This is a genomic window from Rhodococcus sp. NPDC054953 (assembly GCF_053609225.1).
In genome coordinates this window covers 99016-155245 of record NZ_JBSGXD010000001.1, presented here as the reverse complement: position 1 = coordinate 155245, position 56230 = coordinate 99016, and the positions used below count along the sequence as shown (strand labels likewise).

At 71.5% G+C, this 56230-nt stretch carries 57 protein-coding genes (1 of these 57 cut by a window edge); 22 read left to right on the top strand and 35 right to left on the bottom strand.

The window, feature by feature from the left end; all coding sequences use genetic code 11:
* From ACWF62_RS00665 to ACWF62_RS00655, 3 genes are all read left to right on the top strand, one after another.
* Positions 1-564 carry the 3' portion of a lytic transglycosylase domain-containing protein gene (locus ACWF62_RS00665; protein ID WP_378505859.1) on the top strand. 285 nt of this gene lie to the left of the window's left edge, so 564 of the gene's 849 nt are visible here — the last part of the coding sequence; its start codon lies beyond the left edge, outside the window; the stop codon is at positions 562-564.
* Positions 565-589: 25 nt separating this feature from the next.
* Positions 590-1726 (top strand): Mrp/NBP35 family ATP-binding protein, encoded by a 1137-nt coding sequence (locus ACWF62_RS00660; RefSeq protein WP_378505858.1) that lies wholly within the window; start codon positions 590-592, stop codon positions 1724-1726.
* Between the two features lie 119 nt (positions 1727-1845).
* Complete coding sequence (locus tag ACWF62_RS00655) at positions 1846-2289, top strand: hypothetical protein (RefSeq protein ID WP_378505857.1); 444 nt, start codon at positions 1846-1848, stop codon at positions 2287-2289.
* An 81-nt stretch (positions 2290-2370) separates the two neighbouring features.
* On the opposite strand, the gene tatB is transcribed toward ACWF62_RS00655, so the two are convergent.
* The 4 genes from tatB to sigE all read right to left on the bottom strand — a co-directional run bounded on the left by tatB (position 2371) and on the right by sigE (position 5367).
* Entirely contained in the window at positions 2371-2760 is a 390-nt protein-coding gene (gene tatB, locus ACWF62_RS00650) for a Sec-independent protein translocase protein TatB (protein WP_378505856.1), read from the bottom strand.
* A gap of 90 nt (positions 2761-2850) precedes the next feature.
* Entirely contained in the window at positions 2851-4308 is a 1458-nt protein-coding gene (locus tag ACWF62_RS00645) for a S1C family serine protease (protein WP_378505855.1), read from the bottom strand.
* A gap of 34 nt (positions 4309-4342) precedes the next feature.
* Entirely contained in the window at positions 4343-4717 is a 375-nt protein-coding gene (locus tag ACWF62_RS00640; RefSeq protein ID WP_378506048.1) for an RNA polymerase subunit sigma-70, read from the bottom strand.
* A 17-nt stretch (positions 4718-4734) separates the two neighbouring features.
* Positions 4735-5367 (bottom strand): RNA polymerase sigma factor SigE, encoded by a 633-nt coding sequence (sigE, locus tag ACWF62_RS00635; RefSeq protein ID WP_378505854.1) that lies wholly within the window; start codon positions 5365-5367, stop codon positions 4735-4737.
* 318 nt (positions 5368-5685) lie between these two features.
* Here sigE and ACWF62_RS00630 point away from each other — a divergent pair, with 318 nt between their 5' ends.
* From ACWF62_RS00630 to ACWF62_RS00610, 5 genes are all read left to right on the top strand, one after another.
* Positions 5686-6297: an O-methyltransferase gene (locus ACWF62_RS00630; RefSeq protein WP_378506047.1), complete on the top strand. Its 612-nt coding sequence runs from the start codon at positions 5686-5688 to the stop codon at positions 6295-6297.
* Positions 6298-6387: 90 nt separating this feature from the next.
* Positions 6388-7113: a TetR/AcrR family transcriptional regulator gene (locus tag ACWF62_RS00625; protein WP_378505853.1), complete on the top strand. Its 726-nt coding sequence runs from the start codon at positions 6388-6390 to the stop codon at positions 7111-7113.
* Positions 7110-8021: an ABC transporter ATP-binding protein gene (locus tag ACWF62_RS00620; RefSeq protein WP_378505852.1), complete on the top strand. Its 912-nt coding sequence runs from the start codon at positions 7110-7112 to the stop codon at positions 8019-8021. The genes ACWF62_RS00625 and ACWF62_RS00620 overlap by 4 nt, the downstream gene beginning before the upstream one ends.
* Complete coding sequence (locus ACWF62_RS00615) at positions 8018-9658, top strand: ABC transporter permease (protein ID WP_452629211.1); 1641 nt, start codon at positions 8018-8020, stop codon at positions 9656-9658. Before ACWF62_RS00620 ends, ACWF62_RS00615 begins: the two co-directional genes overlap by 4 nt.
* Before the next feature lie 98 nt (positions 9659-9756).
* On the top strand, positions 9757-10740 hold the full coding sequence (locus ACWF62_RS00610) for a rod shape-determining protein (RefSeq protein ID WP_378569706.1): 984 nt from the start codon (positions 9757-9759) through the stop codon (positions 10738-10740).
* A gap of 21 nt (positions 10741-10761) precedes the next feature.
* Here the strand turns inward: ACWF62_RS00610 and ACWF62_RS00605 are convergent, their stop codons facing one another.
* From ACWF62_RS00605 to glgC, 3 genes are all read right to left on the bottom strand, one after another.
* Complete coding sequence (locus tag ACWF62_RS00605) at positions 10762-13593, bottom strand: FtsW/RodA/SpoVE family cell cycle protein (protein ID WP_452629209.1); 2832 nt, start codon at positions 13591-13593, stop codon at positions 10762-10764.
* Positions 13580-14875: a hypothetical protein gene (locus ACWF62_RS00600; protein ID WP_452629208.1), complete on the bottom strand. Its 1296-nt coding sequence runs from the start codon at positions 14873-14875 to the stop codon at positions 13580-13582. The genes ACWF62_RS00605 and ACWF62_RS00600 overlap by 14 nt, the downstream gene beginning before the upstream one ends.
* Before the next feature lie 218 nt (positions 14876-15093).
* Positions 15094-16308: a glucose-1-phosphate adenylyltransferase gene (gene glgC, locus ACWF62_RS00595; protein ID WP_378505847.1), complete on the bottom strand. Its 1215-nt coding sequence runs from the start codon at positions 16306-16308 to the stop codon at positions 15094-15096.
* A 120-nt stretch (positions 16309-16428) separates the two neighbouring features.
* On the opposite strand from glgC, the gene glgA reads away from it, so the two are divergent.
* The gene (glgA, locus tag ACWF62_RS00590) at positions 16429-17607 is read left to right on the top strand and encodes a glycogen synthase (RefSeq protein WP_378569703.1); all 1179 of its coding nucleotides are present in this window, start codon (positions 16429-16431) and stop codon (positions 17605-17607) included.
* Between the two features lie 36 nt (positions 17608-17643).
* Here glgA and ACWF62_RS00585 read toward each other — a convergent pair whose 3' ends face one another.
* From ACWF62_RS00585 to dapE, 9 genes are all read right to left on the bottom strand, one after another.
* Complete coding sequence (locus ACWF62_RS00585; RefSeq protein ID WP_452629207.1) at positions 17644-18480, bottom strand: putative RNA methyltransferase; 837 nt, start codon at positions 18478-18480, stop codon at positions 17644-17646.
* A 106-nt stretch (positions 18481-18586) separates the two neighbouring features.
* Positions 18587-18754 (bottom strand): DUF3117 domain-containing protein, encoded by a 168-nt coding sequence (locus ACWF62_RS00580; protein WP_003931055.1) that lies wholly within the window; start codon positions 18752-18754, stop codon positions 18587-18589.
* Between the two features lie 137 nt (positions 18755-18891).
* Entirely contained in the window at positions 18892-19461 is a 570-nt protein-coding gene (locus ACWF62_RS00575) for a DNA-3-methyladenine glycosylase I (protein ID WP_378505844.1), read from the bottom strand.
* Positions 19458-19799 carry a DivIVA domain-containing protein gene (locus ACWF62_RS00570; RefSeq protein WP_378505843.1) on the bottom strand — a complete coding sequence of 114 codons (342 nt, stop codon included), beginning with the start codon at positions 19797-19799 and terminating at the stop codon, positions 19458-19460. Before ACWF62_RS00570 ends, ACWF62_RS00575 begins: the two co-directional genes overlap by 4 nt.
* Before the next feature lie 51 nt (positions 19800-19850).
* On the bottom strand, positions 19851-20801 hold the full coding sequence (locus ACWF62_RS00565) for a glucosyl-3-phosphoglycerate synthase (protein ID WP_452629206.1): 951 nt from the start codon (positions 20799-20801) through the stop codon (positions 19851-19853).
* Entirely contained in the window at positions 20798-21712 is a 915-nt protein-coding gene (gene folP, locus ACWF62_RS00560) for a dihydropteroate synthase (protein WP_378505841.1), read from the bottom strand. Before folP ends, ACWF62_RS00565 begins: the two co-directional genes overlap by 4 nt.
* 4 nt (positions 21713-21716) lie before the next feature.
* Positions 21717-22268, bottom strand: coding sequence for an LOG family protein (locus ACWF62_RS00555; protein WP_378505840.1), 552 nt, complete (start codon positions 22266-22268; stop codon positions 21717-21719).
* A complete protein-coding gene (locus ACWF62_RS00550; RefSeq protein WP_378505839.1) occupies positions 22262-23086 on the bottom strand; it encodes an LOG family protein in 825 nt (274 codons plus the stop codon). Before ACWF62_RS00550 ends, ACWF62_RS00555 begins: the two co-directional genes overlap by 7 nt.
* Positions 23087-23160: 74 nt before the next feature.
* Positions 23161-24246 (bottom strand): succinyl-diaminopimelate desuccinylase, encoded by a 1086-nt coding sequence (gene dapE / locus ACWF62_RS00545; RefSeq protein WP_378506046.1) that lies wholly within the window; start codon positions 24244-24246, stop codon positions 23161-23163.
* A gap of 115 nt (positions 24247-24361) precedes the next feature.
* Between dapE and ACWF62_RS00540 the strand changes: the two genes are divergently transcribed.
* Complete coding sequence (locus ACWF62_RS00540) at positions 24362-24685, top strand: hypothetical protein (RefSeq protein ID WP_452629205.1); 324 nt, start codon at positions 24362-24364, stop codon at positions 24683-24685.
* Positions 24685-25266 carry a carboxymuconolactone decarboxylase family protein gene (locus ACWF62_RS00535; protein ID WP_452629204.1) on the top strand — a complete coding sequence of 194 codons (582 nt, stop codon included), beginning with the start codon at positions 24685-24687 and terminating at the stop codon, positions 25264-25266. Before ACWF62_RS00540 ends, ACWF62_RS00535 begins: the two co-directional genes overlap by 1 nt.
* Positions 25267-25273: 7 nt before the next feature.
* On the opposite strand, the gene ACWF62_RS00530 is transcribed toward ACWF62_RS00535, so the two are convergent.
* Positions 25274-26191 (bottom strand): SMP-30/gluconolactonase/LRE family protein, encoded by a 918-nt coding sequence (locus ACWF62_RS00530; RefSeq protein WP_452629203.1) that lies wholly within the window; start codon positions 26189-26191, stop codon positions 25274-25276.
* 88 nt (positions 26192-26279) lie between these two features.
* Here ACWF62_RS00530 and dapD point away from each other — a divergent pair, with 88 nt between their 5' ends.
* The 3 genes from dapD to ACWF62_RS00515 are packed head-to-tail and all read left to right on the top strand — an operon-like array spanning position 26280 to position 29611.
* The gene (gene dapD, locus ACWF62_RS00525; RefSeq protein ID WP_452629202.1) at positions 26280-27233 is read left to right on the top strand and encodes a 2,3,4,5-tetrahydropyridine-2,6-dicarboxylate N-succinyltransferase; all 954 of its coding nucleotides are present in this window, start codon (positions 26280-26282) and stop codon (positions 27231-27233) included.
* Between the two features lie 10 nt (positions 27234-27243).
* Positions 27244-28653, top strand: coding sequence for an amino acid permease (locus tag ACWF62_RS00520; protein WP_378569698.1), 1410 nt, complete (start codon positions 27244-27246; stop codon positions 28651-28653).
* Between the two features lie 19 nt (positions 28654-28672).
* Positions 28673-29611 carry a barstar family protein gene (locus ACWF62_RS00515; protein WP_378569697.1) on the top strand — a complete coding sequence of 313 codons (939 nt, stop codon included), beginning with the start codon at positions 28673-28675 and terminating at the stop codon, positions 29609-29611.
* Positions 29612-29640: 29 nt separating this feature from the next.
* On the opposite strand, the gene ACWF62_RS00510 is transcribed toward ACWF62_RS00515, so the two are convergent.
* Complete coding sequence (locus tag ACWF62_RS00510) at positions 29641-31194, bottom strand: DUF222 domain-containing protein (protein WP_452629201.1); 1554 nt, start codon at positions 31192-31194, stop codon at positions 29641-29643.
* Between the two features lie 81 nt (positions 31195-31275).
* Positions 31276-31824 (bottom strand): TetR/AcrR family transcriptional regulator, encoded by a 549-nt coding sequence (locus ACWF62_RS00505; protein WP_452629200.1) that lies wholly within the window; start codon positions 31822-31824, stop codon positions 31276-31278.
* A 124-nt stretch (positions 31825-31948) separates the two neighbouring features.
* Between ACWF62_RS00505 and ACWF62_RS00500 the strand changes: the two genes are divergently transcribed.
* The 5 genes from ACWF62_RS00500 to kynU are packed head-to-tail and all read left to right on the top strand — an operon-like array spanning position 31949 to position 36648.
* A complete protein-coding gene (locus tag ACWF62_RS00500) occupies positions 31949-32629 on the top strand; it encodes a lysophospholipid acyltransferase family protein (protein WP_452629199.1) in 681 nt (226 codons plus the stop codon).
* 41 nt (positions 32630-32670) lie between these two features.
* Entirely contained in the window at positions 32671-33480 is an 810-nt protein-coding gene (locus ACWF62_RS00495; RefSeq protein WP_452629198.1) for an enoyl-CoA hydratase, read from the top strand.
* Between the two features lie 43 nt (positions 33481-33523).
* The gene (locus ACWF62_RS00490; protein ID WP_378505828.1) at positions 33524-34390 is read left to right on the top strand and encodes a tryptophan 2,3-dioxygenase; all 867 of its coding nucleotides are present in this window, start codon (positions 33524-33526) and stop codon (positions 34388-34390) included.
* A gap of 21 nt (positions 34391-34411) precedes the next feature.
* The gene (locus ACWF62_RS00485; protein ID WP_378505827.1) at positions 34412-35431 is read left to right on the top strand and encodes an amidohydrolase family protein; all 1020 of its coding nucleotides are present in this window, start codon (positions 34412-34414) and stop codon (positions 35429-35431) included.
* Between the two features lie 32 nt (positions 35432-35463).
* On the top strand, positions 35464-36648 hold the full coding sequence (kynU, locus tag ACWF62_RS00480) for a kynureninase (RefSeq protein WP_452629275.1): 1185 nt from the start codon (positions 35464-35466) through the stop codon (positions 36646-36648).
* A 4-nt stretch (positions 36649-36652) separates the two neighbouring features.
* On the opposite strand, the gene ACWF62_RS00475 is transcribed toward kynU, so the two are convergent.
* The 11 genes from ACWF62_RS00475 to ACWF62_RS00425 form a co-directional block, all read right to left on the bottom strand.
* Positions 36653-37024 carry a YrdB family protein gene (locus ACWF62_RS00475; protein WP_378505826.1) on the bottom strand — a complete coding sequence of 124 codons (372 nt, stop codon included), beginning with the start codon at positions 37022-37024 and terminating at the stop codon, positions 36653-36655.
* Positions 37021-38046 carry an NADP-dependent oxidoreductase gene (locus ACWF62_RS00470; protein ID WP_378505825.1) on the bottom strand — a complete coding sequence of 342 codons (1026 nt, stop codon included), beginning with the start codon at positions 38044-38046 and terminating at the stop codon, positions 37021-37023. Before ACWF62_RS00470 ends, ACWF62_RS00475 begins: the two co-directional genes overlap by 4 nt.
* 45 nt (positions 38047-38091) lie before the next feature.
* Positions 38092-39489: an acyl-CoA synthetase gene (locus ACWF62_RS00465; protein WP_378505824.1), complete on the bottom strand. Its 1398-nt coding sequence runs from the start codon at positions 39487-39489 to the stop codon at positions 38092-38094.
* A gap of 21 nt (positions 39490-39510) precedes the next feature.
* A complete protein-coding gene (locus ACWF62_RS00460) occupies positions 39511-40464 on the bottom strand; it encodes a proline dehydrogenase family protein (RefSeq protein ID WP_378505823.1) in 954 nt (317 codons plus the stop codon).
* Position 40465: 1 nt separating this feature from the next.
* Positions 40466-42109, bottom strand: coding sequence for an L-glutamate gamma-semialdehyde dehydrogenase (gene pruA / locus ACWF62_RS00455; RefSeq protein WP_378505822.1), 1644 nt, complete (start codon positions 42107-42109; stop codon positions 40466-40468).
* A gap of 222 nt (positions 42110-42331) precedes the next feature.
* Positions 42332-43297 (bottom strand): poly(ethylene terephthalate) hydrolase family protein, encoded by a 966-nt coding sequence (locus ACWF62_RS00450; protein WP_378505821.1) that lies wholly within the window; start codon positions 43295-43297, stop codon positions 42332-42334.
* Complete coding sequence (dapC, locus tag ACWF62_RS00445; protein ID WP_378506044.1) at positions 43294-44382, bottom strand: succinyldiaminopimelate transaminase; 1089 nt, start codon at positions 44380-44382, stop codon at positions 43294-43296. Before dapC ends, ACWF62_RS00450 begins: the two co-directional genes overlap by 4 nt.
* Before the next feature lie 25 nt (positions 44383-44407).
* Positions 44408-44731 carry a ferredoxin gene (fdxA, locus tag ACWF62_RS00440; protein ID WP_027502985.1) on the bottom strand — a complete coding sequence of 108 codons (324 nt, stop codon included), beginning with the start codon at positions 44729-44731 and terminating at the stop codon, positions 44408-44410.
* Positions 44732-44832: 101 nt separating this feature from the next.
* Positions 44833-45615, bottom strand: a complete 783-nt coding sequence (locus ACWF62_RS00435; RefSeq protein ID WP_378505820.1) for a hypothetical protein — start codon at positions 45613-45615, stop codon at positions 44833-44835.
* A complete protein-coding gene (locus tag ACWF62_RS00430) occupies positions 45612-48161 on the bottom strand; it encodes a bifunctional FO biosynthesis protein CofGH (protein WP_378506043.1) in 2550 nt (849 codons plus the stop codon). The genes ACWF62_RS00435 and ACWF62_RS00430 overlap by 4 nt, the downstream gene beginning before the upstream one ends.
* A gap of 81 nt (positions 48162-48242) precedes the next feature.
* The gene (locus ACWF62_RS00425) at positions 48243-48425 is read right to left on the bottom strand and encodes a hypothetical protein (protein WP_378505819.1); all 183 of its coding nucleotides are present in this window, start codon (positions 48423-48425) and stop codon (positions 48243-48245) included.
* An 83-nt stretch (positions 48426-48508) separates the two neighbouring features.
* On the opposite strand from ACWF62_RS00425, the gene ACWF62_RS00420 reads away from it, so the two are divergent.
* From ACWF62_RS00420 to ACWF62_RS00410, 3 genes are all read left to right on the top strand, one after another.
* The gene (locus tag ACWF62_RS00420) at positions 48509-49018 is read left to right on the top strand and encodes a PH domain-containing protein (RefSeq protein WP_378505818.1); all 510 of its coding nucleotides are present in this window, start codon (positions 48509-48511) and stop codon (positions 49016-49018) included.
* A gap of 101 nt (positions 49019-49119) precedes the next feature.
* The gene (locus ACWF62_RS00415; RefSeq protein WP_452629274.1) at positions 49120-50559 is read left to right on the top strand and encodes a PH domain-containing protein; all 1440 of its coding nucleotides are present in this window, start codon (positions 49120-49122) and stop codon (positions 50557-50559) included.
* Between the two features lie 20 nt (positions 50560-50579).
* Positions 50580-51260, top strand: a complete 681-nt coding sequence (locus ACWF62_RS00410) for a uracil-DNA glycosylase (protein WP_378506041.1) — start codon at positions 50580-50582, stop codon at positions 51258-51260.
* A gap of 16 nt (positions 51261-51276) precedes the next feature.
* On the opposite strand, the gene ACWF62_RS00405 is transcribed toward ACWF62_RS00410, so the two are convergent.
* The 5 genes from ACWF62_RS00405 to ACWF62_RS00385 all read right to left on the bottom strand — a co-directional run bounded on the left by ACWF62_RS00405 (position 51277) and on the right by ACWF62_RS00385 (position 56089).
* Entirely contained in the window at positions 51277-51699 is a 423-nt protein-coding gene (locus ACWF62_RS00405) for a hypothetical protein (protein WP_452629197.1), read from the bottom strand.
* Positions 51700-51731: 32 nt separating this feature from the next.
* Positions 51732-51887, bottom strand: coding sequence for a hypothetical protein (locus tag ACWF62_RS00400; protein WP_378505816.1), 156 nt, complete (start codon positions 51885-51887; stop codon positions 51732-51734).
* Between the two features lie 61 nt (positions 51888-51948).
* Positions 51949-53313 (bottom strand): glutamate decarboxylase, encoded by a 1365-nt coding sequence (locus tag ACWF62_RS00395; RefSeq protein WP_378505815.1) that lies wholly within the window; start codon positions 53311-53313, stop codon positions 51949-51951.
* Between the two features lie 72 nt (positions 53314-53385).
* Entirely contained in the window at positions 53386-54270 is an 885-nt protein-coding gene (mshB, locus tag ACWF62_RS00390) for an N-acetyl-1-D-myo-inositol-2-amino-2-deoxy-alpha-D-glucopyranoside deacetylase (RefSeq protein ID WP_378505814.1), read from the bottom strand.
* Positions 54271-54274: 4 nt separating this feature from the next.
* Positions 54275-56089 (bottom strand): ABC transporter family substrate-binding protein, encoded by a 1815-nt coding sequence (locus tag ACWF62_RS00385; protein WP_378505813.1) that lies wholly within the window; start codon positions 56087-56089, stop codon positions 54275-54277.
* Positions 56090-56230: the final 141 nt, after the last annotated feature.

Genomic DNA, 56230 nt, shown 5'->3' with positions numbered 1-56230 from the left:
CCGCTACCCGACGGCCCGCTCGGCATCCCGGCCATCAACTTCGACGCCTACCGGTCGGCCGAGCGGACCCTCGCCGAACGCAATCCCGGCTGCGGGATCAACTGGATGCAGATCGCAGGCGTCGGGCGCGTCGAATCCAGCCACGCCAACGGCGGCAGGGCCGACGACCGGGGGAATCTCGTCGAACCGATCATCGGGCTGCCGCTCGACGGCAGCCTCCCCGGCCAGGCCGTGATCATGGACACCGACGGCGGCGCCCTCGACGGCGACGCCGTGTACGACCGCGCGGTCGGCCCCACCCAGTTCATCCCCACCACCTGGGCGCAGTACGGCATCGACGGCAACGGGGACGGCATCGCCGACCCGCAGAACCTCTACGACGCCGCCGCCTCCACCGCCAACTACCTGTGTGACGGCACGAACATGCGCGACCTCGGGTCCGCAACCAAGGCGATCCTGCGCTACAACAACTCGATGGCCTACGTCGCGAACGTCACGGCCTGGTCGCTGGCCTACTCGACGGGCATCAACCCGAGCGCCGCCGACCTGCCGCGCATCCACTAAGGACGCGCGTCCTACCATGGGTCGCATGTCAGCAGTGACCGAGTCCGACGTTCGCGGCGCCCTCTCCAAGGTGCTCGATCCGGAGATCCGCAAACCCATCACCGATCTGGGGATGGTCGACAGCGTCACCCTCACCGACGACGGCGGCGTCGACATCGTGGTCCTCCTGACCACCGCGGGCTGCCCGATGCGGACCGAGATCACCGACCGGGTCACCAAGGCCGTCGCCGACGTCCCCGGAATCGGCGCGATCCGCGTCGAACTGGATGTGATGAGCGACGAGCAGCGCACCGAACTGCGCAAGTCGCTGCGCGGCGACTCCGCCGAGCCGGTGATCCCGTTTGCCCAGCCGGGGTCCCTGACCCGGGTCTACGCGGTCGCCTCCGGCAAGGGCGGGGTGGGCAAGTCGTCCGTCACGGTGAACCTCGCTGCGGCGATGGCGGCGAAGGGCCTATCGGTCGGTGTCCTCGACGCCGACATCTACGGGCACTCCATTCCGCGCATGCTCGGCACCGACGCCAAGCCGACCCAGGTCGAGCGGATGATCATGCCGCCGATCGCGCACGACGTGCGGATGATCTCCATCGCCCAGTTCACCCAGGGGAACACCCCGGTGGTGTGGCGCGGGCCGATGCTGCACCGCGCGCTGCAGCAGTTCCTGGCCGACGTGTTCTGGGGCGACCTCGACGTGCTGCTGCTCGACCTGCCGCCCGGCACCGGGGACGTCGCGATCTCCGTTGCCCAGCTGATCCCCGGCGCGGAGATCCTCGTTGTGACCACGCCGCAGCAGGCGGCGGCCGAGGTCGCCGAGCGGGCCGGGTCGATCGCACTGCAGACCCGGCAGCGGATCGTCGGCGTCGTGGAGAACATGTCGTGGATGGAACTGCCGGACGGCACCCGCATGGACGTGTTCGGCTCCGGCGGCGGGCAGGTCGTTGCCGACCGGCTGACCCGAGCCGTCGGCGCGAAGGTCCCCCTCCTTGGCCAGATTCCGCTCGAGCAGGCGGTCCGTGAGGGCGGCGACGCGGGCGTCCCGATCGTCCTCGGCGCCCCCGACTCCCCCGCCGGTGTCGCGCTGCGGGAGATCGCCGACAAGCTGTCGGTGCGGGCCCGCGGCCTCGCCGGCATGTCCCTCGGCATCGACACCACCCGCCACCTGTAGCCCGCGGCACCCGACATTTCGCCCGATTCACCGTCGGGGTGGGCACGGCGTTGTTACCTTCGCAGCCGAACCACCCACGATGCCGCGGCGACCGCGGCATCCGACGACGGGAATCGGGTATGACGACAATGCTCCTCCGCTCGGCGATCGCGGCAGCGGCGACGGCGCCGCTGCTCCTGCTCTCCGCGACGGCGGCCTCCGCCGCGTCGATCGTGTCCACCGCGGACGTCACCGAAAGCGATGTCACCGCCTCGGTGGACGGCGTCCCGGTCGGCACGCTGTGTGGGGCGACGCTGATCGATCAGGCCACCGGAACCGTGGTCGAGGACGTCGCCCCCGCCTCGCCGGGTGAGGACGGCTGGCAGGGCTACTCGTGGGGCGGCGTCGCCGACGGCGTCTACCAGGTGCGCCACGTGTGCACGGTGGACGACGCGGTCGTCTACACGGTCACCCACAGCGACCTCGTCGCCCCGAACCCGATCCGTCCCATCTTCGGTTCGCTCGGCACCGGCAGCGGCTGGGTCGGCGAGCCCGGGCTGATCGAGAACCTATTCGGTTCGTAGCCCCGCACCACCGCGTACCAACGGATCGAGCCCCGCCCCGGTGATTCCGGGGCGGGGCTCGATCACATGGTGGGGCAGCCGTCAGGTGGCGTCGACGTCGATGGGCGGCTTCTCGCCGTCGGCGAGCGGCGCCGATCTCGGTGCGGTGCCTGCCGCTGGCCCGGACGGCCGCTTCTCGTCGAAGTTGCCGGTGAGGATCGAGTCGTCGCCGTCGAGGAGGTGCTTGGTGATCGCGGCGCGCGGGGTCATCCCCCGCAGACTGTTCAGGTCGGCCAGCGGTTTGCGCAGATCCTCGAACTCGGGCCCGAGGTCATCCTTGAGTTGCTGCGTAGCGCCGCCCGCGTAGTCCTTGACCTGCCGCAGGCTCTTCGCGACCCAGGAGACGGCACTGGGTAGGCGCTCGGGTCCCAGGATCACGAGCGCCGCGACGAGCAGGATCATGAACTCGCCCCAGCCGATGTTGCCAAACACCCGACCAGACTACGTGCCGACCTCGCGTCGCGGGGCGTGCGGTGCGAAATTCATCGGAACATCACGCGGCGGACTCCGGCCGGACCGGCATCAGTCGGACACCGGCACGACCTGGACCTCGACCTCGCGGCCGGACCGGATCAGCTTCACCGGCACCTGCTGCCCCGGTTCGGTGTCGTGCACGGCGACCACCAGTTCGTCGGCGTTCCCGACATCCCGGTCCCCGACCTTGACGATCACGTCCCCCTCGACGATCCCCGCCGCCTCCGCGGGGCTGCCCGCCTGCACGTTCGCGACCTGCGCGCCGGTCGTCTGCTCGTTGGTGACCGACCGGGCGTTGACACCGATCTCGGCGTGCCGCATCGACCCGGTCCGGATCAGCTCCTGCGCGACGCGGGTCACGTCGTCGACCCCGATCGCGAACCCGAGCCCCACCGACCCGCCGCTCTCGCTGCGGATCGCCGAGTTGATGCCGATGACCCGGCCCTCGTCGTCGACGAGCGGCCCCCCCGAATTGCCCGGGTTGATCGCCGCGTCGGTCTGGACGGCGTCGATCACGGCGTCGGTGTCGGTGCCCTCACCGCCGAGGCGCACCGGCCGGTGCAGCGCGCTGACGATCCCGCTGGTGACGGTCCTGCTCAACCCGAGCGGCGACCCCACCGCCACGACCTCGTCCCCGACCTGCACGTCGTCGGACTTCCCCAGCCTCGCGACGGTCAGGTTGCCGACGTCCACCTTGAGCACCGCGAGGTCGGTCTTCGTGTCGCGGCCGACGATCCGGGCCGGGGCGCGGGTGCCGTCGGAGAACACCACGCGCAGCGTCGCGTTGTCGGGGTCGGTCGCGGCCATCGAGATCACGTGATTGTTCGTCACGATGTACCCGGCGCCGTCGATCACGACACCGGACCCGGTGCCGGACTGTTCGCCGAGCGCCACCTGGATCGACACCACCGACGGCAGCACGGCCTCCGCGACCTGCGCGGCCTGACCGACCTCCCGGTCGCCGCGGCCGTCCTGGGTCAGCTCGACCTTCTGACTGGTCAGCGCGCCGACGCTCTCCGCGGTCATCCGGCCGACCACGCCGCCGACGAGCCCGATCGCCAGGGCGACCCCGGCGAGCGCCGCGAGCGCGCGGGGCGCGACCCGGTCCCCGAGCAGGACGTCACGGATCCCGAGCCGGTCCCCCGGTGGCAGCGCCGCCGCCTGCGGCGTGTCGACGGCCGCGCCGCCGAGCCGCGCCGCCGCATCGGGGTCCCGCCACGGGTCGGCCGGGACGGCGGTGTCGGTCGACCCGTCCGAGGGGCGGTCGGGTCCGCGCTGGATGGTCTGTGTTTCGCCCTCCGGCCGCCCGAAGGCCTCGGCGAGCACCGGGTCCGGCGGGCGCACGGCCAGCGCGGGCCGGGCCGCGGTCCCGGCCGGGTCGCCCGAGTCGTCGACGCCGTCGGGCCGGGCGAACGCTGCGGCCGCCGCCGGGTCGACATCCGGCCGGTACAGCGGTCGCGGGGTCAGGCGCGGCGGGGACCCGGCCCCCTCGTTGGCGTCAGTCACGGCACCAGTATCACCGACGGCTCCCGCGCGACGGTCAGCGACGACGACGCCACGTGGTCAGCGAGTAGGAGGCGGTCCTCGACGAGAACAGCGTGCGCCGTCGACCCAACGGATGCTCCTGGCCCGGCTCGTCGGCGGGCTGACAGGTCGGGATCTGGCTGAGCGCACCGAGCAGCGAACTCGGCATGCTGATCTCCCCGGACTGCCGCAATGCGATCCGGGCATGCTGCTGCGCGTCCACCGCTGCCGCGCACTCCAGGCACTGCGAGACGTGGTCCGCCGCCCGCAGATACGCGTTCATCTGCAGCTCCCCGTCGACGAACGCGGCCACCGCCTCGCTGGCGAGATGTTCCGTCGAACCGAACCGGCGAGGTCCGGGTCCTCCAGAGCGAGGGTGGCCCTGCGTCATCCGCTCCTCCTGCACGCTCACGCGACTGTCAGCTTCCCGATCTCAAGGTCCCGCGCGGCCTGCGCCGCGGACAGGTGGTCGCGCAGCGCCTGCCGCCCACGGTGGATTCGGCTGCGCACGGTCCCGAGCTTGACGCCCAGTGTGGCACCGATCTCCTCGTAGGACAGGCCCTCGACATCACACAGTACGACCGCGGCGCGGAACTCGGGCGCGAGGGAGTCCAACGCGGCCTGCAGGTCGGGGTCCAGCCGGGCATCGTGATAGATCTGCTCGGGATTCGGGGTCGACGACGGCACCCGCTCGTAGTCCTCCGGCAGGGCCTCCATCCGGATCCGATTGCGGCGCCGCACCAGGTCCAGGAACAGGTTGGTGGTGATCCGGTGCAGCCAGCCCTCGAACGTGCCTGCCTGGTAGCTCGACAGCGAACGGAACACCCGGATGAAGGTGTCCTGGGTGAGGTCCTCGGCGTCCTGCGCGTTGCCGGACAGCCGGTAGGCCAGCCGATAGACGCGGTCGCCGTGCTCGCGAACAAGTTCGTCCCAGGACGGCATCGTTGACTGGTCGCCGCTGGCGTCGAATGCCGCCGTGCCGCTGGCGGCGACGCCCTGGCCTGCGACCTCGGTGTCGTGATCGGACGGGGTGTTGACCATCGAGATGATGGAACCTCCTGCTCGGGACAGCTGGAAGCGGTGCGCGGGTCCGCGCGGTGTCACAGGGAACAACTTCCGGGGTGTCCGGATTGTTCCCGGCGGTCCGATTCCGTGCAGTCGGACGACCGTTGGATCGTCTGCTGATCTCTGACCAGCTCACTGTCGCGGATCCGCGTGTGTGCGACGTGTGAGCAACCTGAGCGGCGCCTGAGAATGTCGGCACCGCGAAGCGGACCGACCCGGGCAGGCATGCGCGCCTCGACACGCCCGGGACGCGACAACGATAGCCTCGTGGGCGTGCACACCAACGGCGACCAGATGCTGGCCCACACCGAGGACTCCGTCATGGAAGACGATGTCCTTGTTTTCGCACGTGAGCGGGCCGAGGACCTCGGGGCCGACCCGGTGCCGCCGTCCGTCGGCGCGCTGCTCAGCCTGTTCGCTCAGATGCTCGGCGCCCGGACCGTCGTCGAGATCGGCACCGGCGCGGGGATCAGCGGACTGTGGCTGCTCGACGGCATGCGACCGGACGGCGTGCTCACCACGATCGATCCCGAGCCCGAACATCAGCGGGCGGCGAAGGAGGCCTTCCGGGCCGCGACCATCGCCCCGGGGCGCACCCGGCTGATCAACGGCTGGGGGCTGGACGTCCTTCCGCGGCTCGCGGACAGCTCCTACGACCTGGTGTTCGTCGACACCGAACCCGCCGACCACCCGCACTACGTCGAGCAGGGGGTGCGGCTGCTGCGGCCGGGCGGGGTGATCGTGTTCCACAACGCACTGCTCGGCGGCCGCGTCGCCGACCCGGCAGCGCGGGATGCGCCGACCCTCGCCGTCCGGGCCGCGGCCCGGGCCATCGCGGAGGACGACCGGCTGACGAAGGTCCTGCTGCCGGTGGGCGACGGACTGCTCTGCGCGTCCCGCGCCTGATCCCGGCTCGCCCGCGGCGCACGCTTTTGACGGAGTCTTGACGCGCCCACCCATTGCCACCCGGTTGAACGCGCGTTTAACGTAGTGAACATGCGTTCAACCCCCACCGGCGCCAGCTCGCCCGACCCCGCCAACGCCCCTGACCTGACCACCCGGGCCCGGATCCGGGATGCCGCGATCGTGGTGTTCGGCGAGCACGGCTTCCGGACCGGGGTGCGCACCATCGCCGCCGCGGCAGGCGTCTCCCCCGGACTGGTCATTCACCACTTCGGCTCAAAGGACGGACTGCGGGAGGCCTGTGACGAGCAGGTCCTCGCCACCATCCGGGCCGCCAAGACCGAATCGCTGACCCGCCCCAGTGCCGCGACCCTGCTCCATCAACTGGCGGACGTCGAGGAGTATGCGCCGCTGATCGCCTACCTCGTCCGCAGCTGGCAGACCGGCGGGGCGATGGCACGATCGCTGTTCGCCCACCTGGTCGCCGATGTCGAGCAGTACCTCGCGGACGGCGTTGCCGCAGGCACCATTCGACCGAGCCGCGACCCGGCGGCCCGCGCCACCTATCTCGCCCTGCAATCGCTGGGCAGCACCCTCCTGTTCCTGCAGATCCGGACCGAGGAGGGTGGGCCCGCCGACTGGCCGCGCGCGATCCGCGAACTCACCGACGTGGTCATGTTCCCCGCCCTCGAGATCTACACCGAGGGCCTGTTGACCGACTCCACCTTTCTTGACGCCGTCGCTGGCCAGCGCACCGACCCGGGAAGCCCAACCCCGGAACACCCAGACCCTGCGCACCCAGACCAGGAGCACCCATGACCGAGATCATCGACGTCACCAACCTGCACAAAAGCTTCGGACGAACCAACGCGCTCGACGGACTCGACCTCAGCGTCGGGGAGGGCGAGGTGCACGGGTTCCTCGGACCGAACGGTGCCGGGAAGTCCACCACCATCCGGATCCTGCTCGGCCTGCTGCGTGCGACGTCCGGGCGGGCCCGGGTCCTCGGACGCGACCCCCTCGCGGACGCGGTGGACCTGCACCGTGACATCGCCTACGTCCCCGGCGACGTGACGCTGTGGCCGTCCCTGTCCGGGGGCGAGACCATCGACCTGCTCGCCCGCATGCGCGGCGGCATCGACGCGGCGCGGCGAACCGAGTTGATCGACCGCTTCGACCTCGACCCGCGGAAGAAGGCCCGCACCTACTCGAAGGGCAACCGGCAGAAGGTGTCACTGGTGTCGGCGCTGTCGTCGAACGCCCGACTGCTGCTGCTCGACGAGCCGACCTCGGGCTTGGATCCGTTGATGGAGCAGGTGTTCCGCGAGTGCGTCGCCGAGGCGGCCGCCCGCGGTGTCACCGTCCTGCTGTCGAGCCACATCCTGTCCGAGGTCGAGGCCCTGTGCGAGAAGGTCACCATCATCCGGGCAGGCCGCACCGTCGAGTGCGGTTCGGTGGCAGGCATGCGGCACCTGAGCCGGACCACGATCCGCGCCGAACTCCTCGGCGACCCCGGCGATCTGGGTCGCATCGCCGGTCTCGCGGATGTCTCGATCGACGATCGGGTGCTGCACTGTCAGGTCGACAACGACCATCTCGGCGACCTGGTCCGACTGCTCGGCGACACCGGGGTGCGCAGCCTGGTCAGCACTCCCCCGACCCTCGAGGACCTCTTCCTCCGCCACTACGAGGCGGACGGACCGCAGCAGGAGAAGGTGCGGGCATGACCACCGCAACGCTGACCGGTCGGCAACGCGAGGCAGGCGTCTCCCGCGCGTCGACGGACCTCACCGGAACGGTCGGGCTGCTCCGGCTGTACCTGCGGCGGGACCGGATCGTGCTGCCCCTGTGGGTGCTGCTGCTCTCGCTCCCCCTGTCGACGGTCTATGTCGGATCCATCGCGAGCATCTTCCCCGACCAGGCGCAGCGCGCCGCGTTTGTGGCCTCGGTCATGGGCAGCCCAGCGCAGCGCGCGATGTACGGCACCCTCCTCGACGACGGTGTCGGGGCCGTCGGCATCTGGAAGGCCGGGGTCTTTCACGCGCTGATCGCGATCGCGGTGATCCTCACCGTCATCCGGCACACCCGGGGCGAGGAGGAGACGGGTCGCACCGAACTCCTCGACTCCACGATGGTTGGCCGGTACGCGGGGCTCACGGCTGCGCTGATCGTCGGGTTCGGCGCCTCCGTCCTGACCGGCGCGATCGGCGCGGCTGGACTGTTCGGCGCCGACGTTCCGCGGTCCGGGTCGCTGGCGTTCGGTGCCGCGCTCGCGGCGTCGGGCGTCGTGTTCACCGCGGTGGCCGCCGTGGCCGCCCAACTCAGCGCCAGCGCCCGCATGGCACGCGGGATCGCGTTCGGCGTGCTCGGCGCCGCGTTCGCCCTGCGCGCGGTCGGTGACGCGGGCGCGGCAGCACTGTCGTGGTTCTCGCCGCTGGGATGGTCGCTGCTGGTGCGCCCGTACGCGGGCGACCGGTGGTGGGTGCTGCTGCTGCACCTGGCGGCGGCGGCCCTGCTCACCGCGGCGGCATACGCCCTGCTGCGGCGCCGCGACGTCGGCGCGGGACTGATCGCGGAGCGTCCCGGCCGGCGGGCGGCCGCACCGACGCTGGCCGGTCCGTTCGGCCTTGCCTGGCGGCTGCAGCGCGGCAGCCTCACCGCGTGGACACTCGGAATCTGCCTGTACGCGTTGCTGATCGGCAGCGTGGCGCACGGAATCGGCGACGAGATCGGCGACAACGACGGCGTGCGTGAGATCGTCACCCGGCTCGGGGGAACCCAGGCGCTGGAGGGCTCGTTCATCGCGATCGCCTTCACGATGCTCGCGGTCGGTGCCGCCGCCCTCGCGGTCTCGTCGACGCTGCGCCTGCATGGCGAGGAGGGCTCCGGTCGCGCCGAGGCCGTTCTCGCCGGGTCGGTCGGCCGCGGCCGCTGGATCGCCAGCCATCTCGCCCTCGCGGTCACCGGACCCGCGGTCGCGATGCTCGCGGCGGGGCTGGTGGCCGGCCTCGCCTACGGCGCGGCCGCGGGCGACGTCGGGGGGCGACTGCCCGGCGTGCTTGCGGCGGCGGTCGCCCAGCTACCGGCGGTCTGGATGCTCGCCGCGGCGACGATCGCGCTGTTCGGGTTGCTGCCGCGCTACACGCCCGCCGCGTGGGGGGTGCTGGTCGGGTTCGTCGCGCTGTTCCTGCTCGGCTCGGTCTCCGGTGTCCCGCAGTGGGTGCTGGACCTGCAGCCGTTCACCCATGCGCAGCACGTGCCGGGGTCCGCCTTCCCGGCGGCACCGGCCGCCTGGTTGCTGCTGATCGACATCGCACTGACCGTCGCGGGGGTGATCGCGTTCCGGCGGCGGGACCTGAGGTGACCCCGAGGCGACCGATCGGGACGTCGTCCGGTCGACCGAACCCCGACCGGATGCGTACGATGTGATGCGTCTCACTCCACTCCCCCTCGGAGGTCGACGTGCGCGGACTAGGGATCGATCTCGGAACCGCGAACACCGTTGTCGGCACACCCGACAGCGGTGTCGTCCTGAATGAGCCGTCCTTCATGCTGGTGAAGACGAAGGACGCCCGCCATGCCCTGGCGATCGGCGCGGACGCACGGAACCTGCTCGGCCGCACGCCGGTCGGGGTCTCCTCCGTCCGCCCGGTGCACGACGGGGTGATCGTGGACCTCGAGTCGGCGCGAACCTTCGTCGCCGCGGTCCTCGACCAGGCCGCCCCGCACCGAAGGTTCAGCCCCCGGGCCAACGCCGTGATGGCGGTGCCCGCGGGCGCGACCCCGCTCGAACGCCGGGCGCTGCTCGAGGTCGGCCACGAGGCGGGGCTGCGGAAGGTGGGGCTGGTGCCGGAACCGATCGCCGGGGCGCTCGGATGCGGCGTCAACCCGATGGAGCCGCGCGCCCACCTCGTCGTCGACATCGGTGGCGGCACTTCGGAAGTCACCGCATTCTGCTTCGGCGGCATCCTGACGAACCGCAGCTGCCGACTCGCAGGCGACCACCTGACCGACGTGCTGCGGCAGTACCTGCGGACCGAGCACAAGATCGTCGTCGGCGACCTCACCGCCGAGCACGCGAAGATTGGCGGCCCCGACGACGGCGACTCGCTCGTCGTCGAGGGCATCGACCCGGTGACGGGCCACGCACGGCTGGTCACCCTCGACGGCGAGGAGATCGCGGACGTGTTGCGGCCCGCGATCACCGAGATCGTGCAGACCCTGGCCACCTGCCTGGAGGACCTTCCCGCCCAGGCGGTCGGCGATGTGATGTCCGAGGGGCTGCTGGCGACCGGCGGCGGGGCGATGCTGCGCGGCCTGCCGCAGCTGCTCGAGGAGCATTTCGGGGTCGGGGTCAAGGTGGCCGAGAACCCGCTCACCTGCGTCGCCGAGGGCGCCACCGCCTGCCTCGACCATCCCGAAGTGGTCGCCGCATACAGCTCGTGAGCGGCAACCGGCGCCGCGTCGTCAGCGGCCCGGCGCCGCGCCCCTGGTCTGCGCGAGATACTCCTCAAGAAGGCGCTTGACCACCGGACCCGCTGTCGCCGAACCGAATCCGCCGCCACGCACCAGCACCGTCACCACCACCTCCGGTGTCTCGAAGGGGACGACCGCGGAGAACCAGGCGTTGAGGCCCTCACCGGGCGCCGACGGGTCCTCGGCGGTCCCGGTCTTCGCCCCCGCGGTCACCGGCAGGCTCGCCAGCTGCCCCGCCGTGCCTGCCGCGGCGGAGGCCCGCATCCCCGCGCGCACCGGCCCGAGCCGATCCGCGAACGACAGCGGGTGCGGCGGCGCGGTCGGAACGACCCATCCCTCGCCGGGGCCGTACGACGCGGCCAGCTGCGGCGTCACGGTCGAGCCGGTGGCGATCCCCGAGGTCCAGCGCGCCACCTGCACCGGGGTCGCCGTGACGGTGCCCTGCCCGATCCCCATCAGCAGCGTCGACCCCGGGTACCAGGTCCCGCCGATGGCCGCGACCGATTCCGGGGTGCCGAGGAACCCGTCGATCTCGCCGGGGAGGTCGATCCCCGACGGCCTGCCCACCCCCAACTCGTCGGCGGCCGCGGCCATCCGCTCCGGACCGAGACGTTCACCCAGCTGATAGAAGTACACGTTGTCCGACCACTGGATCGCGCCGACCAAACTGTTCGCGCCCATCGGCTGCCAGTTGGCGAAGGTGTGCCCGCCGTACGTGTACGACGCACCACCCGCCAGCTTCTGGTCCGGCGGCACCACGCCATACTTGGCGTTCGCGGACGCGACGACGATCTTGAACGTCGACCCCGGCGGCGCCGCCGACTGGAAGACGTGGTTGAGCATGCGCCCCGGGCCGGGGGCCCCGGTACTGGCCGCCAACGCGGCCGCGTCCACCGGGGGCCCGTAGACGTTGTTGTCGTAGCCGGGCACGCTGGCCATCGTCAGCACCGCGCCGGTACGCGCATCCATCACGATCGCGGCACCGAGGTCGCCCCCGCTGGACTGCACCGCTGCGGTCAGCGCATCCGTCGCGACCCGCTGCAGTCCGGCGTCCAGGTGCAGGCGCAGGTCGTGCCCGCGGACCGGGTCGACCCGCTCCGCGGTGGCCACCGGGTTACCGGACGGGTCGACGTACACGCACTGGCTGCCGTCGATGCCGCGGAGCGCCGCGTCGTATCGCCGCTCGACACCGGCCTTCCCGACCCGGGACCCGAGCGCGAGCTGCGGCCAGGTCTGCATGTCGGCGGCGTCCGCTACGCCGACATAGCCGAGCACGGTCGCCAGCGTCGCCCCCTGCGGGTAGTGCCTGCGGCCGGTCGGGTAAACCAGCACCCACGGCAGGTCGGCGTCCACAATCGCGGCGGCCTGGTCCGGCCCGACTCGCGCCAGCACCGCCTCCACCTCGGTGCCCGAGTCGTGCAGCGTCGCCGCGAGCCGATCCGGCGTGATCGCGAGCAGGGCGGCGAGCTCGTCCCGAATGTCGGCCCGGTTGTCGGCGAACATGCGGGCGACGACCGAGACGGTGTACTCGGGGACGTTCTCGGCCAACGGAACACCGGCCCGGTCAAGGATCCGGCCGCGCTCGGCGGGCAGCCGGATGCACCGCATCAGCTGTCCGTCACTCACCGCACGGAACTCCGCGCCCCGGTCGGTCTGCATGTTCCACGCGATCCCCGTCATCGCGACCAGTGACACCGTCACCGCAACCGCCCCCGCCGAGACGCCGCGGGGCAGCCTGCGCCGTCGCGGTTCGGTGGCCCACAGCGGCCGTGCGACACCGTCGCGGCGGACCGCGAGCACCAATCCGATCTCCACGAAACCAACAATCGCGGCCGTGCCGCCGTAGCTGAACAGGGGAATGGGCATGCCGGTGTGGGGCAGCAGCGACAGGCTCTGCGCGATCGAGACCACGGCATGCACGCCGAACAACCCGCCGACCCCGGCCGCGACGAGCGCACCCTCGCGCGTCCGCGCCGCCCGCGCCGCGACCGTGGCGCGCCAGACGATGACCGACGACGCGACCGCGACCACCAGGCCCGCCACCAGCCCCCAGCCGTACACGAGGCTCGCGAAGGCCAGGTCGTGCTCCGCCTCGGGAAGAAACTCCGAGCGCAGGGTGTACTGCGGCTGCCGCCACAGGCCCCACAGTCCACCACTGCCGATCGCGATGTCCGCCTGCCACGCCGCCCACCCGGACCCCTGTGGGTCGGCGCTGTCCGACAGGAACACGTGGATCCGCTCGAGCTGGTAGGGACGCAGAAACAGCACGGCAAGCGGCAGCGACGCGAACCCGAGCGCGAACAGCGGGGCCATCGGCAGCAGCGGCACCCTGGCGAGGATCAGCATCAACAGGACGATCGCGACGAGCACAATGGCGGTCGACAGGTCCGGTTGCAGCGCGACAAGGCCGATCGGCACCGCCGCCGCGAGGAGCACCCCGGCGAACCGGCCGAGGGTGTAGCCCCCGGCCAGGATCGCGGCGGGCACCAGCACCAGCGCCGCCTTCGCCAGTTCGGACGGCTGCAGCGTGAACACGCCCAGGTTCAGCCACCGCTGCGCGCCCTTGGTCGCGACCCCGACGAGCGGGACCGCCAACAGCAGGACGACGGTGGCGGCGTACAGCAGCCAGCCGAGTCGATGGATCCGTTCCACCCGCATCCGCGAGGTCACCCACATTGCACCGAGCCCGAGCACGGCAAGCGCCGCGTGCCGCACCGCAGCGGAGGTCATCCCCATCGACAGCAGGTTGAGTAGGCCGAGAACGACGAGGACGAGCGCCGACCCGACGAGCCACGGATCGGATTCGCGCCTACCGGCCCGCATCGCGGCCCTCGCCGGGGCAGGTCGCGTTGTCCGCGGGCACGTACACCGGGTCCGATGCCGCGGCGGCGGGGCTGCCGGTGACCGCGGCGACCCCCGTCGCCGTGCCCGCGGGCACCGCGACGCTGCCGATGCCGTAGACCTCCTGTGCCCCCGCCGGGACGGGCATCGTGATCTCCGGGCCCGGCGCGGCCGCACCCGTGCAGCGGTCGTAGGCGACCAGCTTCCAGGTCACCGCGTCGATGTTCGCCCGTGCGTCGACATGGACGTCGACCCGAAGGACACACGATTGGCCGGCAACACAATTCCCGTTGGCCAGGGTGGCGGTCACCTCCGTGACCGGTCCCGCGCTCCCCGGCAGTCCGGTGTCCACCGGCGGCGCGGGCACCGCACCGGGCGCCGGGTCGGGTGCGGCAGGCGGCGAGACGGGCCGGATCCGGTCCTGCTCCGGCTGCTCCTCGGACGCGAGCAGGGTGTCCCACCCCAGCCGCAGCTGCGTCAACGCCGCAGGCGCCTTCCAGGCCGCGCCGGCGAGCAAAAGGACCGCGATCACCGCGAGCGCGCCCTGCCGCTTCGAGGGTCGCCGCGTCCGGCGATGCCACGGATTCGCGACCGGGGCCAGCCACCCGTCGGGCGCGAGCGACGACCCGCCGGAACCACGTGACGGCCCGACAGAACCACGTGACGGCCCGACAGAATCATGTGACGGCCCGACTGAATCATGTGACGGCCCGCCGTCGCCGCCGTGGTGGTGGGTGTCGGGGGCGCGGGTCGCGGCGACCAGCAGCCCGAGCTGTCGACGCACCCGGTCCTCAGCGGTGGGGGCGAGGTCGGGGGCGACGGCCGCCCGCACCCGTCGGCCCAGCTCGGCCGAATCCGTTGCTTCGGACATCGATTCGTCGAGCCGCGCCGAGTACGCCCGATCGTGACAGGCGCGGGCGACGGCCCGCAGCAGCGGCACCACCGCATCGACGGCGGCCCGCTCGCCGCGGGCGGGCCCGTCCTCCCCCGCGACGGCAGCGAGGATCAGGTGCCCGTCCCCCGACACGGTTGCCGACGCCCCGCGGGCGAAACGCCCGCGCCCCAGTTCGAGCTGGTCGGCCGCGTCGGTGACGAGCGTCGCGGCCTGCGCACGCGTCAACAGCACGGCCGCGAGGAGCGAGTGGAGGTCGACGGCACGGCAGGCGGCGGGCTCGGCCGCCGGTCCGGACGGTTCGGGTCGGGGCGGCGACCCCTGTGGCACCGGCCCCTTCGGCACCGACAGCTCCGGCACTGCTTCGATCATCGGGTACCCCGAACTCTGCAGCCTGCACGCCATGAACACCGTTACCCTCGGCAGCCGCGAGCCCGGCGAAACCGCGTCTCCCCGAAGTCCGTGACGCCCCTGAAACCCTTTACGCCTCTGTGTTTTCCACCCGAACGAAGGTTTCACCCATTAAACCAAGGCCGCCGTCGGCGGGGAACGGACGTTACTGATCCGAGATGCCCGAAGCGGGATCGGTATCAGATCCAGACACCCTTGCCGACGGTGACGACGCCGCCACCGCTGACCGCGAACCGCTGCCGGTCCCGGTCCACGTCGACCCCGATGATCTCGCCCTCCCCGACGACCACGTTCTTGTCGAGGATGGCCCGGCGCACCACCGCGCCCTTGCCGATCCGAACACCCGGCATCAGGACGCTGCCCTCGACCGTCGCGCCGTCGTCGACCATCACGTTGGAACTGAGCACCGAATTGCGGACCGTCGCCGCCGACAGGATGCATCCCGACCCGACGATCGACTCCTGCGCCAACCCGCCCTGCACGAACTTCGCCGGCGCCAGATTCTCGGCGGCGCCCCGGATCGGCCAGCGCCGGTTGTACAGGTTGAACACCGGGTGTACCGACACCAGGTCCATGTGCGCGTCGTAGAAGGCGTCGATGGTGCCGACGTCACGCCAGTAGCCGCGGTCCCGGTCGGTGGCGCCGGGCACCACGTTGTCCTTGAAGTCGTAGACGTGCGCAGCGCCCTCCCTGACGAGCTTCGGGATGATGTCGCCGCCCATGTCGTGGTCGGAGTTCGAATCCTCCGAGTCGGCGCGGATCGCGTCGACGAGGACCTTCGTCGTGAACACGTAGTTGCCCATCGACGCGAACGTCACGTTCGGATCGTCCGGGGTACCGGGCGGGTGCGCGGGCTTCTCCAGGAACTGGGTGATCTTCCCCGCCTCGTCGGAGTCGATGCAGCCGAACGCGAACGCCTCGCTGCGCGGCACCCGAATCCCGGCGACCGTGACCCCGGCACCGGACTCGATGTGGTGCCGGACCATCTGCTCCGGATCCATCCGGTAGACGTGGTCGGCACCGAACACGACGATGTACTCCGGATCCTCGTCGTAGACGAGGTTGAGGGACTGCAGGATCGCGTCGGCGCTGCCGGTGTACCAGCGCGGACCGAGCCGCTGCTGCGCAGGCACCGGGGTGATGTACTCGCCCGCGAAGCCGGACAACCGCCACGTCTGCGAGATGTGCCGGTCCAGCGAATGCGACTTGTACTGGGTGAGCACGCAGATCCGGAGGTAGCCGGCATTGACCAGGTTGCTGAGCACGAAATCGATGAGCCGGTAGGCGCCGCCGAACGGGACGGCAGGCTTGGCCCGGTCCGCGGTCAGCGGGTACAGACGCTTCCCCTCGCCGCCGGCGAGCACGATTCCAAGCACATGCGGCTGGCTCCTCACCCTGCCAACCTATCGGCCGCACCGGGTGGTCGCCAGCGGTGGCCCACCCGGGCGGCGGGACACGCGCCGCGACCGGGCGGTCAGGTGGCCCGAACCCGGCCCGCCGGTTACGTTGAGCCGGTGCGCGTGGCGATGATGACCAGGGAGTACCCCCCGGAGATCTACGGTGGGGCGGGTGTCCACGTCACCGAACTCGTCGCGCAGCTGACCCGGCTGTGCGCGGTGGACGTCCACTGCATGGGAGCAGCCCGCGACGGCGCGCGGGTACACCAGCCCGATCCCGCGCTGGCATCGGCGAATCCGGCACTCGCGGTGCTGTCCGCGGAGCTGCGGATGGCGGCCGACGCGGCAGCGGCCGACGTCGTCCACTCGCACACCTGGTACACCGGGCTCGCCGGGCATCTCGCGGGCGCCCTGCACGCGGTGCCGCACGTGCTCACCGCGCATTCCCTGGAGCCGCGGCGACCATGGAAGGCAGAGCAACTCGGCGGCGGCTACCGCGTCTCCTCGTGGTCCGAACACACTGCCGTGCAGCACGCGGACGCGATCATCGCGGTCAGCGCGGGCATGCGCTCGGATCTGCTCGACGCGTACCCGTTTGTCGACCCTGACCGAGTGCACGTGGTGCGCAACGGGATCGACGCCGACGTCTGGTATCCGGAGGACGATCCGTGGTCGTCCCCGGTGCTGCGCGACCTCGGTATCGACCCGACGCGTCCGCTCGCCGTGTTCGTCGGTCGGATCACCCGACAGAAGGGGCTCGGTCACCTCGTCGCCGCCGCCCACCGCATCGACCCCGACATCCAGCTCCTGCTCTGCGCAGGCGCACCGGACACCCCCGAAATCGGGGCGGACACGGGCCGGTCCGTTGCCGACCTGTCCGCCGTGCGCCGCGACGTGCACTGGGTGCGGGAAATGCTTCCCACCGCGGACCTGCGGAACATCCTGTCCGCGGCAACAGTTTTCGTGTGTCCGTCGGTCTACGAGCCGTTGGGGATCGTCAACCTCGAGGCGATGGCCGCCGGGACCGCGGTGGTCGCGTCCGACGTCGGCGGCATCCCGGAGGTGGTGCAGGACGGGGTGACGGGTCGGCTGGTGCACTACAACGGCTACGAACCCGAGGCATTCGAGTCGGCGCTGGCCGCCGCGGTGAATGAGGTGTGCGCCGACCGCGCGGCCGCGGCAGCGATGGGGTCCGCGGGGCGGCGGCGCGCGGTCGCGGAGTTCGCCTGGGCCGAGATTGCCAGGCAGACCCTGGACGTCTACGCGGCCGCCATCGCGGGCTACCACGGCCGGTAGCTGGCCCCGTCTATCGCGGCCGGTAGCGGGCCCCGTCTATCGCGGCCGGTAGCGGCCGACCGTCACCGATGCCGTCACCGTCACCGGTTCGGGCAGTGCCGCGATCGCATCGGCGCGCGAGAGCGCACCGGGATGCCGCGCGGAGGGACCCATCCCGACCAGCAGCAACGACTCCGCGTGGGTCAACCGCATCGGGTACTCCACCGAGGTCAGCGACAGCCGGTCGAAGTGCCCGGCCATCGCGGCACCGAGCCGTTCGGTCTTGTTCTCGTCGACCCGCACCAGCGACAGCAACGCCACCAGTTCCTTCAGGTGCCGCTCCGTCGGTGTCAACACCACGAGTTCGCCGTCCGCGCGCAGCACCCGGTGCAGTTCGGCGGCGTTGCGGGGCGCGAAGATCGACAGCGCGTGGCTGACCGCGTGATCGCGCACCGGCAGCTGCGTCCACACGTCGGCGACGACCGCGGACGCACGCGGGTGGCAGCGGGCCAGCCTGCGGGCCGCGGCCTTGGACACGTCGACACCGACGCCGGGGGCGCCGGGCAACGCGTCGAGCACCGTTGCGAGGTAGTGGCCGGTTCCCGCCCCAACCTCGAGGATCGCGGGATCCGAGATCCCGGCGGCGGCCGTCGCGGTGGCGACCGCCTCGCGGAGCGGGTCGAAATGACCTCCGTCGAGGAAGCCTGCGCGGGCAGCGATCATGTCGGCACTGTCGCCGCTGATCTTCGACGCGCCTGCGAGCAGGCTCACGTAGCCCTGTCTGGCGATGTCGAAGCTGTGCCCCCGGTCGCACAGCAGGGTGCGATCGGACTGGTCGAGATCGCCACCGCAGTGCGGGCAGCACAGCAGGGTCAGGACGTCGGCGAGCGCCATTCGGCTCCTCTCTCGGTTCCCGTCCGGGACCGGTCGCACCCAGCACGGGGCCCCGCCCGCCGGGTGGCGATGCGGGGCCCGGGTGCATCCGTGTACTGCACGAGGATTAGCTGGTGACGCCCTTGAGCTCGTCGCCGAGCGCGGCGGCTTCCTCCGGGGTCAGTTCTACGACGAGCCGACCTCCGCCCTCGAGCGGGACGCGCATGACAATGCCCCGTCCCTCTTTGGTTGCTTCGAGGGGACCGTCCCCGGTCCGGGGCTTCATGGCCGCCATTCCTGCTCCCTCCAGATCTTCTGCCGTCGTGACCCGGACTTTTGCCGGGTCCACGGGCCCATTCTTCCCTATCGCAACAATGGCCGGAAAGCTGCGTCGGGTTTGGCCCCCTCCGGCGGGTGTCCGGAGGTGCCCGGTCAGCGGCGGGGAACCCAACAGCCCGCGAGGTGGTCGTCCACCATCCCGACCGCCTGCATCAGCGCATATGCCGTGGTAGGGCCCACAAAACGGAACCCTCGACGTTTCAGTTCCCGCGCAAGCGCTGTCGATTCCGCGGTGACCGCGGGCACCTCGTCGACCGACCGCACCCGAGCCGGGCGTGGCGGCGGCGCGAACGACCACACCAGCGTGTCCAGGTCGGTGTCGGTCAGTGCGAGCACCGCACGGGCATTGCCGATCGCGGCCTCGATCTTCGCCCGGTTGCGGACGATCCCGGCGTCCCCGAGCAACCGCTCCACCTCGGCGGGCCCGAATGCCGCGACCGCGTCGACGTCGAACCCGGCGAAGGCGTCCCGGAAGGCGGTCCGCTTGCGCAGGATGGTGATCCAGGCCAGCCCGGACTGAAAGGCCTCGAGGCAGATCCGTTCGAACAGGGCGTCCCGTCCGTGCAGCGGCGCACCCCACTCGTGGTCGTGGTAGTCGCGGTAGAGCGTTGCCCCGGGGGCATCCACCGCCCACGGGCAGCGGACCCGCCCGTCCTCGGTCACGACGGCTCCCCGTCGCTGTCCGTCGCCGCCGTGTGCGGGGCCGCCGCCTGCATCCCGGTTCGGGCGTCTGCCAGTTGTGCCCGCAGCGAATCGATCTCGGCGCCGAGCCGGTCCAGCGCCCAGTCCACCTCGCTGGCCTTGTATCCGCGCAGCACCTGCTGGAACCGCAGATCCTGGACGTCGGCGCCGGTCACCTCCCGGGTGGGCAGCGCGGTGACGGTGGTCGCGGGCGGCAGCGGTGCCATCTGCTCGCCACGACCGAACGCCACGGACGCCACCAGGAACAGCACCCCACCGACGAGGGCCATGATGATCAGGTAGAGCAGGACCGTGAACATGGCCCCGATCCTGTCACGCCTCCCCGACAGCAGAGGCAAGGGACGGCAGGGTCAGGGGCGCAGCGTGTTCATCGGCGGCCGGTCGACAAGGGACACCTCCGTGGTGCGCGGCAGGAACGAGTCACCGTCGGCGAGGAACTGGGTCAGTCCCGCCTCCGAATCGTCCACCCCGCAGCGTCGCAGCATTGTCCCGATGATCTGCCTGCTCATCACGCCGAGCTCAACCAGCGGCCGGTTGCGGTGCTTGCGGACACCGAGGTTGACCTGGCCGATCGCCCGCAGGCCGAGCCGGTCGTAGGTGTCGAGCAGCAGGCCGATCTCGACGCCATAGCCGGGCGCGAATGGCACCGCGGACAGCAACTCCCGTGTGCCCGCATACTCGCCGCCGAGCGGCTGCAGCACCGAGGTCAGCTCGGGCCGCAGCGCCGCGAGCAGCGGCCGCGCCACCAATTCGGTGACCCGCCCGCCGCCGGTGGCGTCCTCGGTGCCGCCGACCCGCAGCGGCCGCCGGTAATAGCCCTTGACCAGGTGGATGCCGTCGACCGTCAGCAGCGGGCCGAGCAGCTTCGGCACGAACGCCGGGTCCGGGTTGATCAGGTCGGAGTCGACGAACGCGACGAGGTCGCCGGTCGTGGCGGCGAGCGACCGCCACAGGACCTCGCCCTTGCCGGGGACCGGGGCCAGCTCCGGCACCGCGTCCTCGCGGGACACCACGGTGGCGCCTGCGGCGGCGGCGCGGTCCGCGGTCTCGTCGGTGGACCCGGAGTCGAGGACGATCAACTCGTCGACCAGCCCCCCGAGCAGCGGATGAATCGTGTCGACGACCGCGGCGACGGTCCTCTCCTCGTTCAGTGCGGGCAGCACCACCGAGACGGTGCGGCCCGCCTTCGCCGCCTCCAACTCGGCGACGGTCCAGTCCGGGTGGTCCCAGCTGTTGGCCTCCAACCACGCCCGAGGTGCCCTCGCCGGGGTGGATCGCGACGCGGGCGCGGCCGTCCTCATGCCAGTCCCCGGACGGTGCGCACCGGCGCCCGGGTGCCGGCGATCGCGGCGATCATGTCGACGACGCGGCGGGTGGACGCGACCTCGTGCACCCGGAAGACCCGTGCGCCGTGCGCCGCCGCCCATGCTGTCGCTGCCAAGGTGCCCTCCAAGCGTTCGGCGAGTTCCACTCCGAGAGTCTCCCCGACGAAATCCTTGTTGCTCAGCGCCATCAGCACCGGCCATCCGGTTTTGACGAGATCGTCCACCCGTCGTAACAACTCGAGCCCGTGAAAGGTGTTCTTCCCGAAATCGTGGGTCGGATCGATCAGGATCGAGTCCCGCGGGACCCCCAACGCCAGCGCCCGCTCGGCAGCGGGCACCACCTCGTCGATGACATCGGTGACCACATCGGCGTATCGGACGCGGTGCGGCCGGGTCCGGGGCACGGCGCCACCGGTGTGCGAACACACGTACCCGGCGCCCAGTTCCGCGGCGACCGCGACCAGCTCGGGGTCGGCACCCGCCCAGGTGTCGTTGATCAGGTCGGCGCCTGCGCCGCACGCCAGCCGGGCGACCTCCGCCCGCCACGTGTCGACGGAGATGATCAGGTCCGGGTACCGGCCCCGGATGGCCTCGACGAACGGCACGACGCGGCGGATCTCCTCCGCGGCGTCCACCTCCGCACCCGGACCGGCCTTGACGCCACCGATATCGACGAGGTCGGCACCCTCGTCCACCGCCCGCCGGACGGCGGTCATCGCCGCCTCGTCGGTGAAGGTGGCGCCCCGGTCGTAGAAGGAGTCCGGGGTGCGGTTGACGATGGCCATCACCAGGGCGCGGTCCGTCGCGACGGGCCTGCCACAGAGCGTCGACGCCTGCGACGGCGAATCTCGGCGCGGCGCGGTGTCCGCTCGGGTGACGTGGGTCATGACTTCATGGTGTCATGCAGGCGTCGAGCGCCCGATCGACGTCCGCGGTGACCGTCAGTGCGTCCAGGGCGAGCTGCTGGACGAAGCCACCGGCACGGAGGCCGTCAAGCCAGGTCAGCAGTCCGGTGTAGTGCCCGACCGGGTCGAGCAGCACCATCGGCTTGTCATGCATGCCGAGGTAGCCCGCCGTCCACGTCTCGAACAGTTCCTCGAGGGTGCCGATCCCGCCGGGCAGGGTGATGAAGGCGTCGGCGCGGTCCTCCATGATCTGCTTGCGCTCACGCATCGTGTCGGTGACGATCAGCTCGTCCGCATCGACGTCGGCAACCTCCCTGTGCACCAAGGCTTTCGGGATGACACCGATGGTGTTGGCGCCGTTGGCGCGGGCCGACTCGGCGACCGCACCCATCATCGACACGTTGCCGCCGCCGGACACCAGCTGCATTCCGCGGCGCCCGATCTCGGCGCCGAGCCGGGACGCGAGCGCAAGGAACGAGGGGTCGACGGGACCGGACGCGCAGTACACGCAGACCGCGATCGGGCGGCCGGTCACCACTCGTCCACCTCCTCGCGTGCCTCGGCCAGCTCCTCCCCGTCCTGGGACGCGACCACGATGGCCACGGCCTCGGCAACGCTGTCGGTGACGTGGATGAGGTCGACGTCGCCCGCGGAGATCTTTCCCTCCGCGACGAGGGTGGTGCGGATCCAGTCGACGAGCCCGCCCCAGAAGTGCGAGCCGATGAGCACGATCGGGAACCGGGTGATCTTGTTCGTCTGCACCAGCGTGAGCGCCTCAAACAGCTCGTCGAGGGTGCCGAACCCGCCGGGCAGGCAGACGAACGCCTGCGAATACTTGACGAACATCGTCTTCCGCGCGAAGAAGTAGCGGAAGTTCATGCCGAGGTCCACCCACTCGTTGAGCCCCTGCTCGAACGGCAGCTCGATGCCGAGACCGATGGAGAAGCCGCCGGATTCGCTGGCGCCCCGATTCGCGGCTTCCATGACACCGGGCCCACCGCCGGTGATGACCGCATAGCCGGCGTGCGCGAGCGCGGCGCCCAGTTCCCGGCCGAGCGCGTAGTCGGCGTGCTCCTCGGCGGTGCGGGCGGACCCGAACACGCTGACCGCGCGCGGCACCTCGGCAAGCGCGTCGAATCCCTCGACGAACTCGCTTTGGATGCGCAGCGCCCGCCACGGGTCGGTGTGCACCCACTCGGCGGGCCCCCGCCGGTCGAGCAGCCGCTGGTCGGCGGTGGAACGACCCGCCTTGCGGTCGCGCCGCAGCTGGACCGGGCCACGATTTTTGACCGTGGCGCTGGCGCGCTTGCCGGTGCTGCGCTTCGCGGGACGTCCTGGGGTCTTGTCTGGAGCCATGCGGCTCAGGCTATAGGGCCCGCCGCCGCGGCTGATCGGGGTCGAGCGCGACGGCGGCGCCGGGCATCGGTCGCTCAGTTGCTGAGGTAACCCCGCAGCACCGCGGTCACGTCGGTGATCTGCGCGGTCGGCACCCGTTCGTCGCGCTTGTGCGCGAGGTTCGGGTCGCCGGGGCCGTAGTTCACCGCGGGGATGCCGAGCGCCGCGAACCGGGACACGTCGGTCCAGCCGTACTTGGCGCGGACCCGTCCCCCTGCCGCGGCGATCAGGTCCGCCGCCGGCGGCGCCGTCAGGCCAGGCAGTGCGCCGGGTGAGCTGTCGGTCACCTCGAATCCGAGACCGAGACCGTCGACCACCTCCCGCACGTGCTCGACGGCCTGCTCCACGGTGCGGTCGGGCGCGAAGCGGAAGTTCACGTCGATCTCGGCGGCGTCGGGCACCACGTTGCCCGCAATCCCGCCCTCGATGCGCACCGCGGATAGGCCCTCTCGGTACCCGCAGCCGTCGATGTCCACCGACCTGGGCCGGTACTCGGACAGCCGCTGCAGTAGCGGGCCGAACTTGTGGATCGCGTTGTCCCCCAGCCACGACCGCGCCGAATGCGCGCGGGTGCCGGTGGCGGTCAGGCGCACCCGCAGCGTGCCCTGGCAGCCGGCCTCGATGAACCCACCGGTCGGCTCCCCGAGCACCGCGACGTCGGCACGCAGCCACTCCGGCAGCTCGCGCTCGATCCGGCCGAGGCCGTTGTAGGTGGCCGCGATCTCCTCGCAGTCGTAGAAGACCAGCGTCAGGTCGTGGGCGAGGTCCTGCACGGTCGCCGCGAGGTGCAGGAAGACCGCGTCCCCGGACTTCATGTCGACGGTGCCGCAGCCGTGCAGCACGTCCCCCTCCGCCGAGTCCCGCTCGCGCCTGCTCGGCACGTTGTCGGCGATCGGGACGGTGTCGAGGTGCCCGGCGAGCAGCACCCGGCTCGGCAGCCCGAGACCGGTGCGGGCGAGCACCGCGTTGCCGCTGCGGATCACCTCAAAACCGATGGTCTGCTCGCGCAGCGCCAACTCGACGGCGTCCGCGATCAGCGCCTCGTCGCGCGAGACGCTCGGAATGTCCACGAGCGCGGCGGTCAGGTCGATCGGGTCGGCGTGCAGGTCCAGATTCGGCAGCGCAGTCACGTAGCCCACCCTATTCCGGCGCACCCGCGCGGGTGCCCAGCGCCCGTTCACGGGACTAGGGTGTCACTACACGAGGGCCTGGTTCCGAGCGGAAGCGGAGGGCATCGTGCCGGACGAGAACAAGCATCGGAAGCTGCACCGTTCCCTGGTGGACCGGATCTTGACCGGGGAGGGTGAGGCCGCAGCGGCGGACCGGGCCAGCGCCTTCGCAGGCACCGGTCTGCCCCCTGCCGTGCAGCCGCTGATCGACAAGGTCGTGGACGGTCCGACGCGGGTCACCGACGCCGACGTCGCCGCGGCGGAAGCCGCCGGATACAGCGAGGATCAGCTCTTCGAACTGGTCGTGTGCGCCGCGGTCGGTCGGTCGTCGCGCCTCTACCACTCGGGACTGGCTGCGCTGGACGCCGCCACCGACGGGCGGGCCGACTGATGCGCCTGCGCATCCTCGACTCCGGCCACGACACGAGGACCAGGGTGCTGTTCACCCTGATCCGGACGCTCTCCCGGCATCCGGTGCCGGATGCAGCCAAGATCGTCGCGTACCGGCCCGACTTCTACGGGACCCGCGCCAAGGAGTTCACCCACGAGGCGATGCGGGGGCCATCCGCATGGTCCGTCGCCGACCGGGAACTCATGGCGGCCTACGTGTCGCGGGTGAACGAGTCCGCGTTCTGCGTCGGCGCGCACACCGCGACCGCGGCGCGCGCCTCCGGGGATCCGGGGCGGGTGCGCGCGGTCCTCACGGACCTGGAGTCGGCCCCCGTCGACGAGGGTCTTCGGGCGACGCTGCGGATGCTCGGCATCCTCACTCGGACCGGGACGGTGGGTGTCGCCGACATGCGGGCGGTGTTGGACGCCGGGGTGCAACGCCAGCAGATCGAGGATGCGCTGGCCGTCTGTGCCGGCTTCGACACCACCAACCGGCTCGCCGACGCCTTCGGCTTCGCGCTGCTCCGTCCCGGGGACTTCGACGCCGGGGCGAAGTACCTGCTCCGGCGGGGCTACCGATGACCGCGCGTCACACCTCGTAGATCGCGCCGTCGAACCCGGCCCGGAACAGCCGCCCCGCGGAGAAGCCTGCGTCGCCGTTGCCGTAGGTGAGGACGCTGGACATCGGCAGCCCGGATGCGAGGACGCAGTACCGGCCGGGGCCGTCGACGCGGAGGATCTGCCCGGACACGTCGGTGGGGACCACCGGCCTGCCCTGCGAGTCGAGCACCAGCCCGTCCGGTGCGGCGATCACGTCCCCGCCGGTGAAGGTGACCACCGACTCCGGTGCGCCGGGGTTCGCGGTGGGAATCCGGCTGACGCCGGGGTCGGCGAAGGTCCGCGACACGTAGAGGTACCGGTCGTCGGCGCTGAGGGCCGCGCCATTGGCGCTGGGCAGCACCGCCCAGTCCGCCTGCACGACACCGTTCGGCAGCACCCGGCCGACCAGCGAGCCGAAGTCGTTGGTGGCGTACACCGTGCCGTCCCCGGCGACGGCCAACCCGTTCGCCGCGCTGAGGCCGGACGCGAACGGCCGCACCGCGCCGGAGGTCACGTCGACGGCGACGATCCCGGCGGACCGGGTGACATCGCCGGTGAGGACGCGGGCGTCGGCGCCGTACCCGACGAGCAACGACCCGTCCGGCGCCCACGCGAGGCCCCCCGCGCCGCCGCTGGGGACGGTCGCGATCGGCACCGCCGCTGCCCCCGGCCGATCCAGCCGCAGGACCCGCCCGCTGACCAGGTCGGTGACGTACAGCCGACCCGCAGCGTCGACGGTCGCGCCCTCGAGCACCGCGCCGGGCACGCTGCCCACCACCACCGGCGAACGCGCGTCGGGGCAGCCCGATGCAGCCGACGCGGCGGGCGCGACGAGCGCCTGCGCGGTCAGCGTGCTGAAGGTGATCGCCGCGGCCGCGGCGAGATGTCCGATCCTGGTCCGTCGCATGACGGCACCTCCCTCGGGTGGGTCCGCTACCAGCGTTGCACGAGGTAGGCGGCGGTGCACGCGTCGCAGGGCGGTAACCTGGACACCCGTGAGCATTCAGGGAGCTACCGCAGTCGGTATTGCCAACGTGACCACGGGTGGGATCGTCCTCGACACCTGGTACCCGGAGCCCGCGCTCGGCGAGGCCGCCGAGACCGGCACCGCCGTCCTCGACGGCGCCGACATCCCGGCCGAGTTGGCCGCGCTGACCGGTGAGGACACCGACCGCGGCGTCACCCGGGTCGCGGTGCGCACCTCGATCGCCGATCTGTCGGCCGCGCCCGTCGACGCGCACGACGCCTACCTGCGCCTGCACCTGATCTCGCACCGCCTGGTGCGGCCGCACGGGGTGAACCTCGACGGCGTGTTCGGTCTGCTCGCGAACGTGGTGTGGACCAACTTCGGTCCCTGCGCGGTCGACGGCTTCGAACTGGTCCGCGCGAAGCTGCGGGTCCGCGGCCCGGTCACCGTGTACGGCGTCGACAAGTTCCCGCGGATGGTCGACTACGTGGTCCCGTCCGGCGTCCGGATCGGCGACGCGGACCGGGTCCGGCTCGGTGCGCACCTGGCGTCCGGCACCACCGTCATGCATGAGGGCTTCGTCAACTTCAACGCGGGCACCCTCGGCAACTCGATGGTCGAGGGCCGAATCTCCGGCGGCGTCGTCGTCGACGACGGCTCCGACGTCGGCGGCGGCGCCTCGATCATGGGCACCCTCTCCGGCGGCGGCAAGGAGGTCATCTCGGTCGGCAAGCGCTGCCTGCTCGGCGCGAACTCCGGCCTGGGCATCTCCCTCGGCGACGACTGCGTCGTCGAGGCGGGCCTGTACGTCACCGCGGGCACCAAGGTCACCGGCCCGGACGGCACCGTCGTCAAGGCCAAGGATCTCAGCGGGCAGTCCAACATCCTGTTCCGACGCAACTCCGTCACCGGCGGCGTCGAGGTGGTCGCGAAGACCGGCACCGGTGTTGAGTTGAACGCCGCCCTGCACGCGAACGACTGACACCGCCGCGATGACCCGCCCCGAGGAACAGCCCACCCCGACCACGACCACGGAGGGCGACACCTCCCACCTCGGTCACGGCCTGAAGGTCCGTCATCTGACGATGATGGGCCTCGGGTCGGCGATCGGGGCCGGGCTGTTCCTCGGCACCGGCGTCGGCATCGCGAAGGCGGGGCCAGCGGTCCTCGTCTCGTACGTGATCGCGGGCATCATCGTGATCGCGGTGATGCGGATGCTCGGCGAGATGGGCGCCGCGATCCCGGCGTCCGGATCGTTCAGCCACTACGCCCGGATCGGCATCGGCGAATGGGCCGGCTTCACCTTGGGGTGGCTGTACTGGTTCATGCTGATCATGGTCCTCGGCGCCGAGATCACCGGTGCGTCCGCGATCGTGCACGGCTGGCTGCCCGGCGTCCCGCAGTGGGTGGTTGCGCTGGTGTTCGTGACCTTCTTCGCGGTGGTGAACCTGTCGAAGGTTCGCAACTTCGGCGAGTTCGAGTTCTGGTTCGCCGCGATGAAGGTCACCGTGATCATCGCCTTCCTGGTGATCGGGGTGCTGCTGGTGTTCGGCCTGCTGCCGGACACCGACCCGGTCGGTGCAACGAACCTGTTCGGCGAGGGCGGGTTCATGCCGAACGGCATCGCGGGCATCTCCGCGGGACTGTTGGTCGTCGCGTTCGCGTTCGGCGGCATCGAGATCGTCACCATCGCCGCCGCCGAGTCGAAGGATCCGGAACGGTCCATCGCGACGGCGGTCCGCAGCGTGGTGTGGCGGATCAGCGTCTTCTACCTCGGGTCGATCGCGATCATGGTGTTGGTGCTGCCGTGGAACTCCGAGCAGCTGCAGAGCGGACCGTTCGTCGCCGTCTTGAACGAGGCGAACCTGCCGTACGTATCCGGGTTCATGGAGCTGGTCGTGGTGGTGGCGCTGCTGTCGGCGTTCAACGCGAACGTGTACGGCACGTCCCGGATGGCGTTCTCCCTCGCCCGCGACGGGGACGGCCCGGCCGCGCTCACCAAGCTCTCCCCGACCGGGGTGCCGACGAACGCGGTGCTGGTGTCGGTGTTCTTCGGGTTCGTGTCGGTGCTGCTGAACTGGCTGCTGCCCGACTCGCTGCTCTCGATCCTGCTCAATGCCGTCGGTGCCGCGCTGCTGGTGGTGTGGATCTTCATCGTCGTCGCCCAGCTGCGACTGCGCAGGCGCATCGAGGCCGAGGGCCGGTTGACGGTGAAGATGTGGGGATTCCCGTACCTGAGCTGGCTGACCCTGACCGCCCTCGGCGGCCTGATCCTGTTGATGCTCACCGACACCGACGCCCGCAAGCAGTTGATCTCCACGGCGATCCTGACCCTGATCATCGCCGGACTGTCGGTGCTCAACGCGCGGCGCAGGAAGGCCAAGGCGCAGCTGCAGCCCTGACCGACCGTAGGGTCGACGAATGCCGCGCCGAGCACTGTTCGACCCCAGCGACCGGGACCGGTTCAACGCGGAGCGACAGCGTTTCGACTGGAGCCTGCTGCAGAACGGGTCGGTGCACCGCTACGACACGGCGTTCCACCTGCGCGCTGCCTGCGATCGGCTCGCTGGCCTCGGCTACCTGGTGCATCGGATCGACGGGAGCCGCTGGACCTCGGCGAGCGATATGTTCGACGCGCTCGCCGACGCGATGTCGTATCGCCGGTCCTACGGTGGGTCGACATCGGCGCTGGCCGACGTGTTCGCCGATGTCGGCGCGTTCGATTTCGGCAGTGACCCGGCGACGACGGGCACCGTCCTCGCGATCGCCGGATTCGATACCGTCGCAGGCACAGACCGGCGCACCGCACACCTGGTGCTGGACCATTTCGCCAGGGAGGCACGGTTGGCCGGGTTGTACGGACACCCGATGCTGTGCCTGGTCGAGTCGGCCGCTCGGGACCTCGGCCCGGTTGGCGGTGTTGACGTGCACCGCGGGAGCGTGTGGGACGCCGAGCCGGATCCGCCGTGGCCGTTCCATGACACCGACATCGTCGAGCACCTCGTGCACGCCTACCTCACCGAGCCCGCGGGAGCCGAGTACGTTGCCGCGCTCCGGGAGGTTCTCACGGATGCACTCGCCGGGATCGGCCGGTGGCAGGTGGTCGGTCCGGCACCGGTGCCCGAATCCACCGCCCGATTTCATGAGCGATACCGCTCCGAGCCGCCGCCCGTGGGAACTCGTCTGATGGAGGTGTCGATCGGCATTCGAGGCGAGGGCGACCACACGGCACTCGCCGACAAGCTCGTCCGCGTCGTGCATGACGCGGGGTTGCAGTTCGACGAGGTGATCTCGGGGTTCCACCCGGCGGGCAGCGAGGCACGAGAGGCGGCGCTGACCCGGTTCCCCGAGCTGCGCTGACATAGCAGTGCGGTGATCTCGTCAGGATGTCACGGCACCTCCCCGCCCGTCGCCTCCCCGCCACCGGTGCCACCGCCACCGGTGCGGCGATGCCGATACCCCTCAAAATTCGGATCCCACTCCGCCCGCCACGCCCGCAGGTCGGCCGCGTTACGGGCGGTGATCACGCCATGCAGGATCCCGAACAACTCATCGAGATGGTGCCGATGGTTGACCCGCGGCGTTCGAGTCGGGTCGATATGCGCGGGCGGCGTCCACTCGGTTCGACCGGGATGACCCGAGCCCGGTCCCGCGACCGCGGTCCCCCAGCCACCGGGCCCGTCCTTCACCAGCGCGTGACAGCCGTCGCACACGAGATCGAGGGAGTCGATGTCGGTGCGGCCGTTGCGATCCCACTCGATGAGATGATGGACGGCGGTCATCGTCGCGGGCGCATCGCAGCCGGGCCGGGTGCACCCCCGCGACGCCGCAATCAACGCCAAACGCTGATCCGCCGAAGCCAACCGTTTCGCCCGACCAAGGTGCAGCGGCCGCCCCGCGTGATCGAAAAGCACCAGCACCGGATGCGCCCGCTCCGCAAGCCGCAGCGCATCGGTGATCGGGACGATCCCCCCGGAGGCGGTGGTGACAACCCCCGACGCCTCCTCCAACTGCCGCAGGGTCATCGTGATGATCGCCGTCGCGGGCAGCCCCCGATGCCGACCCAACGCCCCCGACCCGAGCAGGTGCCGCAACCCGACCTGCAACGCATCATGATTGCGCTGACTGGTCGTGCGGGTATCGCGGGCCGCCGCCCGCACCATCGCATCGTGATCGAGATGCTCGGCCTCGCAATCCCCGGACGGGGAGTCCGGGTCGTCGGGGTTGTTCATTCCCGGCCGGGCCATCTTCGCCAGCAGCGGCTCGAGCAGCGCCCGCGTCTGCGGGTCGAGCAACCCGGAGATCGGGGTCATGAGGTCGGCCCGTTGCCTCCCGACCCGCAACCCGCGTTGCCTGGCCCGGTCGGCATCGGAGAAGTTCCCATCCGGATTCAGGTACGCGAGCAGGTCAAGACCCGCCCGCAGGACGTACTTCGGGTCGGCCTGCCGCGCGACCATCGCCAGGACCGCCTCCGCCGCCTCGCGCTTCGCGTCGTCGACGGACGCCGGGATCTGTCGCATGATCTCCCGGACCGCCTCGACATGCTTGAGCCCGATCTCGCCCTCGCGCAACGCTTTCGCGGTGTCCGGGTACACCGCCCGCAGGCCCTCACCACGGCAGTCGTGCCAGGTGCCGGTGCCCTTCGCGGACCGCAGCCGCGACTGCGCCTGCGACTCGCTGATCCGGACGGTCGTGACCAGAAACTCGACCGGCGACCTGACGTCGAACACCGCGTGCAGCGACCGTTCGGCGGATTCGACGAGAACCTGCTGATCGGCGGCCACCAGCTTCCGCATCGACCGCTCAAGGCGCTGCAGCACATGAACGATATCGTCGTTGGACAGGCCGGTCAGCCGGTCTCCGAGGAGACGGTCGACGGCGGCGTCGAGGGCGGACAGGTGCTCGTCCACCCGCTCCACCGACCCCGCAGCCCCCGAACTCATGTTCGAAGTCTACTGCGGGGGTACGACACGTTCCGGAACTCGAACCATCGCCCCTGCCTCATGCCTGCATGGTCACACCGATCAGTGGATGCTGTTTCGCACCACCCGCTCGACCAGGTCGCGCGGGTCGACACCCGACGCAGCCAGGCCGAGCGCCCCCGTCGACGAGAGCACCGCGATGCCGTGGATGCCCACCCACAGCGCCGCCGCCGTCGCTTCCGCATCCGGGGCACCACCCGAGCGGTCTATCAGCGTGACCAGCCAGGAAAACAGCGGCTGGGAAACCGTCCTCAGTTCGGCGCCGGACCCCTCGAGTAGGTCGTGGCGGAAGATCAGCGTGAACATTGCCGGCCGCCGACGGGCGAAGTCGACATAGGCCTCGGCGACCTCCGCGAGGCCGTTGTCCGACAATTCAGCCGCGGCGACGAGGGCTTCGGAGAGGTCACGCAGGCCCTCGCCGGCAATCGCAGCAAGGAGGCTCCGGTGCGTGGGGAACCATCGACGAGGTGCCCCGTGGGACACGCCCGCCCTCCTGGCGATCGCACGCAGGCCGACGTCGGCAGAGTCGGCCTCCTCCAGCAACTCGACGCCAGCTTTTACCAGTGCCGATCTCGTATCGTCTGCCGTCATGTAGACAGTGTCTCCCATGCTCCGGTAGACACTGTCTATGCAGTTCTGGAATGCCTGCTTCTACAGGCTGTGTCGACACGTCGTGATCGGGCCCGCCCTACGCCTATGGGGACGACCGAAGGTCGTGGGGCGTAGCAAGATTCCGCGGCGCGGGCCGGTCATCGTGGCGGCCAATCACCTCGCGGTTCTGGACTCGTTCTATCTGACGCTCGCGGCCAGGCGCCGGATCGTCTTCCTGGCCAAGTCCGACTACTTCGACGGCGCAGGCGCGACGGGACGCCTACGGCGGTGGTTCTTTACGAGCATGGGGCAGATATCGGTTGATCGGAGTGGAGGCACGACCTCGTCGCCTGCGCTCGACGCCGCGACCGGCATTGTCGAGCAGGGCGGAGCGTGGGGCATCCACCCGGAGGGAACCCGTTCACCTGACGGCCGCCTCTACCGCGGTCGGACCGGGGCCGTCCGCGTCGCGATGAACACCGGGGTCCCCCTTGTGCCAGTCGCGATCACGGGAACCCGGGCCGATCGAGCGGTCCCGTGGCGGCGCCGCAGAGTGGTTGTCGAGTTCCTCGATCCGCTGGACCTGGTGCCGTTCGCGGACGCGGGGGCGACCGGTGTGCGAACAGCAACGGACACCTTGATGCGGTCGATCGGCAGCCGCACCGGTCAGCTGTACGTCGACGCATACGCCAAGACATGGGAGCGTGCCGCGTCCCCACCGGACACGGACGGCCGCCGCAACGCCCCTGCCGCCGAATCGACGGATCCGCCGCATCACCCCCGCCACGCCGGTTCCCCGACGTAGGGTCGGCGACATCGATAACCCGTTCCCGAACAGGAGTTCCCGTGAGTTTCGTTCTCGTCGAGCGGCCCCGTGAGCACGTCGCGCTGGTCACCCTGAACCGGCCCGAGCGGATGAACGCGATGGCGTTCGACGTGATGATCCCGCTGAAGGAAACCCTCGAGGCGATCAGCAACGACAATTCGGTGCGCGCGGTGGTGCTCACCGGCGCGGGCCGCGGCTTCTGCTCCGGCGCCGACCAGACCTCGGCGGGCCCGATCCCGCACACCGACGGCCTGACCCGGCCGACGATCGCGCTGCGGTCGATGGAACTGCTCGACGAGGTGGTGCTGACGCTGCGGCGCATGCACCAGCCGGTGATCGCCGCCGTCAACGGTGCGGCGATCGGCGGCGGCCTGTGCCTGTCGCTGGCCGCGGACATCCGCATCGCGTCCACCGAGGCGTACTTTCGCGCGGCGGGCATCAACAACGGCCTGACGGCAAGCGAACTGGGCCTGAGCTACCTGCTGCCGCGGGCCATCGGCTCGTCCCGCGCCTTCGAGATCATGCTGTCCGGGCGGGATGTCGACGCCGCCGAGGCCGACCGGATCGGCCTCGTCACCCGGCTGACCGGGCCGGAGGATCTGCTCGACGAGTGCTTCGACCTCGCGCAGCGGATCGCGTCGTTCTCCCGCCCCGGCGTCGAGCTGACGAAACGGACCCTGTGGTCGAGCCTGGACGCGTCCTCGATGGCCCAGCACATGAACCAGGAGGGCCTCGGCCAGCTGATGATCCGGCTGCTGACCGACAACTTCGAGGAGGCGACCGTCGCCCGCAGGGAGAAGCGGGAGCCGGTGTTCCGCGACCGCACATAGCTCCCGTCTGGACGCGCCGGGCCGAGTGCGGCAGGGTCGGGGCATGGGCGACCGAGACGTCGACACCGGCAACATCCGACCCATCGAGTCGGGCATCGTCACCGACTTCACCGACCGGATGAGTTACGGCTCGTACCTCGACCTGGGCACCCTGCTCGGGGCGCAGCATCCGGTCAGCGTCCCCGAGCACCACGACGAGCTGCTGTTCATCGTCGCCCACCAGACCAGCGAGCTGTGGCTGAAGCTGACGCTGCACGAACTCGCTGGCGCGAAGTCGGCGCTCGCCCGCGACGACATCGCGGTGGCGTTGAAGTGCATCGCGCGGGTCAAGCACATCCAGCGGTCGCTGACCGAGCAGTGGTCGGTGCTCGCGACGCTGACCCCGACCGAGTACTCACAATTCCGCGGGTTCCTCGGCAACGCATCGGGTTTCCAATCGTTCCAGTACCGGGCCGTGGAGTTCATCCTGGGGAACAAGAACGCGGGCATGCTGCCGGTGTTCGAGTCCGCCCCCGCCGCGCACGCCCTGCTGTCCCGGCTGCTCGACGAACCGAGCCTGTACGACGAGTTCTGGCGGCACCTGCACCGCGCCGGGCTGCCGGTCCCGGAGTCGGCGCTGCACCGTGACGTCCGGGCGCCCTACGCCGCCAACCCGGATCTGCTGCCGCTGATCCGGGGCGTCTACGAGCATCCCCACGACCACTGGTCGGCGTACGAGTCGTTCGAGGAACTGGTCGACCTGGAGGAGAACTTCCAGCTGTGGCGGTTCCGGCACCTGCGGACCGTGCTGCGCATCATCGGCACCAAGCCCGGCACCGGCGGGTCGAGCGGGGTGGGGTTCCTGCAGCGCGCCCTGGATCTCACGTTCTTCCCGGAACTGTTCGCGGTCCGCACCGAGGTGGGACGGTGAACCGGTGACCGGGATCGGACGATGACGACCATCGCGGTGCGGGAGGCCTGGATCGGCCGGTGGACCGGCCCGACCCGGTTCACGCTGCGCGGCGGCCGGATCGGATCCGACGCACCCGAGCGGCCCGCCGACCCGGCGACCGACCTCCCCCTCGACGGCACCCTCTTCCCCGGGTTCCGCGACGCGCACGTGCACCTCAACCTCGTCGACGCCCGTGCCCTGTTCGCTGGCGGTCTCGACGAGGTGCACGACCTCGGCGCCCGGCTCGACGCGGCCGCCAGCTGGCGGCGCGGGGATCCGCCGCCCGGGCTGCCGCGGATCAGGTTCGCCGGGCAGTTCCTCACCGCACCCGGCGGCTACCCGAGCGACCGGGCCTGGGCGGCAGCCGGATCGGTCCGGGAGGTCACCGGGCCGGACGATGCGGACGCGGCGGTCACCGAGCAGGTCTGTGTCGGGGCGGATTTCATCAAGGTCACGGTGAATTCGGCGGCGGGGCCGGTGTTCGACGACGACACCCTTGCCGCGGTGGTGGCGGCCGCGCACCGGCTCAGCCGCAGCGTCGTCGCGCACGCCGAGGGCGACGGTCAGGCGGCCCGGGCGGTCGCCGCGGGCGTCGACGTCCTCGCGCACACGCCGTGGACCGAACGACTCGGCGACGACCTGATCCGGGCGGCGGCCGCCTCGATGCGCTGGATCAGCACCCTCGCGATCCACGACGGCGCCGACCGACTGTGCGCGGTCGATAACCTGCGCCGCTTCCACGCGGCGGGCGGACGCGTGCGCTACGGCACCGACCTCGGCAACGGCGACCTGCCGCTCGGCGTCAATGCGGCCGAGATCGCGGGGCTGTTCGACGCCGGGCTGACCCGAGCCGAGGTCCTCGCCGCGTTGATCGACGGCGACGCGGCCGCACGGTTCGCCGCCGGGCCGCGACGGATCTGCTGGGTGCCCGGTGTCCCGCCACCCGACGACCGCGACTTCGCCACCTGGCTGACCGGCTCCCGGGTAGCCACCGGCACCGACCTGGAGGAACCGCAGTGACCATCGACGACCTCGCGGCCGCAGCACACGCCATGGACGCCGCCGACCCGCTGCGCGACTGCCGCGCACTGTTCCACGGCATCGACGAGTCCGACGTGGTGTCCTACCTGGACGGCAACTCGCTCGGCAGGCCGACGATCGAGGCGACCGAGGCGATCACCGCTGCCGTCGCGCAGTGGTCGGGGCGGTTGATCCGCGGCTGGGACGAGCAGTGGTTCGACCTGCCGCTCACGATCGGCGATCGGCTCGGCCGGGTCCTGCTCGGTGCGGCGCCGGGCCAGACCACGATCGGCGACTCGACCACCGTGCTGCTGTACAAGCTGGCGCGCGGCGCCCTGGCGCTGCGGCCCGGCCGCACCGAGATCGTGCTCGACACCGACAACTTCCCCACCGACCGCTACGTCCTGGAGGGGATCGCCGCCGAGGTGGGCCTCGAGTTGCGATGGATCACCGTCGATCCCGCCGCAGGAGTGGAGGCGGACGCGGTCCGCGACGCGGTCTCCGACCGGACCGCCCTCGTGGTGCTCAGCCATGTCGCGTACCGGTCGGGGTTCCTCGCCGACGCCGAGTCGATCACCCTGGCCGCGCACGCCGCGGGTGCTCTGGTGCTGTGGGACCTGTGCCATTCGGTGGGCAGTGTGCCCATCGAACTCGACGCCTGGGATGTCGACTTCGCGGTCGGCTGTACCTACAAGTACCTCAACGGCGGTCCCGGCTCGCCCGCCTTCGGGTACGTGCACGCCGTGCACCAGGAGGCGTTCCGGCAGCCGATCTGGGGCTGGATGGGACGCCGAGAACCGTTCGAGATGGCCGCCGGTTACGTTCCCGCCGAAGGGATTCGGCGCCTGATCAGCGGCACCCCCGCGGTGCTCGGGATGATCGCGATGCGGTCGACGATCGACCTGATCGACCGGGTCGGCATCGATGCGGTGCGGGCGAAGTCGATTCGGCTGACCGAGCACGCGCTCGACCTGTGCCGCGACCTCGTTCCCGGGGCCCGCGTCGGATCACCGCTGGACCCGGCCCGCCGCGGCGGGCACGTCACCCTCGACCATCCCCGCTTCCGCGAGGCGCTTCCCCGCCTCTGGGATCGCGGGGTGCTCCCCGACTTCCGGGCCCCCGAGGGACTGCGGCTGGGGCCGAGCCCGCTGAGCACCTCGTACACCGAGGTGCTCACCGGGGTCCGCACGATCGCCGAGGTGCTCGCCGACCCGTGACCGGTCAGTGCCCCCGCGACTCGCGCCGCGCCAGCGCACCGAACACCCCGGCCGCGGCCGCGAAGAACACCGCCCCGACCCACGGCGCGAGGACGGCCGACGCGAGTACCCCGGTGACCGCGAACAGCGCAACCTGCACGACGAGGCGGCGTGGGTTGGGCAGCCGCCGGGTCGAGGTCGGCGCCATCCACACCGCCCAGATTCCGGCCGCGACGACGGGCAGCGCGACCGCGGCCAGCATGCGCACCGGGGTGGAGTCGCCGATCGCGGCGCCGGTGAGCGCAAGCACGGTCAGCATCGTCAACTCCAGCAGGAACGACGCCGCAGCCAGCGGCCCGACCGCGACGTCCGGGCGTCCGCTCGCGGTGTCGGTCACGACGCGACCCGGATCAGCAGCTTCCCGAAGTTCGCGCCGCGCAGCAGCCCGGCGAACGCCGTCGGCGCGTTCTCGATGCCGTCGACGACGTCCTCCCGGTACCGGACCTGCCCGTCCCGCAGCCACGCCGCCATCTCCGCGAGGAAGTGCACGTAGTGGTCCTTGACGAACTCCGACTGGATGAACCCGCGCACCGTCAGGCTCTTGGTCAGGATCCGGCTCATCAGCGCCGGCGCGTGGTCCGGCCCCGGCGGTGTCTCGGTCGCGTTGTACTGAGCGACCAAGCCGCACACCGGAACCCGCGCGTAGGTGTTGAGCAGCGGCAGTACCGCATCCCACACCGCGCCGCCCACGTTCTCGAAGTAGACGTCGATGCCGTCGGGGCAGGCCGCGGCGAGCTGGGCAGCGAAGTCGGGGGCGCGGTGGTCGACGGCGGCGTCGAAGCCCAGCTCCCTCAGGTGGGCGACCTTCTCCGGCCCGCCCGCGATACCCACCGCCCTGGCACCCTTGATCCTCGCGATCTGACCGACCGCGGACCCGACCGGCCCGGTGGCGGCCGCGACAACGACGGTCTCCCCGGGCCGCGGCTTCCCGATCTGCAGCAGCCCCGCGTACGCGGTGAACCCCGGCATGCCGAGCACACCGAGCGCCGTCTCCACCGGCGCCGCGGCGGGGTCGAGCCTGCGCACGTGCGCGGCGTCGGCAACCGAATGGGTCTGCCACCCCGAGAACGACAGCACCACGTCACCGGCCGCGAAGCCGGGTGCGCGCGACTCCAGCACCCGGCACACGGTGCCGCCGACCATGACCGCGCCCAGCGGCACCGGCTCCGCATAGGACTCCGCCTCGCTCATCCGGCCCCGCATGTACGGATCGAGGGACAGGTACAGCGTCTCGAGCAGCAGCTGGCCGTCGCCCGGCGTCGGGACCGGCCCCGATTCGACTCGGAAATCGGTGGGCTTCGGCTCGCCAACGGGACGGGACGCGAGCACGATTCGAGTGTTCTCGGCAGGCAGGCTCATCCTGCCGAGGCTAGTCCGCCGCCCCTCGCCCCGCACGGGACGCGCTCAGCCGAGCAGCGTCTTCTGCACCTTCCCCATCGCGTTGCGCGGCAACGCGTCGACGACGCGGATCTCGCGGGGCCGTTTGTGCGCGGACAGGTCGCCTGCGACGTGCGCGATCAGCGCGTCGGGGTCGACGCCGTCGCCGACGACGAACGCGACGATCCGCTGCCCGAGATCGTCGTCGGGCAGCCCGATCACGGCGACCTCGGTGACGCTCGGATGCCCGAGCAGACTGGCCTCGACCTCCCCGGCACCGATCCGGTAGCCGCCGGACTTGATCAGGTCGGTGGACTCGCGACCGACGATGCGGTGGACTCCGCCCGCGTCGATGGCGGCGACGTCACCAGTGATGAACCAGCCGTCCTCCGTCCAGGAGGCCGCGGTGGCGTCGGGCCGATTCAGGTAGCCGTCGAACAGCATCGGCCCGCGCACCTGCAGGCCTCCGATCGACTCGCCGTCGTGCGCGGCCGGCAGCCCGTCCTCCCCCACGATGCGGGTCGTCACGCCCTCGACGGGCACCCCCACCCAGCCGGGCCGCCGTTCGCCGTCGACGCGGGTGGACAGGGTGATCATCGTTTCGCTCATCCCGTACCGCTCGATCGGGGTCAGCCCGGTCAGCGCCGTGATCCGCTCGAAGACCGGTACCGGCAGCGGCGCGCTGCCGGAGACCAGCAGCCGCGCCCCGGCAAGGGCCCGCGCCGACTCCGCGTCGCCGGCGATTCGCGACCACACCGTCGGCACCCCGAAGTACAGGGTGCCGCCTGCTGCGGCGTACGCGGCGGGGGTCGGGGTTCCGGTGTGCACGAGCCTGCTGCCGACCCGCAGCGCCCCGAGCACACCGAGGACCAGGCCGTGGACGTGGAACAGCGGCAGCCCGTGCACGAGGACGTCCCGCTCGGTCCACTGCCACGCCTGCGCGAGCCCGTCGAGCCCGGCCGCGATCGCCCGGCGGGACAGCAGCACGCCCTTCGGTGCGCCGGTGGTGCCCGAGGTGTAGAGGATGAACGCGATCGACGCCGGGTCGGGTTCGGGGTGGGTGTGCCAATCCCTGGCGTGCAGCCGCACCGGGACGACGGGCAGCGTCGTCCCCTCGGGGGCAGCCCCGAGCCACGCCTGCGCACCGGAGTCGGTGAGGATGTGGTCGCGTTCGGCCTGCCCCGAGTCCGGCGGCACCGGCACCACGGTGACACCGGCGAACAGGCAGGCCACGATCGCCACAACGGTGGACGCGGTCGGTTCGGCGAGCACCGCGACCCGCCGCGCCCCGGCCAGCCTGCGGGCCAGCGCGCCCGCACCACCGACGAGGTCACTGCGGGAGAGGACCTGGCCGTCGATCGTGACGGCGTCGGGGACATCGTCGCCTCGGGCGACGGCAAGGGGGTTCAGCGAACGCAGCAGCACGCCCGCCAGCCTGTCACACTCCTACGCCCGGCTCACCAGCTGACGCATGAAGAAGGTGAGGTTCGCGGGCCGCTCCGCCAGCCTGCGCATGAAGTAGCCGTACCACTGGCCGCCGTACGGGACGTACACCCGCACCCGCGCACCGGTGCCCGCCAGCCGCCGCTGCTCGACGTCGCGGATGCCGTAAAGCATCTGATGCTCGAACCGGTCAGCTCCGCGACCCGCGCGCGCCGCCGCGGCCCGGGCGGCCTCGATCATCGCCGGGTCGTGGGTGGCGACCATCGGGTATCCCGCTCCGTCCATCAGCGTCGCCAGGCACCGCAGGTACGACGCATCCACCTCCGCCACGGTCTGGTACGCCACCGACGACGGCTCCCGATATGCGCCCTTGCACAATCGGATTCGGGACTGCGGACCTGCCAGGTCGCGGCAGTCCCCCGAGGTCCGCCGCAGGTAGGCCTGCAGCACCGTCCCCAGCGAGGGGAAGTCGCGGCGCACCTCGGCGACGATCGCGAGGGTCGAGTCGGTGGTGGTGTGATCCTCCGCGTCGACGGTCACCCACACCCCCGCCGCCTGCGCGGCCTCACACAGGGCGCGCGCATGGTCGAGGGCGATCCGGTCCCCGTCCCCGGGCAGCGCCCGACCTAGCGCGGACAGCTTCACCGACACCTCCAGCCGGCGCGGCTCCGACCCGCCCGCCTGCGGCAGATCACCGAGTTCGCCTAGCAGCGCTCGGTATTCGTCGACGGCCGCGCGAGCCTGCGCGCGGTCGACGGTGTCCTCCCCCAGGTGGTCGACGCTGACCGACAGGCCCGAGTCCAGCAGTGCGCGCACGACGTCCGACGCCTCCGCCCTGCTCTCGCCCGCAACGAACCGGGTGACCAGCGACCGGGTGCCGGGGGCGTGGGTGATCGCCGACCGCACCCGGGGTGAGCGTGCCGCGGCCAGGATCGCCGGGCGCAGCGGGTTGGCCACCTCATGCCTCCGGGCCCATGTGCGGGTAGCGGTGGTCCGTCGGCGGCACGAACGTCTCCTTGATCGTGCGTGCCGACGTCCAGCGCAGCAGGTTCAGCGGCGACCCCGCCTTGTCGTTGGTGCCGGACGCCCGCGCACCGCCGAACGGCTGCTGGCCGACCACCGCACCGGTGGGCTTGTCGTTGACGTAGAAGTTCCCCGCGGTGAATCGCAGTGCCGCCGAGGCCCGTTCGACGGCCGCCCGATCATCGGCGATCACCGACCCGGTGAGGGCGTACGGCGCGGTCCGGTCCACGACACCGAGCAGGTCGTCGAACGCGGCGGGCCCGGCGTCGTCGTAGACGTGCACCGACAGGATCGGCCCGAAGTACTCGGTGGCGAAGGACTCGTCGCCCGGATCGTCGGCGAGCAGCACCGTCGGCCGGACGAACCAGCCGACCGCGTCGTCGTGGGTGCCGCCGACCGCGACCTTCACCCCCGCCGCGCCACGGGCCCGCTCAATGGCCGCGACACTCTTGTCGTAGGCGGCCCGATCGATCAGCGCCCCACCGAAGTTCGCGAGGTCGGTGACGTCACCATAGGCGAGTTCGTCGACCTCGGCGAGGAAGTCCGCGCCCATCTCGTCCCACACCGAGCGCGGGATGTAGGCGCGGGACGCGGCGGAGCACTTCTGCCCCTGGTACTCGAACGCCCCGCGGATCAGGGCCGTGCGCAGCACATCCGGGTTCGCGGACGGGTGCGCGACGATGAAGTCCTTGCCGCCGGTCTCCCCCACCAGCCGCGGATATCCGCGGTAGCGGCCGATGTTCGCACCGACCTCCCGCCACAGGTGTTGGAACGTCGCGGTCGAACCGGTGAAGTGGATGCCCGCCAGCCTCGGATCACCCAGCACCACCTCGGACACCGCGACACCGGACCCGGTGACCAGGTTGATCACCCCCGGCGGCAGGCCCGCCTCCTCCAGCACCTTCATCGTCCAGTAGGCCGCCAGCGTCTGGGTGGACGCCGGCTTCCACACCACCGTGTTGCCCATCAGCGCGGGTGCGGTGGGCAGGTTGCCCGCGATCGCGGTGAAGTTGAACGGGGTAACGGCGTAGACGAATCCCTCGAGCGGGCGGTACTCCATCCGATTCCACACCCCCGGACTCGAGGCGGGCTGCTCGGCGAGGATCTGCCGCGCGAAGTGCACATTGAACCGCCAGAAGTCGACGAGTTCGCACGGGGAGTCGATCTCGGCCTGCTGGACCGACTTGGACTGCCCGAGCATCGTTGCGGCAACGAGGGTTTCACGCCACGGCCCGGACATCAGGTCCGCAGCGCGCAGCAGGATCGCGGCCCGCTCATCGAACGGCAGCGACCGCCATTCGGGGGCAGCGGCGACCGCCGCGGTCACGGCCGCGTCGGCGTCCTCGTGGGTGGCGCCGGTCAGGGTGCCGAGCACGGCGGCATGCCGGTGCGGCTGGACGACGTTGACCCGCTCGCCCCGCCCGAACCGGTGCACGCCGCCGATCACGTGCGGCAGGTCCGCGGGCGCCCCGGCCAGTTCGGCGAGCTCGGAGGCGAGGATCGTGCGCTCACGGCTGCCCGGCGCGTAGGAGTGGACCGGCTCGTTGACCGGCGAGGGAACCGACGTGACGGCATCCATGCTGCCTCCTGCCCGCGGTGACGCTGCAGGGGCGGTACCCCGGCAACGAGGAACTCCGCCCCCAGGCTAGCGCAGGAGCGGAGCCTGCGGAGCGACCGGAAAGCAGGAGCGGAGCCTGCGGAGCGACCGGAAAGCAGGAGCGGAGCCTGCGGAGCGACCGGAAAGCAGGAGCGGAGCCTGCGGAGCGACCCGAGGCAGCAGGAGCGGAGCCTGCGGAGCGACTCAGTTCTTGATCTCGCGATGGTCCCAGGCCGGGTCTGCCAGGAACTGCGGCGCGGGCCCGGTGAACGCGCGGGCCGCCTCGTCGTCGCCGCGCAGGGTGTGGTCGAGCCAGGCGGTGAGGTAGCCGCGGAACCCGCCCCCGTCGCGGGGCCAGGTGTGTGCGGTGCCGAGCAGTCTGCCCCGCGTCGCCGGGCCGGGGACGGCGTCGAAGTAGCCCTGTTGCGCGGCCGCGGTGGACACGGGATCGGCCGCGCCGGTGAGCAGGAGGACCGGGCCGGTGAGCGCGGCGGTGTCGATGGCGTCGGTCGGCTCGGTGACCCACATCGGGTCGGGCAGGTTCAGCAGCGCGGTTGCGGTGATCCGGCCGTTCGACCGGGTGGTGGCGTTGACCGCCCCACCCGCCCCCTGGGAGTGGCCGAGGGCCGCGATGCGGGTGACGTCGAGCCGATCGTGCAGCGCACTGTCCGGGTCGGTGTCCAGCGCGAGCACCTCGTCGAGGGCGTCGAGCATCTCGGCCCCGTCACCGGTGTCGCAGCTGTTGGCGACGACCACGACGAAACCCCAGGACGCCAGGTGCCGCAGCAGCGTCTCGTACTGGCGTGAGGTGGCGTGACTGCCGTTGCCGAACGTGACGACCGGGTGCCGGACGCCATCGCCATCGCCGTCGCTGTCGCTGTCGCCGTCGTTGTCGCGGACCGGGTGGAACACCTCGTACCGGGTGCCGGGGGGCGGCCCGTCGGACGGTGCCGGGTCGTCGCCGCTCGGCCAGATGTCGCGGCAGCCGGGCGCCGCGCCCGGTGCCGCAGCGGCGGCCACCTGCCACGGACCGGGTTCGGCATAGCGCGCGGACACCGGCACCGCCGCTGGTGATGCCGCGGGAACGCCCGCGGCAGCGAGCGGGACCGCGGCGACGGCGACGGCCGCCGCGAGCACCGCGGCGCGGAGCAGGAATGGGCCTCGGGTCATCCGGCGAGTCGAGCGGCAGCGGCGGCGATGCGCTCGTCGGTCTCGGTCAGCGCCATCCGTACGTGGCGCCTGCTACCGGGGCCGTAGAAGTCGCCGGGGGCGACCAGGATGCCGCGCTCGGCGAACCAGTCGACGGTGTCGCGGCACGCCTCCTCCCTGGTCAGCCACAGGTACAGCCCGGCCTCGGAGTTGTCGACGGTGAACCCGGCTTTCCGGACGGCGGCGAGCAGGGTCTCGCGGCGCCTGCGGTACCGCTCCCGCTGCTCGTTCTCGTGGTCGTCGTCGCCGAGCGCGGCGGTCATCGCGGCCTGCACCGGCAGCGGCACGATCATGCCCGCGTGCTTGCGGACCTCGAGCAGTTCCGCGACGAGCGCCGGATCGCCGGTGACGAAGCCGGCGCGATAGCTGGCCAGGTTCGACGTCTTGGACAGCGAGTGCACGGCAAGCAGGTTCGTGTGGTCGCCGTCGCAGACCCGCGGGTCGAGCACCGAGTAGGCGTCGGCGTCCCAGGTGAGGCCCAGGTAGCACTCGTCCGACACGACGATCGCGTCCCGGCTGCGGGCGAACTCGACGACCTTGCGCAGGTGGTCGATGCCGAGCACCTTGCCGGTCGGATTCGACGGGGAGTTGATGAAGATCAGTTCGGGCCTCTCCGGGCCGAGCCGGGTCAGCCCGTCCGCCCGCAACACCCGGCACCCGGCGAGCAGCGCGCCCACCTCGTATGTCGGGTACGCGACCTCGGGAATGACCACCAGGTCGCCCGCGCCGAGGCCGAGCAGGGTCGGCATCCAGGCGATCATCTCCTTGGTGCCGAGCGCGGGCAGCACCGCGGCCGGGTCGATCCCGGTGACGCCGTAGCGCCGCGCGAGGGCCGCGCTCGCGGCCTCCCGCAGCGCGGCGGTGCCGTGCGTCGTCGGGTATCCGGGAATCGCGGACACCGAGGCGAGGGCCTCCCGGATCAGCGGGGCGACCGGGTCGACGGGGGTGCCGACGGACAGGTTGACGATCCCGTCGGGATGCGCCTGCGCCGTCGCCTTCGCGTCGGCGAGCGAATCCCAGGGGAAGTCCGGCAGACCGCGCGACACGGCATTGCGGGGCACGGTCAGCGCCTCAGTGCTCGCCCATGGGGGGCAGCGCCTTGATGAACGGCGGGTCGTAGTCGACCTTGCCGAGCTTGGCGGCGCCGCCGGGCGAGCCGAGGTCGACGAAGAAGTCGACGTTCGCGGAGACGTACGCGTTCCACTGGTCCGGGACGTCGTCCTCGTAGAAGATCGCCTCGACCGGGCAGACCGGCTCGCAGGCACCGCAGTCCACGCACTCGTCGGGGTGGATGTACAGCATCCGGCCACCCTCGTAAATACAGTCGACGGGGCACTCCTCGATGCATGCCTTGTCGAGCACATCCACGCACGGTTCTGCAATCGTGTAGGGCACTGCCGCTGCCTTTCTGACACGGACCTCTGATCGGGCGCACGTCGCGCACCAGGGTTACCAGTATCACCCCTGCCCGAGAGGAAGACCGGCTTAGGGTGCCCTCAGACGGTGGTGGCGCCCCTGGCCCCGCTGCCCGCGACGGCGGTGCGCACGGTGTGCCCGTCGACCCATCGTTTCCCCTGTACCGCCGCGTCGAACAGGGCCCCCCGCTCCCCGAGGTAGTCGGCGATCGCGCCGACGAGCGGCAGGTGCCCGAGGGCCCGCCACGGTCGGGACGGTTGCGGCCGCCGCTGCAGTTCACCGGGAATCGCCCGCAGCACCCGAGCGGTCTGCCACATGCCACCGAGCGCGGCGAGCGGCCGCCATCCGCGCGGCTCCTCGTCCCGCTCCCGCTGGTCCGCGGTGAGCAGGGTGCGCGCGTCGATCTCCCTGCGGCACAGCACCGACGCAAGCAGCTCCACCTGCGCGGTCCGATCCGTCACGCCCAGTTCCCTGGCCACCGCAATCAGCACCAGGGTCTGGTTCGCGAACCCGAGCAGGTCCTGCAGCGGCAGCCGCTTCGCGACCGGGCCGAGCACGCCGGGGAACGCGACCACGATCGTGTTGAGCAGCCCCAGCCGGGTCAGCCACCAGCGGGCGCGCCGCTCGTCGCTCGCCTGCTCCCACGCCGCGGTGCCCGGCAGCTCCGCGACGTCGAGCAGCCAGGCGGCGCCGTCGAGCACCCGGTCCAGCGGGCCAGCGCCCTGGGTTGGTGGCACGAAGGTGCGGGCCTTGATCCCGAACGGGTCCGCCGACGCCAGGTCCAGGACCGGGTTGACGCCCCACGCCGCCCGGTCCAGCACCGCGACGACCCGCGCGTCCCCGATCGGATCACGCTCGCTCATGACACCACCACCCTCGCCTCGTCGGTCCGCTCCGCGTACCCGGTCGTGCGTTCCCTGGCCGGTCTGCCGATGCCCTCGGCGATCGCCCGCAGTTCCGCGACGGTCTTTTCCGAGCCGTGCTGGGAGCCGGCCATCCTTGAGATCGTCTCCTCCATCAGGGTCCCGCCGAGATCGTTGGCGCCGCCCTGCAGCATCGCCCGGGTGCCGTCGATGCCCAGCTTCACCCAGCTGGTCTGGATGTTGTGGATCCGACCGTGCAGCATCACCCGGGCCAGCGCGTGGGCGGCCCGGTTGTCGCGCATCGTCGGGCCGGGACGGGACGCGCCAGCGAGGTAGAGCGGCGACGACTGGTGCACGAACGGCAGCAGCACGAACTCGGTGAAACCGCCCGTGCGGTCCTGGATTCCGCGCAGCACGTTCAGGTGCCCGACCCAGTGGTGCGGCTGATCGACGTGCCCGTACATCATCGTCGAACTCGACCGCAGACCCACCTCGTGCGCGGTGCTGACCACCTCGATCCAGGTGCTGGTCGGCAGCTTCCCCTTCGTCAGCACCCAGCGGACCTCGTCGTCGAGGATTTCCGCGGCCGTGCCGGGAATGGTGTCGAGGCCGGCGGCGCGCAGTTCGGTCAGCCAGTCCCGGACGGACTGCCCGCTGCGGGAGGCGCCGTTGACGATCTCCATCGGCGAGAACGCGTGCACGTGCATCGACGGAACCCGCTGCTTGACCGCGCGAACCAGGTCGGCGTACCCGGTGACCGGAAGTTCGGGGTCGATGCCGCCCTGCATGCACACCTCGGTCGCGCCAGCGACGTGCGCCTCCCACGCCCGGTCCGCGACCTCGGCTGCGGACAGCGTGAACGCGTCCGCATCACCCTTGCGCTGCGCGAACGCGCAGAACCGGCAGCCGGTGTAGCAGATGTTGGTGAAGTTGATGTTCCGGTTCACCACGTAGGTGACGTCGTCGCCGACGGCGTCGCGGCGCAGGGTGTCGGCGAGGGCGACGAGGGCCTCGAGCCCGGCACCCTCCGCGGTCGCGAGCGCCCGGTAGTCGTCGTCCGAGCATCCCGCCGGATCGGCCTCGGCGTTGCGCAGCGCGGTCAGCACGTCGGAGTCCACCCGCTGCGGGGCACTGAGCGAGAGCACCTGCTCACGGACCGTCTCCCAGTCGCCGAACGCGCTGCCCAGGTCGGAGCGGGTCTCGGTGTTGCGGCCGTCGGTGTCGATCTCGGTGTTCAGGTCGATGCGGCCGCTGGAGGACCAGGTCTCGTCCGGTTCCTGCCACGGCAGCCCGGACGGGATCGCGTCGGGGCGGGCCAGGCCGGTGCCGGGGTCGGCGAGGGCCTGCACGTGCCCGGCGATCCGCGGGTCGATCCACGGGGAACCCGCGAGCACGTACTGCGGTTGCGCGGCGGTCCGTTCGACGAGGGTGTATCCGGCCTCGGCGGTGATCGCGGCGAGGGTGTCGAGGTTCGGCCACGGCCGCTCCGGGTTGACGTGGTCCGGGGTCAGCGGCGACACCCCGCCCCAGTCGTCGACGCCCGCCGCGATCAGCGCAAGGCACTCGTCGCCGGAGACCAGGTTCGGCGGGGACTGGATCCGCATCGCCGGGCCGAGCACGAGCCGGGTGACCGCGATCGCGGCGCGGTACTCGTCGATCCCGGCATCCGGACGCTCGCGCATCGCGGTGTCATCCTTGGCGAGGAAGTTCTGCACGATCACCTCCTGGACGTGCCCGAACGCCTTGTGCGACTTGCGGATCGCCATGATCGTCTCGGCTCGTTCGGTCATCGTCTCGCCGATCCCGACCAGCAGCCCGGTGGTGAACGGCACCGACAGCCTGCCCGCGTCGGTGAGGGTGCGCAGCCGCACCGCCGGATCCTTGTCGGGGCTGCCGTGGTGGCACTGCCCCTTCTCGGTGAACAGCCGGGTCGCGGTGGTCTCCAGCATCATCCCCATCGACGGGGCGACGGGCTTGAGCCGGGAGATCTCCTCCCAGCTCAGCACGCCGGGGTTCAGGTGCGGCAGCAACCCGGTCTCCTCGAGCACCCGGATCGCCATCGCCCGCACGTAGTCCAGGGTGGAGTCGTAGCCGCGGGACTCCAGCCACTCCTTCGCCTCCGGCCACCGGTCCTCCGGCCGGTCCCCGAGCGTGAACAGGGCCTCCTTGCAGCCGAGTTCGACGCCGCGCCGCGCGATGTCGAGGACCTCGTCCGGGTCCAGGTACATGCCGTGCCCGTCGGCGCGCAGCTTGCCCGGGACGGTGACGAACGTGCAGTAGTGGCACCGGTCGCGGCACAGCCGGGTCAGCGGAATGAACACCTTCCGCGAGTAGCTGACCGTCCGCGGCCTGCCTGCGGCCTCCAGCCCGGCGTCCCGCACCCGCGCCGCCGAGTTGCATAGATCCTGCAGGTCGGCGCCGCGCGCGTGCAGCAGCACGGTCGCCTCGTCGACGTTGAGGGTCGCCCCGTCCCTGGCCCGACGCAACGCGCGCCGCATGGCAGATGCCGCAGGCGCCGCAGTCGGCATCGTCGGAGCGGGCAGCATCGAAGCGGGGGCGTGGTCGTCAGCAGTCACGCCGTCGATCATGCGCCATCGTCGGAGACCTACGCCAGAGCAGGTGCCGCGCTAGCGCGGGTACTCCTCGTCGTCGGGCACGTCCCGCGACTGCTCGACCGCATCGGCCTCGTCGACCTCCCTGGTGCCGACGGTCTCGAGCGTCGCGGACTGTTCGCGCTCCTCGTCGGGCAGCGCCGGGTCCTGTTGAGCAGCCCGATCCGCTTCCGCCATCTCGTTGTCGAGTCGATCCACCGGACGCTCCTTCCGCTCCCTCCCAGGCTAGGCCACATCGTGGCGTGCGGGCGGTGCACCGCCCGATGCGGCAGGGTGGAGGGGTGAGCACTCCCCCGACCGCCGTCGTCACGATGGCCGATCCGCGGTGGCGGCCGTCGCGCCGGGCACCGCTGCTGTGGGCGCTCGGCGCCGCCCTGGGGTGGGCGGCGGTGTTCGTCGCCCAGATGGTGTGGGGGTTCGTGGACCGGGCGTGGACGACGTGGCCGCATGTCGCGGTGTTCGCGGCGACCGCGCTGGCGGCGGTGGCCCACGTGTTCGTCGTCCCGCGGTGGCGGTACCGGGTACACCGGTGGGAGATCAGTGACACGGCCGTGTACACCCGGACCGGCTGGTTCACCCAGGAACGCCGGATCGCGCCGATCTCCCGGATCCAGACCGTCGACACCGAACGCGGCCCCCTGGAACGGATGCTCGGCCTCGCGACCGTCACCGTCACCACCGCGTCGTCGGCTGGCGCGGTGCGGATCGAGGCCCTCGACTCCGGGGTCGCCGACGCCGCCGTCACCCGCCTGACCGAGATCGCGGGCCGCAATGTCGGTGACGCGACGTGACCGGGCCGCACCCGGCGCACGGGGCCGCGCCGCCGGAGGACTCGGGACCCGCCGCCCTCGCCGCCGAGGAGGAGCAGCCGTGGCTGCGGCTCGACACCCGGATGCTGCTGGTGCATCCGGTGACCGAGGCGGTCAAGTTCCTTCCGGTGCTGCTGGTCTCGTTGATTCTCGGCAGTCAGAGCGGCAACCACCTGTGGGGGCTTGCTGCGGTGGCGGCCCTGGTCGGGGTCGCGATCGCACGGTGGCTGACCACCAGCTACCGGATCGGCCCGGTGCACGTGCAGCTGCGGACCGGGGTGGTCGAGCGGAAGCTGCTCTCCATCCCGCGCAACCGGATCCGGTCGGTCGACGTAGAGGCAGGCCCGCTGCATCGGATCCTCGGCCTGGCGGTGGTGCGGATCGGGACCGGGCAGCGCGCCGAGAAGGCAGGTCGGACCGCGCGATTCGAGCTCAACGCCCTCGATGCCCGGGTGGTCCCGGCACTGCGGGAGGCGCTGCTGACCCGGCACCCCGATCCGGCACTCCCCGACGGACCGGCGGAGGTCGCGCCGCCGCCCGCGGTCGAGATCGCGCACTGGTCCCCGACCTGGGTGCGGTACGCCCCGCTGTCGATGACCGGGGTGCTCACGGTCGCCGCCGCGGTCGGGTTGGCGTTCCAGTACGGGATCGGTGAGCGGCTCGCGAACGCCGACGCGGTCGCCGCTGGCCTGCAGTGGCTGCGCGGTCTCGGGGTCGTGGTCATGGTCGGCGTCGGGGTGGTCGCGCTGCTGGTGATCGCGAGTGGCCTCGCCTGCATTCGCTACCTGCTGGCGTTCGGCGACCTGCGGGTCACCGACGACGGGCACGTGCTGCACGTGAGCCACGGCCTGCTCCGCACCCGGCAGACCACCCTGGACCGGGCACGGCTGCGCGGCACCAGCCTCCGCGAGCCCCTGCTGCTCCGGCTCGCGGGGGGCGCGCGCCTCGACGCGGTGATGACCGGGGTGTCCACCGAGCGGCGACATTCGTCGATGCTGCTTCCGCAGGCCCCGCGCGGCGACGCGCTGCGCATGCGGCACCTCGTGCTGGGTCGGGGGCTCGACGGCGTGACCCTCGCGCGGCACGGCGGCGCAGCACGGCGCAGGCGGTACACCCGGGCGTTGGTCCCGCTGGCGGTGGTCGCCGCCGGGGCCGCGGTGGCCGGGGCGGTCGGCGCCCCGATCCGGTGGCCGGTGTGGGCGGGGATCGCACTGCTCGCGGTCGCCGCTGCGGCACTGGCGTACGACCGCTACCGCGGGCTCGGGCACGCGACCCCGCCGGGGCGGCTGGTGACCCGCAGCGGTTCCCTCGATCGCAGCACGCACACCCTTGACGCGAACGGGATTGTCGGATGGACCGTACGGCAGACCTACTTCCAGCGTCGCGCCGGTGTCGCCACGGTGATCGCCGCGACCCCGGCGGGCATCGGCGCCTACCAGGTCCTGGACCTGCCAGCCGATCGGGCATGGCCACTGGTGGAGACGGTGACGCCCGGCGGCTGCGACGTCTGGGCGCGCCGGTGAGGTACCCGACCCTGGCGGACATGGACGCCGACCTGATCGACTGCCGGCGCTGCCCGCGTCTCGTCGAGTGGCGGGAGCGGGTGGCGCGGGAGAAGCGGGCCGCGTTCCGTGACGAAACCTATTGGGGACGTCCGGTTCCCGGGTTCGGGCCACCCGACGCGGCGCTGCTGATCGTCGGGCTGGCGCCCGCCGCGCACGGCGGGAACCGCACCGGGCGGATGTTCACCGGCGACCGCAGCGGCGACGTCCTGTACGCCGCGCTGCACGCCGTCGGCCTGGCGAACCAGCCGACCGCCGTGTCCCTCGACGACGGGCTCGCGTTGCGCGGCACCAGGATCACCGCACCCGTGCATTGCGCGCCGCCGGACAACAAGCCCACCCCCGTCGAGCGGGACACCTGCCGCCGCTGGCTCGACGAGGAGCTGCGCCTGCTGACGCCGACGCTGCGGGCGGTGGTGGTGCTCGGCGGATTCGGGTGGCGGGCGTTGCTGCCGGTCCTGGCCGACGCGGGCTGGACGGTGCCGCGCCCGCGCCCGACGTTCGGCCACGGCGCGCACGTCGAGTTGGCAGGCACACGGCCGCTGCACCTGTTCGGCAGCTATCACGTCAGCCAGCAGAACACCTTCACCGGCCGGCTCACCCCGACGATGCTCGAGACCGTTCTCGCCGACGCCGGACGCGCCGCGGGGCTACTCCCCTGAGCCGCACCCCCGCGGGTCAGCGGCGTGCAGCCTGCCCGCGTTCGACCGCCGCGGCGGCGCCCCAGGTGAGCAGCAACGCGACCGCGGGGACCACGCTGGCGACGAGCAGGAGCATCGTGCGCCAGTCGGCGATCAGCAGCGAATCACCGCCGGGGCCGCCAACCATGCACATCAGGAACCCGAGGAACCAGCCCGCGAGCGGGAGCGCGTACCGCGCGGGGCGGTCGGTCACCGTGCGGGCCCCGACCAGCAGCGCGATGTTGACGACCGCGGCGGCCAGCGCGCTGATCGGGAACGGGACCGACCCCAACCGGGCTGGCAGGAAGAGCACCGCGAGGATCGCGGTGAGGAACCCGTCGAAGACCAGCAGGACGAGAACGACTCGATCAAGGACGCCGGTGCCTGCGGCGCGCTGGGTTGGGGCGGATCCGACGGTCATGACCGACAATCGTAGGCGGCTCGCCGGTCCCGTCAGGGCACCGGCGGATACCCGAGCATCGTCAGCAGATGCGACTGCATGTCAACGAACCCGTACAGCGCGTTCATGTACATCTCGTGATGCACCTGCGCGTTCGGCCGCAGCGAGTCCACGAACGCGACGATCTGGTTCTGGACGCTCCAGTTCACCCGGGCACCTCCCCCACCCCTAGCGGTATGACGTGCATCACAGCATAGGCGCTCGGGGTGATCAGTGGTGGAACGCCGTCCGTTCGCTGTCGTCCGGGGTGCCGTGCCGCAGCCGCTGCAGCGCCGTCTCGATGTCGGCAGCGAGCAGCGCGATCGCGTCCCGGGAGATGCCGTGCCGCACCAGCACCCGTTGCACGACGGTGGCCTCCCGGTGCGGCGGCAACGGGTAGGACGGCACCTGCCATCCCCGGGCCCGCAGCGCGTCGCTGAGGTCGTATAGCGAGAAGCCGGCCGTCGCGGGATCGGTGAGGGTGTACGACACCGCGGGCAGGCCCCCGGTCCCGTCGTAGAGGATCGTGAACGGACCCATCTCCCGGATCCGCTCGGCGAAGTACTGGGCGGTGTCCGCGCAGTTCTGCTGGATCTGCCGGTACCCCTCACGGCCGAGGCGCAACAGCAGGTAGTACTGGGCGACGATCTCGCCGCCGGGCCGGGAGAAATTCAACGCGAAGGTCGGCATGTCACCGCCGAGATAGCTGACCCGGAACACCAGGTCCTCGGGCAACCGGTCGGCGCTGCGCCAGACCGCCCAGCCGACACCGAGCGGCGCGAGACCGTACTTGTGCCCGGACGCGTTGATCGATGCCACCCGGGCAATCCTGAAGTCCCACACCAGTTCCGGCTGTACGAACGGGGCGATGAATCCACCGCTTGCCGCGTCGACGTGAATCGGGACGTCCCAGCCGTGTTCCTGCTCGATCGCATCGAGTTCCGCCGCGATCTCCGCGACCGGCTCGTAGTTGCACGTGTAGGTGACCCCGAGAATCGCGATGACCCCGATCGTGTTCTCGTCCACGTACTCACGCAGTTGGTGCGGCAGCAGGCCGGTCGCCCCCTCCTCGAGCGGGACCTGGCGCAGCTCCACGTCGAAGTAGCGGGCGAACTTCTCCCAGCACACCTGGACCGGGCCGCAGACCAGGTTCGGCCGATCCGTCGGCCTGCCTTCGTCGCGGCGCCGTTCCCGCCAGCGCCACTTCAGCGCCAGCCCGCCGAGCATCGCGGCCTCGCTCGACCCGGTCGTCGAGCAGCCGACCGTGGTCCGGCCGTCCGGCGAGTTCCACAGATCCGCGAGCATGTGGACGCAGCGGGACTCGATCTCCGCGGTCTGCGGGTACTCGTCCTTGTCGATCATGTTCTTGTCGAGGCAGTCGTTCATCAGCCGGTGCACCTCGTCCTCGGACCAGGTCGAGCAGAAGGTCGCGAGGTTCTGCGAGGAGTTCCCGTCCAGCGCCAGCTCGCCGCGGATCAGCGCAAAGGCGATCCGCGGATCCGACGCACCTTGCGGCATTTGATATTTGGGGAGGACCGCCTCGCTGAGCGGTGTCGCATAGATGTCGACGTGATCCCCGACCCGGTGCAGCGCCATCGGTCCGTGTCCCTCCGTGGGTGAAACACACACTGTGGAAACCGACCACAGCCTAACCCGGGAGGGACGGCCTCACACGCCGGAGAACAGATCCCGCTCGCGCCCGTCCGGGCCGGTCTCGCCGCGCTCGCCACGGACCAACACGTAGTGCTCGTCCACCAGGATCGGCTGGACGATGCTGTTGGACAACGCGTATTCGGTGCGACTCGGCGCCACCGTGACCTGGGTGGCGTGCGCCTCGAACGCGGCGACCTTCGCGGGCAGGTGCGCGCGGACGTCGATGGTGGTGGTCACCGACTCGTCCGGCACGCACGGCAGTTCGCCGGGCTCCGGCAGCCGCCACGTCGCCGGGACCTCGGTGATGCACCCGAGTCCCTCGGCCAACGACGACTCCTCGGTGACCGTCCAGTACAGCTTGGCGACGTCCCACGGCTGCCCGCCCGCGGAATGCTCCGGCGCGGCGGCGGCCTCGACCGCCGCCGTGACCACCTCGTGCACCCGAATGTGGTCGGGGTGACCGTAGCCGCCGTTCGGGTCGTAGCAGACCACGACCTGGGGGCGCCGCTCCCGGATCACCTCGACCAGCGCGCCGACGACCTCGTCCCGGTCCGCGTTCACAAAGGCGCGCGGATTCGCCGCCGCCGGGGTCCCGGCCATGCCGGAATCCCGCCACCGCCCGGCCCCGCCGAGGAACCGGGGCGCCGCGACCCCGAGCCTGCCCAGCGCCGAGGACAGTTCGAGGATGCGGTAACCCCCCAGCTGATCGGCGCGGTCCGCGACCAGCCCGGCCCAGGTGTCGCCGATCACCTCGCCCTCCTCCCCGAGCGTGCAGGTCACGACCGTGACCTCGGCACCCGCTGCGGCGTAGCGGGCGATGGTTCCGCCCATGGTGAGGGTTTCGTCGTCGGGATGGGCGTGCACGACGAGCAGTCGCGCGTCCCCAGCGTTCGTCGTCATCAGTTCAGTTCCTCGACCACTCCGCGACATCACTGAAGATGCCGACTCCCGTCGCCCCGGTCAGCGACACACCATCCACGTCCGGACCCGCGGCGACGACGGTGGTGTCCTGCAGGACCGGAAGCACCGTCGCCAACTCCCACAGTCGGGGTTCGGCCTGCGCGATCAGCTGCCCGACATCGCCGATCCCGCGCAGCGCGTCGTCGATCCCCTGCTGCAGGGTCGGGTCACACAGTCCCGAGACGTTGCTCGGTGCAGCGGGATTCGGCTCGGTGTTCTCGTCCGTCGGCTCGGCGTCCTCGTCGGTCGCCGACCCGTCGGGGTCGGGGTGACCCGTCGCTGTCGGTGCGGGCACGTCGTCGGTTTCCGCCAGCGGCTCCGGCACCGGACCGGCGGGCAGCGGGCAGCCGTACCGGGACGCCAGCGCCGTCGCCGGGTCCGACCCGGCCCTGGTCCAGCCGACCACCGCGTCCACCCGGCCGTCGATCAGCGCCCGACCGTACAGCTCCTCCGCACGCATCGTCGTCACGGTCACCGTGGCTCCGGCACCGCGCCACTGATCGGCCGCCGTGTTCGCGACCGCGATCGCGGTGTCGTCACCCGCCGTGGCCCCGATCGTCAGGGTCATCGGGGCGCCGTCGCGCACGAGCTGCCACGCCCCGTCCGGGTCCGTCGGATCCACCGGCTCGTGCAGCCACCCGGATTCCGCGAGCAAACCGAGCGCCTGCTCGCGTCCCAGCGGCGGCGGCGCCGTCGGGGCGTAGCCGGGCGCGGACGGCGCAAGCACCTGGGCCCGCGCCACGCTCGCGTTCGCGCCCGTCGGGGTGCCGACGGCGGCGAGCAGGTCGGGGTCGACCAGGCCGAAGAGCCCGCGCCGCACCCGCTGGTCGGACACCGTCGGGGTGCGGCCGTTGAGGGTCACGTCCAGCACCCGCGGCTGCGGCGTCGTGCCGGACCGGACGCCGGGGACCGCACCGAGCTGCGCCTGCAGCGTGCCCGCGCCCCGAACCTGGACGACCTGCGCGTCACCGGAGCGGATCGAGTCGGTGAGCTGCGCGTTGGACCCACCCCGCCGCAGCAGGACCTGGTCGGCGACGGCCGGGCGACCCCAGAACCGGTCGTTGCGTTCGAGGAGAATCTCGTCGCGACCCCGGTCAACGCTCTTGATGTGGAACTGTGCGCCGGACACCGGGATGTTCTCGGCCAGCCCGCGCGCGAAGCCGCCGGGGGTGTCCTTGACCAGATGCGACGGCAGCAGGTCGGTGAACAGCTCACGCCACGCCGGATAGGGGGCGCGCATCGTGACCGTGACCGTCTTGCCGCCCGCCGACGAGGCGACGTCGTCGATCAGCGCGTAGCCCGCGGGGTCGACGACGCCCGGCTCGCTGATCATCTGCTGCCACAGGTAGCGGAAGTCCTCGGCCGCGATCGGTGCGCTGTCCGACCACTGTGCCTCGTTGCGGAGCTGGTAGGTGACCGTGAACGGGGCCTGCGCGGTGACGTCCGCCGACACCAGCAGCGACTCGTCCGGCGCCCAGTCGGTGCCCCCCGGCACGGTGGCGCTCGGGACCGGCCGGAACGGGCTCGGCAGCACCATCGACGTGACCGCGGCGTTCACCGGGGACTGGTCGGAGAGCAGGTGCGGGTTGAAGCCCTGACCGATCTCGTCGATCGCGACAACGACGGTGTTCTTCGTCGGGACCGTCGTGGTGGGTTTCGGGCTGTCCGTGCTCTCCACCGGCGGCGGCGGATTCGCGGTGCAGCCGGCGAGCACGAGCCCCGCGGCCAGCACGGTCGCGATCGGCAGAATCCCTCGCACTCACCCGTCCCTTCGGTCTGCGGCTACGCCGACCGTGGGGGGGGGGTGACCCGAACTGGGGGGGCCCCCCACACAGGGGAGGCGGGAAGCCCCACCACAAAGCATTTTCCCAGGACCTCTCTCCCTACCCCCCCCAGGACC

What these genes read in the sequence shown, in the direction of transcription:
- ACWF62_RS00660 (WP_378505858.1), top strand. Translation starts at nt 590, where the DNA reads ATGTCAGCAGTGACCGAGTCCGACGTTCGCGGCGCCCTCTCCAAGGTG.
- ACWF62_RS00655 (WP_378505857.1), top strand. Translation starts at nt 1,846, where the DNA reads ATGACGACAATGCTCCTCCGCTCGGCGATCGCGGCAGCGGCGACGGCG.
- ACWF62_RS00640 (WP_378506048.1), bottom strand. Translation starts at nt 4,717, where the DNA reads ATGACGCAGGGCCACCCTCGCTCTGGAGGACCCGGACCTCGCCGGTTC.
- sigE (WP_378505854.1), bottom strand. Translation starts at nt 5,367, where the DNA reads ATGGTCAACACCCCGTCCGATCACGACACCGAGGTCGCAGGCCAGGGC.
- ACWF62_RS00630 (WP_378506047.1), top strand. Translation starts at nt 5,686, where the DNA reads ATGCTGGCCCACACCGAGGACTCCGTCATGGAAGACGATGTCCTTGTT.
- ACWF62_RS00625 (WP_378505853.1), top strand. Translation starts at nt 6,388, where the DNA reads ATGCGTTCAACCCCCACCGGCGCCAGCTCGCCCGACCCCGCCAACGCC.
- ACWF62_RS00620 (WP_378505852.1), top strand. Translation starts at nt 7,110, where the DNA reads ATGACCGAGATCATCGACGTCACCAACCTGCACAAAAGCTTCGGACGA.
- ACWF62_RS00615 (WP_452629211.1), top strand. Translation starts at nt 8,018, where the DNA reads ATGACCACCGCAACGCTGACCGGTCGGCAACGCGAGGCAGGCGTCTCC.
- ACWF62_RS00605 (WP_452629209.1), bottom strand. Translation starts at nt 13,593, where the DNA reads ATGCGGGCCGGTAGGCGCGAATCCGATCCGTGGCTCGTCGGGTCGGCG.
- ACWF62_RS00600 (WP_452629208.1), bottom strand. Translation starts at nt 14,875, where the DNA reads ATGATCGAAGCAGTGCCGGAGCTGTCGGTGCCGAAGGGGCCGGTGCCA.
- ACWF62_RS00585 (WP_452629207.1), bottom strand. Translation starts at nt 18,480, where the DNA reads ATGGCGCTCGCCGACGTCCTGACCCTGCTGTGCTGCCCGCACTGCGGT.
- ACWF62_RS00580 (WP_003931055.1), bottom strand. Translation starts at nt 18,754, where the DNA reads ATGGCGGCCATGAAGCCCCGGACCGGGGACGGTCCCCTCGAAGCAACC.
- ACWF62_RS00570 (WP_378505843.1), bottom strand. Translation starts at nt 19,799, where the DNA reads ATGTTCACGGTCCTGCTCTACCTGATCATCATGGCCCTCGTCGGTGGG.
- ACWF62_RS00565 (WP_452629206.1), bottom strand. Translation starts at nt 20,801, where the DNA reads ATGAGGACGGCCGCGCCCGCGTCGCGATCCACCCCGGCGAGGGCACCT.
- folP (WP_378505841.1), bottom strand. Translation starts at nt 21,712, where the DNA reads ATGACCCACGTCACCCGAGCGGACACCGCGCCGCGCCGAGATTCGCCG.
- ACWF62_RS00550 (WP_378505839.1), bottom strand. Translation starts at nt 23,086, where the DNA reads ATGGCTCCAGACAAGACCCCAGGACGTCCCGCGAAGCGCAGCACCGGC.
- ACWF62_RS00535 (WP_452629204.1), top strand. Translation starts at nt 24,685, where the DNA reads ATGCGCCTGCGCATCCTCGACTCCGGCCACGACACGAGGACCAGGGTG.
- ACWF62_RS00530 (WP_452629203.1), bottom strand. Translation starts at nt 26,191, where the DNA reads ATGCGACGGACCAGGATCGGACATCTCGCCGCGGCCGCGGCGATCACC.
- ACWF62_RS00520 (WP_378569698.1), top strand. Translation starts at nt 27,244, where the DNA reads ATGACCCGCCCCGAGGAACAGCCCACCCCGACCACGACCACGGAGGGC.
- ACWF62_RS00515 (WP_378569697.1), top strand. Translation starts at nt 28,673, where the DNA reads ATGCCGCGCCGAGCACTGTTCGACCCCAGCGACCGGGACCGGTTCAAC.
- ACWF62_RS00510 (WP_452629201.1), bottom strand. Translation starts at nt 31,194, where the DNA reads ATGAGTTCGGGGGCTGCGGGGTCGGTGGAGCGGGTGGACGAGCACCTG.
- ACWF62_RS00505 (WP_452629200.1), bottom strand. Translation starts at nt 31,824, where the DNA reads ATGACGGCAGACGATACGAGATCGGCACTGGTAAAAGCTGGCGTCGAG.
- ACWF62_RS00490 (WP_378505828.1), top strand. Translation starts at nt 33,524, where the DNA reads ATGGGCGACCGAGACGTCGACACCGGCAACATCCGACCCATCGAGTCG.
- ACWF62_RS00485 (WP_378505827.1), top strand. Translation starts at nt 34,412, where the DNA reads ATGACGACCATCGCGGTGCGGGAGGCCTGGATCGGCCGGTGGACCGGC.
- kynU (WP_452629275.1), top strand. Translation starts at nt 35,464, where the DNA reads ATGGACGCCGCCGACCCGCTGCGCGACTGCCGCGCACTGTTCCACGGC.
- ACWF62_RS00470 (WP_378505825.1), bottom strand. Translation starts at nt 38,046, where the DNA reads ATGAGCCTGCCTGCCGAGAACACTCGAATCGTGCTCGCGTCCCGTCCC.
- pruA (WP_378505822.1), bottom strand. Translation starts at nt 42,109, where the DNA reads ATGGATGCCGTCACGTCGGTTCCCTCGCCGGTCAACGAGCCGGTCCAC.
- ACWF62_RS00450 (WP_378505821.1), bottom strand. Translation starts at nt 43,297, where the DNA reads ATGACCCGAGGCCCATTCCTGCTCCGCGCCGCGGTGCTCGCGGCGGCC.
- ACWF62_RS00435 (WP_378505820.1), bottom strand. Translation starts at nt 45,615, where the DNA reads ATGAGCGAGCGTGATCCGATCGGGGACGCGCGGGTCGTCGCGGTGCTG.
- ACWF62_RS00430 (WP_378506043.1), bottom strand. Translation starts at nt 48,161, where the DNA reads ATGCTGCCCGCTCCGACGATGCCGACTGCGGCGCCTGCGGCATCTGCC.
- ACWF62_RS00415 (WP_452629274.1), top strand. Translation starts at nt 49,120, where the DNA reads ATGCTGCTGGTGCATCCGGTGACCGAGGCGGTCAAGTTCCTTCCGGTG.
- ACWF62_RS00410 (WP_378506041.1), top strand. Translation starts at nt 50,580, where the DNA reads ATGGACGCCGACCTGATCGACTGCCGGCGCTGCCCGCGTCTCGTCGAG.
- ACWF62_RS00405 (WP_452629197.1), bottom strand. Translation starts at nt 51,699, where the DNA reads ATGACCGTCGGATCCGCCCCAACCCAGCGCGCCGCAGGCACCGGCGTC.
- ACWF62_RS00395 (WP_378505815.1), bottom strand. Translation starts at nt 53,313, where the DNA reads ATGGCGCTGCACCGGGTCGGGGATCACGTCGACATCTATGCGACACCG.
- mshB (WP_378505814.1), bottom strand. Translation starts at nt 54,270, where the DNA reads ATGACGACGAACGCTGGGGACGCGCGACTGCTCGTCGTGCACGCCCAT.